Here is a 54,469-nt window from a genome sequence, read left to right on the forward strand (position 1 = left end):
GCCGCATGAGACGCCCGCCGGATTTACCCCTACAGATCCGCGAGTACCGATCCCGGGTTCTCGATCGCGTCAGCCACGTAGCGAAGGAATCCTCCGGCGGTTCCGCCGTCGCACACCCTGTGGTCGAAGGTCAGGGTCAACTCAGTCACCTTGCGGATTGCCAACTGCCCATCCACTACCCAAGGACGGTCAATGATCCGACCCACCCCGAGAATTGCAGCTTCGGGATAGTTGATGATGGCGGCCGACCCGTCGACCCCGAACACCCCATAGTTATTCAGCGTGAACGTTCCGCTGGTCAGGTCCGCGGGAGTCGCCTTGCCCTCACGCGCGACACCGGCCAGTCGCTTCAGTTCGGCGTCGAGCTCGCGAGCGCTCAGCCGATCCGCCTGACGGATGCTTGGCACCATCAGGCCGCGGTCGGTTTGCGCCGCGAAGCCCAGATTCACGCCATCGAACGAAACGATTTCCTGGCTACCGTCGGCAGCGGTTTCGACACGCGTATTCAACTCCGGGTACTTGGCGAGCCCCGCAAGGACAAACCGCGCAATGAACGCGAGAAGGCCTGGCGCCCCCGTTGGGTTCACCTTCTTCAGCGCCCCCCGCATCTCAACCAGCGCGGTGGCATCCACATCGACCCACACCGTGGCCTCGGGAATTTCCGCGCGGGAACGCGTCATGGCCTGTGCGATCGACTTCCGGACACCCTTGACAGGCATACGCGACATTCCAAGGCCCGAGCGGGCATCGAGATCCCCCGACTGCTTCGTGGGCGGAGCGGCATCGGTGGGTGGCGCCGTATCCGTGGCAGTACCGATGGCTGACTCCACATCGTGGCGGAGGACGAGCCCGCGCGGACCCGAGCCAGCGATGCGGGCCACATCAATCCCGTGCTCCCGGGCCAACTTGCGCACCAGCGGCGAAACAACCAACGGAGCCGTCGTCGTCTGCGCGGCCTCGGTTTTCGCGATCGCAGCCGGGGCGGCGACCCTCGGACGACGCGTACGCCTCGTCGCACCGCTCCCGCCGGGGGTCCCGTAACCGATAAGTACATTGCCGGACCCCGACTCCTCCTTGGGCGAAGCCTCCGCGGGAGCTGCCGGCTCGGCGGACGGCGCAGTGGCCCCGGCGCGTTCCTCCTCGCGGTACGCCTCCCCCGCCCCATCGGAAATGGAAACCAGCGGCTTGCCGACATCCATGGTGTCCCCAGCGGCTCCGAAGAGTTCGCTGACGACCCCCGCAAAAGGACTCGGAACCTCGACCATCGACTTCGCGGTTTCGACCTCAACGATCGGTTGGTCGACGGCAACGGTCTGCCCGACCTCCACCAGCCACGAGACAATCTCGGCCTCGGTCAGGCCCTCGCCGAGGTCGGGGAGCAGAAAGGTTTTGACGGGCATGGTCAGTTCTCCCACTGCAGGTCGTCGACGGCGTCGAGGATCCGGTCGACGCTCGGAAGGAAAAAGTGCTCGAGCTTGGGAGCCGGGAACGGGACATCGAAGCCCGTGACCCGCAGGACCGGCGCCGCGAGCGAATGGAAGCAGCGCTCCTGGACCCTGGCCACGATCTCGCTGGCCACCGAGGCGAATCCCGGCGTCTCGGCGATCACGACGGCGCGGCCCGTCTTGCGCACGGACGCGCAGACGGTTTCGTCGTCGAACGGCACGATGCTGCGCACGTCGATGACCTCGAGCGAGCGCCCCTCCTCGGCCGCGGCCGCAGCGGCGGCGAGCGCAGTGGGGACCGACGGCCCATAGGCGATCAGCGTCGCGTCCGTCCCGGTGCGGGCGACGGCGGCGCGGCCCTCGGTGCGTGCGGTGCCGGCGTCGTATTCCTCGCGTAGCGCTGGCAGGTCCAACAGCTCCTTGGACCAGTACAGCTTTTTCGGCTCCATGAACAGCACGGGGTCCTCGGAGTCGATGGCTTCACGGAGCATGCGGTAGGCGTCCACGACCGTGGCCGGCGCGAACACCTTGAGCCCGGGCGTGTGCGCGTAGTAGCTCTCGGACGAGTCGCAGTGGTGCTCGACGCCGCCGATGCCACCGGCGTACGGGACGCGGATGACCATGGGCATTTTGACAGCGCCGCGCGTTCGGTTGTGCATCTTGGCCACGTGCGAAAAGATCTGCTCGAGCGCAGGGTAGGCGAAGGCGTCGAACTGCATTTCGACGACGGGGCGCATGCCGTTCATGGCCATGCCGATCGCCATGCCGACAATGCCGGACTCGGCCAGCGGGGTGTCGAAGCAGCGCTGCTCGCCGAACCGCTCGGTCAGGCCGTCTGTAATGCGGAAGACGCCACCGAGCGTGCCGATGTCCTCCCCGAAGAGCACGACGCCGGAGTCGGCCTCCAGCGCGTCGGCGAGCGCCGTGTTGAGGGCCTTGCCGAACGTGACGGTTGCCGGAGCTTCGGCGGCCTCCGCGCCGCGGGCCGCGGCGCGCGCGGTGGCCGCGCTGACGTTGCCGTTGGCCAGGGAGGATGTGGTGACGTTCGTGCTCACTTGGCGTTCCCCTCTCGGGAGAGCTCATCGGCCAGCCGGGCGGACTGCTCGATCAGCTGCGGGGTGGGGTTGCTGAAGACATAGCGGAACAGATCCAGCGGGTCGACTTCGACTTCCTCGTTCAGCCCGTTGCGCAGGGCGGTCGCCACGTCCTCGGCGGCCGCCGCGATGCGCTCCGCTTCGGCGTCGTCCAGCAGGCCACGGTCGGCGAGGTAGGCCTGCATGCGGGAGACCGGGTCCTTGGCCATCCAGGCCTGGACCTCCGCGTCCTGCCGGTACCGCGTGGCGTCGTCGGCGTTGGTGTGTGCCTGCATCCGGTAGGTGTGTGCCTCCACCAGGAGGGGACCCGAACCCGCGCGGGCGAGCCGCACGGCCCGCCCGAGCACGGCCAGGAGCGCGACCAGGTCGTTGCCGTCCACGCGCTCCCCCGCCATGCCATAGCCGACGGCCTTATGCGCCAGCGAGGGTGCGACGGACTGGTGGGCCAGCGGAACGGAGATCGCGTATTGGTTGTTCTGGACGAAGAACACCACCGGCAGGTTGAACACGGCCGCGAAGTTCAGGGCCTCGTGGAAGTCGCCCTCGCTGGTCGCGCCGTCGCCGCACATGGCCAGCACCACGGTGTCCTCGCCACGGAGCTTCGCTGCGTGCGCGACACCTACGGCGTGGAGCAACTGGGTGGTCAGCGGGGTGCACTGAATGCCCACCTTGTACTTGGTGGGGTCGTATCCACCGTGCCAGTCGCCACGGAAGAGGGTCATGGCCTCAACGGGGTCCACGCCCTTGGTCATGACGGCCACGGAGTCGCGGTAGGTCGGGAACATCCAGTCCCCCTCGGCCAGGCAGAGGGCGGCCGCCACCTGGCAGGCCTCCTGGCCGTGGCTCGAGGGGTAGACGGCCATCCGGCCCTGGCGGACGAGGGCCGAATTCTGGTCGTTGACCCGGCGTCCGACGACGAGCCGTTCGTAGGCCCGGACAAGCTCCTCGTCCGACGGCACCGGGTATTCGTGCCCCGGCGCGGTTCCCTGATCCTCCGTCGCGCGGAGGTTACCGGCCTCGTCCACGATTTGGATCTGCCCGCGGGCGGGAAGGAGGTAGTCCTCGACCGAGATGCCAAAGTTCCGGCAGGCCTCGTCGAGGGCGGATCCGTGCGCGTGGCCGGCATGGTGCTCGGAACGCGCCTGGACCGCCTGCGCCGGCGCTTCGCCGACCTGGTCCGGATGGCTCATGGTGCTCCCCTGTTCTCGGTGGCGGCAGGCCTCGACGATCAGAGTGACCCGAACCACACCGTTCTGCAATTCTTGCCTCAAGTATGGAGATCGCGCACCATTCGTATCCACCTCCGCGGAGAATCATGGATAATTGGTGATCGAAACCCTTCTGAATTGGACGAATTGCCAATGTGAGCAGGGCCACGCCCGTTTTCGTAGACGCCACGATTGGATTCGCAGCCATGGAAGCAACACCCGTCCCGCTCGACGACGTCGACCGTCGCATCCTCGCGGAGCTCACGCGAGACGGCCGCCAGTCCGTGACTGCCATCGCCCATACGGTCCACGTCTCGCGCGCGCACGCCTATTCGCGGATCAACCGACTCCAGACCGAGGGGGTCATCACGCGTTACACGGCCGTGGTCGATCCCGTGCGCGCGGGACTGCGCTCTTCCGCCTACGTGACCCTGAAGCTGCGGCAGCATTCGTGGCGCGAAATGCGGGAGCGCCTCGCCGCGATTCCGGCGGTGCACCACATCGGCTTGGTGGGCGGGAACTTCGACGTCATCCTGCTGGTGCGCGCGCGGGACAACGTGGACCTGCGTCGCGTCGTCTTCGACGAGCTGCAGTCGATGCCGGGCGTGCTGGACACGCAGACGTTCCTGATCTTCGAGGACGTGGATACCCGTTAGGCGGTGCGCCGTTAGCTTCCCGGCGCGGCGGGAGCCGTCGTCTCCGCGAGACGGTCGAGGGTGTGGTTCCCGGCACCCCGAAAAGTGGGGGTGCGCTTTTCCCGGAACGCGGCGAATCCCTCTTCGTAGTCGGGGGTCGCGCACAGTTCCGCCTGCGCGGCGTTCTCCTGCGCCATGGACTCCCACAGCCCCAGCCGCCGGTCGCGAATGGAGGCCACGAGGCCCTTCGAGGCAACGAACGCCCCGGTCGCTCCCTGCGCCACGCGGGCGACGGTCGAACGGGTCGAATCGAGCAGTTCCTCGGCCGGCATGGCGCGGCTGAAGAGGCCGGAGCGCACGGCTTCGGCGCCGGAGACGAGCTCGGCCGTGTAGATCAGGTCCAGCGTCCGGTGCGCGCCGAGTCGCTCCGTGAACAGCCAGTGCCCGCCCGAGTCGAGTGTCGCGCCGAGGTTAGCGAAGGGCGACCCGATCTTCGCGTTCTCGGCCACGTAGACGACGTCGGTCGCGATCGCCAACCCGAGGCCGACGCCGAGGCACGCGCCCTGGACCGCGGCGAAGGTCGGCGCGGGGAAGGCCGACATCTTGCGCAGCAGCGGTTCCAGCAGGCCGCCGAGGTACCCCTGGACGTCGTCGTCCGCCGGCACGACGCCGGAGATGTCGCGTCCGGCGCAGAAGCCCCGGCCCTCGCCGCGCAGGAGCAGCGACCGCACCTCGCCGCGGCCGGCGGCGGCAGCGGCGTCGTCGTACGCCGCGGAGAGCTCCGCGAGCGCGTCGCCGTCCAGCGCATTCATCTTCTGCGGGGCGTTCAGCACCACCTCGGCAACGCCGTCGGCGATCACCAGATCGATCATGCGGGGGACTCCTGTTCTCTGGGGCTACGCGGCCGTTCCGTGGGTGCTACGCGTCGAAGTCGACGGAAACCTTGTCGCTGGTCGGGTGGGACTGGCAGGTCAACACGTAGCCGTCGGCAACCTCGTCCGGCTCCAGCGCATAGTTTTCGTCCATCTCCACGGTCCCGGTCACGACCTTGGCCCGGCACGTGCCGCAGACGCCACCGGCGCAGGCGAAAGGGACATCCGGCCGGACGCGCAGCGCCGCGTTAAGGATGCTTTCGCGCGCCGAAACCGGGCTCTTGACCTGACCCTGCAGCCCATCGAGTCGGAACTCGATCTCGTAGCCCCCACCGTCCTTGTCGTCGACGACGGGACGGCCGGTGTGCCCCTCCGGGCGCGCCGGCTGGCCGGTGGTGAACAGCTCGAAGCGGACCTTCTCCGGGTCCACGTTCTGCGCCGCAAGGTTGTCGCGGACCAGCTGCACCAACTCGAACGGGCCGCAGAGGAACCACTCGTCGACCTGGTCGGTTCGGATCACGGAGCCCAGCAGCGTGGTCAACTTCTCCGCATCGATCCGACCGGACAGCAACGGCGAGATCCGCTGTTCCCGCGACAGCACGTGGTGCAGCGCGAAGCGGGACGGGTAGCGGTCCTTAAGGTCCGCCAGTTCCTCCAGGAACATCACGTCCATGGCCGCCTTGTTCGCGTAGACCAGGTCGAAGCGCACGTTGTCGTTGGCGGCCAGCACGGTGCGGGCGATCGCCAGGACCGGAGTGATCCCGGAGCCGGCGGCGACGGCGACGAACACGTGGTCCTTGTCGGTGTCGATCGATTCCGGCTTGTTCAGGCCGGTCATCTTGTGCTTGGAGATGAAGGCCCCGGACGGACTCATCACGTCCATGGTGTCCCCGGCCGCCAGGCTCTCGTTCGCCCAGGTGGAGAACAGTCCGCCGAGGTCGCGCTTGATGGCCACCTTGATCTCGCCCGGCCGCGGCTCGGCGCAGATCGAGTAGCTGCGCCGGACCTCGCGGACCTCCCCGTCGTCGTGCCGGAGATCCTTGCGCAGCGCCACGTACTGGCCGGGGAGGTAGTCGTATTCGTCCTGAAGGCCGGACGGCACCGCGAAGGTGACTTCGATGGCGTCGGCGGTGAGGCGGCGAACCTCGGAGACCTCCAGCGTGTGGAAGGCGGCCCGGCGTCGCGCGCCCGCGGTTGTGGTCGTTTCCGTCATGAGAGCACCTTGAAGTAGTCGAAGGGTTCCAGGCAGTCCCTGCACTGGTAGAGGGCCTTGCAGGACGTGGAACCGAAACGGGAGAGTTCGCGCGTGTCCAGGGAGTGGCACCGGGGGCACTTGACCGTCAGTCCGAGCGTCACGGTACCGCGGTGGCCCTTGCCGGTCGGCGGGGCTATCCCGTACTCCTCCAGCTTGGCCTTGCCCGAATCGCTCATCCAGTCCGTGGACCAGGCCGGCGAGAGGACCAGGTCCACGCGGACCCGGCCGTAGCCGGCCGCGCCGAAGGCCGCCTCGAGATCCTGGCGGATGGCGTCCATCGCCGGGCATCCGGAATAGGTGGGCGTAATGGTGACGACGACGCCGTCCTCGCCATCCGCCTCGACCCCGCGCAGGATGCCGAGGTCCGCGATGGTGAGGACCGGAATCTCCGGGTCGGTGACCGACGCGGCGATGCGCAGGAGTTCGGGTGCCGTGGTGGACATGGTGGTTCCTACCAGCTCGCGCCGGGATGCTTGCGCGCGAGGACCTGCATCTCGGCGAGCATGAAGCCCAGGTGTTCCGAATGTTCGCCCTTGCGGCCGCCGCACATGGCGAACGGCAGTTTCGGGACCTCGAGGCCGGCGGCGTCCAAGGCGTCGGTGAATTCACGCTCCCAGTCTCCGCGGAGCGAGGACGGGCGGACGCCCGCGTCGCCGAGCTCGTCGTGCAGCGGCTCGTCGGCGAACATCTCGTCGACGTACGGCCACAGGGTGGCCAGCGCGGCACGCATGCGCCGGGCCGATTCCTCGGTCCCCTGGCCCAGGCGGAGGGTCCACTGGATCGCGTGGTCGCGGTGGTAGTCGACCTCCTTGACGGCCTTCGCGCTGACGGCGGCGATCGTGGCGTCGGATGAATCCAGCAGTCGCGTGTAGAGCAGGTGCTGGTAGATGGACACGATCAGCCCGCGCACGATCGTGGCGGCGAAATCGCCATTGGGCTGTTCAACGATGTGGAGGGAGCGGAACTCCTCCTCCTCGCGCCAATAGGCGAGGTCGTCCTCGGTCTGGTCCCATGCCAGGGCGGCATAGCTCAGGAACGAGCGCGCGTGGCCCAGCTGGTCCAGCGCGATGTTCCCAAGGGCGATGTCCTCCTCGATCTCCGGTCCGCGCGAGATCCAGTGGGAAAGTCGCTGCGCCAGGATGAGCGCGTCGTCGCCGAGCCGGACGGCGTAGCGCGCCACGGCGTCGGACGGCTTGTCGCGCTGGAGCTGGATATCCTCGGGGCGCAGGGCGTTGCCCGGGGTGACACGGGTGGCCGATGCGGACGAGTCGCCGTAGCTGTCGAAGCTGTGGTCGGTGGCTTCCGGTGCGCTCACAGGTGCTTCACGCCTTCGCTCTTCTTGTAGTACGTCGCGTGCCGGTAGTCCTTGCCCTGGGGGGATTCGAAGTACTGGCCCTTCGCGTCGGGGTCGGAGGCGACGATGTTTTCCGAGGCCACGACCCAGAGGGAGACTCCCTCGTTGCGGCGCGTGTAGAGGTCCCGCGCGTTGCGCACCGCCATCTCGGCATCCGGAGCGTGCAGCGAGCCCGCGTGCACGTGGGACAAGCCGCGCGAGGAGCGGACGAAGACCTCCCAGAGAGGCCAACCGTTTGATTCAGTCATGCTATGCGACCCTTTCCCGAGTCTTTTTGGCGTAGGCCGCGGCGGCCTCGCGAACCCATGCGCCCTCGCGGTGCGCCTCGCGGCGGTGCTCGAGGCGCTGGGCGTTGCACGGCCCGTTGCCGGCGATGACCGCGGAGAATTCCTCCCAGTCCAGATCCATGTGGAGCCACTTGCCGGATTCGGAGTCGAAGCGCAGCTCCGGGTCCGGCAGCGTGAGTCCCAGGACCTTGACCTGCTCGGCGATCATGCCCACGAAACGCTGGCGCAACTCGTCGTTCGAGAAGCGCTTGATGTTCCAGAGCATGGACTGCGAGGAGTTCGGCGAATCGCTGTCCGGGGGCCCGAACATCATCAGCGAGGGGGCATAGAAGCGGTTGACCGCGTCCTGCGCCATCTTCTTCTGCGCCTCGGTGCCGTGGGCGAGCTCCAGGAGGATCTCGAAGCCCTGCCGCTGGTGGAAGGACTCCTCCTTGCAGACACGCACCATCGCACGGCCGTACGGACCGTAGGAGGCGCGGCACAGCGGAACCTGGTTGGCGATGGCGGCACCGTCGACGAGCCACCCGATGGCCCCCATGTCCGCCCAGGAACGCGCCGGGTAGTTGAAGATCGAGGAGTACTTGGCCTTGCCGGAGAGCAACTGCTCGTTCAGCGTGTCCCGCGGGGTTCCGAGGGTCTCCGCGGCGGAGTACAGGTAGAGGCCGTGGCCGGCCTCGTCCTGCACCTTGGCCATGAGGATGGCCTTGCGCTTGAGCGACGGCGCCCTGGTGATCCAGTTGGCCTCGGGCTGCATTCCGATGATCTCGGAGTGCGCGTGCTGGGAGATCTGGCGCGTCAGCGTCTTGCGGTATCCCTCCGGCATCCAGTCCCGCGGCTCGATGCGCGAGTCCTGCGCGATGATGGCGTCGAAGTGCGCCTGGCCTTCCTGCTCCCCCGTATTCGGGACGGCGGAAAGGTGCCCGCCGGCGTCGTTCTGTGCACCCATCGTGCTCACCTCGCTGTGGCTTGTTTGAATTACCGACCGTTCGTTCAGAATATGCGGTCGGCGGTCACCCGTCAACACCGACGCGGGGCGGGACGGTGGCCCGCCACGCCAGCTTCGATACGCTCCACCGCATGGAACTGTTCGAAAACGAAGCCCTGGAAACCTGGCTCGCCGACAATGGCGACATCCTCTGGACGTACATCATGCTTCCGGTCATCATCGCCGTCGGCCTGTATTTTTCCGTCCGGACCGGCCTGGTCCAGTTGCGGATGATCCCGGCCATGCTCAAGTCCCTGACCGACAAGGCACTGGTCGACGAGCAGGGCCACAAGAAATCCATCTCCGCCTTCCAGGCCTTCACGGTCTCGGCGGCGTCCCGCGTCGGCGTCGGCAACGTGGCCGGAGTGGCCACCGCCATCGCCGTCGGTGGGCCCGGCGCCATCTTCTGGATGTGGGCCATGGCCTTCGTAGGCGGCGCATCCAGCTTCATCGAGTCCACGCTCGGCCAGCTCTACAAGGTCCGCGCCAAGGACGGCTATCGGGGCGGCCCGGCCTACTACATGCAACGCGGCCTCAAGGCCCGCTGGATGGGCATCATCTTCGCGGTGATCCTGGTGGTCTGCTTCCCGTTCGCGTTCAGTTCCCTGCAGGCCAACACCATCGCCCAGTCGGTCGCCGGTGCGCTCGGCCAGGACGGGGCGAACGCATCGACGGCGATCGTGGTCGGCGTCGCGCTCGCCGTGCTCACCGCGCTCGTCGTGTTCGGCGGCATCCGCCGCATCGCGCTCGTCACCGAGTCCCTCGTACCGTCCATGGCCGTGCTCTACGTCCTGCTCGGCCTCGTGATCGTCGCGCTCAACATCACCGAGTTCCCCCGCGTGTTCGCACTCATCTTCAGCGAGGCGTTCAACTTCCAGTCCGCCATCGGCGGCGGCATCGGCACCGTCATCCTCACCGGCATCAAGCGCGGCATGTTCTCCAACGAGGCCGGACTGGGCTCCTCCCCCAACGCAGGCGCCACGGCCTCGGTCACCCACCCGGTGAAGCAGGGGCTGGTGCAGACCCTCGGCGTCTACTTCGACACCTTCGTCATCTGCACCGTCACGGCCTTCATCATCCTGGTGTCCGTGCCCGACCCGGTCGGCGAATCCCGCGGCATCGCCCTGACGCAGACGGCGATCACGTCCTCACTCGGCAACTGGGCCTCGATCCTCCTGGCGGTCATCATCTTCCTCCTGGCTTTCAGCTCCATCATCGGCAACTACTACTACGGCGAATCCAACGTCGGTTTCATCACGGACAACCCCACGGCCATGGGCGTCTACCGCTCCCTGGCCACGGCCGCCGTCTTCGTCGGATCACTCGCCACCGTCAACGCCATCTGGAACTTCGCGGACTCGATCATGGGCCTGATGGCCCTCGTCAACCTCATCGCCATCGCGCTGCTGGCCAAGCCGGCCATCCTGCTGCTCAAGCACTACATGGAGCAGTACAAGCGGGGAGAAGACCCCGTGTTCGTGGCCTCGGACCTGCCCCAACTCGAGGGCATCGAATGCTGGGAACGCGAAGACGTCGCCACGCACGCCCAACCGATCGTCGCCAAACGCAAGCGGCCGTAAACGTTCGGTCCCCCGGTCGCGGGTCCGCCCGTGCCGCGCACGCCGACGGCGAACACTGCGTCTGCCGGCTGGGAACGCGCATGCGATGCGGGTTGAATGGTGCCCATGAGCGAAACGACCGCACAGCACCAGACGCGCCAAGACACGGCAACGGACGGCACCCGCCCGCCGGTCGCCAAGAAGGTTCCCGTACGGCGCAGCCACCACGGCGACACCTTCGTCGACGACTACGAGTGGCTGCGCGAGAAGGAAAGCCCCGAGGTCGTGGAGCACCTGAAGTCCGAACACGCCTACATGGAGGCGACCACGGCGCACCAGCAGCCGCTGCGGGACGCGATCTTCGCCGAGATCAAGGAGCGCACGGAGGAAACGGACCTCTCGGTTCCCGCGCGCAAGCGCGGCTGGTGGTACTTCACCCGCACCGAGGAGGGCAAGCAGTACGCCACCCACTGCCGCGTGGCGGCCACGGACACCGGCGACGCCACGGCCGACTGGATGCCTCCCGTTCTCGAGCCGGGCGTGCCGTTCGCCGGCGAGGAGGTCATCCTCGATTCCAACGCCGAGGCGGAGGGCAAGCCGTTCTTCTCGCTCGGCGGCATGGCCGTCACCGAGGACGGCGCACTGCTGGCCTACACGCAGGACAACGCCGGCGACGAGCGCTTCACCCTGCGGATCAAGGACCTTTCCACGGGCGACCTCCTGCCGGACACTATCCAGGACGTCTTCTACGGCCTGGCCTTCTCCCCCGACGGAAACCGAATCTTCTACACCGTCGTCGACGACTCCTGGCGCCCGCACCAGATCAAGGTGCACGTCCTCGGCACGGCCCCGGAGGCCGACGTCGTATTGTTCCAGGAGGACGACCCGGGCATGTGGCTCGGATTCGACCTGGCGCCGGACCGGCGCGAACTGCTGATCGGCATCGGCAACTCGGAGTGCAGCGAGACGCACACCTTGGACCTGGTCGACCCCGCCGCGGCACCGCGACTGCTGCTCTCGCGCGACGAGCGGATCCTCCACGGCATGGACCCGGTGGTCCTGGACGGCACCGCCGAACGCTCCTACCTCGTGACGCACAACCACGGGGCGGTGAACAACATGGTGTCGCTGGTCCACGGGGCGGAGTTCGCCAAACCCCTCGCCGACCAGCACTGGGCAACCGTGCTGGAGCACCGAGACGACGTGAAGGTGGAGGGAACCGCCGTCACGTCGACGCATGCGGTGGTTTCCGTCCGCAAGGACACCACGGAGCGGATCCAGGTCTTGCCGCTTGCCGGCCTCGGCACGCGGGACCAGGCGGCTCCCGCGGAGCCGGCCTTCGACGAGGAGCTCTACACGTGCTCGCTGGCCAACGCCGAGTTCGATTCGCCGCTGATCCGGCTGAGCTACACCAGCTACACGGTTCCGCCGCGGGTCTACGACTACACGCTGGCCGACGGCGGACTCGCGTTGCGCAAGGAAACGCCCGTCAAGGGGGGCTACGACCCCGCCGACTACGTGGCCGAGCGGGATTGGGCCACGGCCCCGGACGGTGCCCGCATCCCGGTGAGCATAGTGCGCCGCCGCGACATCCTGCCGGACGGGACCAACCCGGCCCTGGTCTACGGCTACGGCAGCTACGAGGTCAGCATGGACCCCGGATTCGCCATCGGGCGGCTGAGCCTGCTGGACCGCGGCGTGGTGTTCGTCGTCGCGCACGTGCGCGGCGGCGGCGAGCTGGGGCGCCAGTGGTACGACGACGGCAAGAAGCTCGCGAAGAAGCACACCTTCAGCGATTTCATCACCGTGACCGAACACGTGGCGGCCTCCGGGTGGGCGAATCCGCGGCGGATCGCCGCGATGGGCGGCTCCGCCGGCGGCCTGCTGATGGGCGCCGTCGCCAACCTGGCGCCGCAGCTGTACCGCGCCATCGTCGCGCAGGTCCCGTTCGTGGACGCGCTCACCACGATCCTGGATCCCGAGCTGCCGCTGTCGGCCCTCGAGTGGGAGGAGTGGGGAAACCCGATCACCGACCGCGAGGTCTACGAGTACATGCGGTCCTACAGCCCCTACGAAAACGTCATGGATGTCCCGTACCCGCGGATCGCCGCCGTCACCAGTTTCAACGACACGCGCGTGCTGTACGTGGAGCCCGCGAAGTGGGTGCAGAAGCTCCGGGAGCACACCACCGGGTCCGAGCCGATCGTCATGAAGATCGAGATGGACGGCGGCCACGGCGGCGCGTCCGGGCGATACGAGGGGTGGAAGGATCGCGCATGGGACTATGCGTTCGCGCTCGATGCCCTCGGCGCGACGGAGCGGCTGGAGCGCTGACCGTCCCCCATTCCGTGTGGAATTAAAAACTTTCTCGGTTTCTTCCCAATCCAATCCTGCCGTGCGTTCCGAATGAGATGCGTATCACAGTAATGATCGTGGAACTCTGTTGCCGTCTCTGGCGGCGCACCAAAGGAGGAAAGATTTCAATGAGGAAACTACAACTACTCGCAGTTCCGGCGTTGGCACTGGGCATGGTTGCTGCTGCGGCCACCGGCGCATCGGCGAACACCGAAACCGAAAACTACCAGGCCGAACTGAAGGAACTGAACGGAAGCGGCGGTTCCGGTTCCAGCATGATCAGCATCACCGGAGACCAGGCCACCGTGACCCAGGAGGTCACCGGCCTCGCCGAGACCTTCGACGGGAACCCCTACCCCCACGTCCAGCACATCCACATCACCACCGACACCCAAGGGACCTGTCCCACCCCGGACGCGGACGAGAACGGCGACGGGGTCGTCAGCACCACCGAGGGCGTTCCGTCCTACGGCATGATCGGGACCACGCTCTCAACCAGCGGGGACACCAGCGACAAGACCGCATTGGACCTGACGCTGGCCGGCATGGGTGGCAGCTTCACCTATGAGCGCACCTTCACGATGAACGCCAAGACCATCGAGGCGATCCAAGCCGGCAACGGCACGGTGATCGTGCACGGTTTGGATCCGGCAACGCTCAGCGACGAAGCGGCGGAAGCGGAATCGGACCTGGACCCGGCACTGCCGCTGGCGGCAACATCGCCGGCCCTGTGCGGGACGCTGGCCGTCTCGCAGATGGACATGCCCATCGGCAACCCGGAAACCGGTGGCGGCAACACCGCCGGCATGGACACCGAGAAGATCGCCCTCGGCGGGGGCCTGATGCTGGCCGCCGCCGGAGCCGGCCTCTACCTGGTCCGCCGCCGCCAAGCGGGCCAGAACTAAGCAAGCAGACATCGGACACCCGTAAGGACTGATACAGATGAAACATGCCAAGAAGCCAGCAGGTCTCGGCACGCGATCCGCCGTGGTCGCCAGCCTCTTGGCAGGACTCGTCGGAACGGTGCTCGTGGGGATGGGGGTGAGGGGGGAGGACGCTCCCCCCTCACCCCCGTCGTCCGAGGCAGTCGCCGACGCGAAGCCTTCGACGGCGCCGAACCCGGACGCCGCTTCCGCACCTCAGGCGTCGCCGGAATCGCCCACCCCGAGCCCGACTATCGAGGATCCGACCACCGCGGATGCCGAACCGGCCCAGCGGGCGTTGCTCATGGAGGCATCCCAGCCGACCAGGCTCCAGATCCCCGCCATAGGCGTGGACACGAATCTCATGAACGTGGGCCTTCAGGACGATGGCACCATCGGCGTGCCGCCGCTGCTCGCCGATTCGCCCGCCGGCTGGTACGACCGGGGGCCAACCCCCGGCGAGCAGGGACCGGCGGTGATCCTGGGGCACGTCACGGCGCTGAACCAGGCAGGGCCGGCCATCTTCTTCAAGCTCGGCGCCTTGCGTCAGGGCGATGAAATCTCCGTGACCCGGGCGGACAACACGGTGGCCGTATTCACCGTGAACCGACTGGTGCAAACGCCGAAACCCGATTTTTCGAGCATGGAAACCTACGGAAACACCGAAGACGCGCAGTTAAGACTAATAACGTGCGGGGGCGAATTCGACAACCGGACCGGACGCCACGCCGACAACATCGTCGTCTACGCCGAACTGACGTCGTCGCACAGCGCCTAGGGGAACTCCCCGGAATCCGCACGACACATTCGGCACCTAAGCCCCTCCCCCCAGCCCAGAGCCTTGACTTGTGACCCTTTTAAAGATTACCTAATGAACATTCGGTAACTAACGAAGAGGGCATCACATGACCGACGTAGACGTCGAATCCCGCGGCTCCGCCGCCCTCCCCGAGGGCGCACGGCCGAGCCACGCCATCCTCGAAAACGACCACGCCGCACGGTGGATGGGCATCGAGGTGCGCCGCGTCGCGGACGGACACGCGACCATCTCGATGACGTTGCGCCAGGAGATGCTCAACGGCTTCGGGATCGCGCACGGCGGAATGGTCTTCGCGCTCGCCGACACGGCGTTCGCCATGGCCTGCAACCCCGCCGAAGGCTCCGAGGACACGATCACCGTGGCCTCCGGCGTCGACATCAACTTCCTGAAGGCCGGCATCCCCGGCCGCACGCTCACCGCCGTCGCCGACCGCCGCGGCCAAGCCGGCCGCAGCGGACTCTACGACATCGTGGTGCGGCAGTCGGTGCCCGACGGCGAGGACGAGGTCATCGCCGAATTCCGCGGCCGCTCCCGGACCATCCCCAAGCGCTGACACGCGCCGCTCCCCCGCACACCACGCACGAGAAAAGGCCAATGATGACCGAGACGCTTGCCACCCCGGAACTCGCTAACCCGCTGGACCCGGAAGAGACCATGAGCCGGGACGAGATCGAGTCGATCCAACTCGTCCGGCTGAAGGAGACGCTCGCGTACGCCTACGACCGCGTGCCCCTCTACAAGGAGAAGTACGACGCCGCCGGCGTCCACCCGAGCGACCTCAAGGAACTCGCCGACCTCGCCAAGTTCCCCTTCACCGAGAAGGAGGACCTGCGCAAGACGTACCCGTTCGGCATGTTCGCGGTCCCGCAACGGGAAGTCGCCCGCATCCACGCCTCCTCCGGCACGACCGGCCGCGCCACCGTCGTCGGCTACACCCAGTCGGACCTCGACGACTGGGCAAAGCTCGGCGCCCGCTGCCTGCGCCTGTCCGGCGTCAAGCCCGGCTGGAAGGTCCACAACGCCTACGGCTACGGGCTCTTCACCGGCGGCCTCGGCGCGCACGCAGCGGCGGAGCGCCTCGGCACCACCGTCATCCCCATGTCCGGCGGCCAGACCGAAAAGCAGATCACGCTCATCCAGGACTTCCAGCCGGACGCGATCCTCTGCACCCCGACCTACCTGCTCACCATCGGCGACGCCATGCAGAAGGCCGGCATCGACCCGCGGTCCACGTCGCTGAAGGTCGCGGTCCTCGGTGCGGAGCCGTGGACCCAGGAGATGCGCCACGAGCTCGAGGTGATGTTCGACGTCGACGCATGCGACATCTACGGGCTGTCGGAGGTCATGGGCCCCGGAGTCGCGGGCGAGTCCAACCAGACCAAGGACGGCAGCCACATCTGGGAAGACCACTTCCGCCCCGAGATCATCGACGCGTTCGACCCCACCAAGGTGCTGGCCGACGGCGAGCACGGCGAGCTGGTCTTCACCTCGCTGACCAAGCAGGCGCTGCCGATCATCCGATACCGCACGCACGACCTCACCCGGCTCCTGCCCGGCACCGCCCGACCGGGGCACCGCCGCATGGGCCGCATCACCGGCCGCAGCGACGACATGATCATCCTGCGCGGGGTGAACCTCTTCCCGTCGCAGATCGAGGAGCTCGCGCTGAAGGTGTCGGGACTGTCGCCGCACTTCCAGCTGGAGATCACCCGACCGAACCGCATGGACGAACTCGCGGTGAAGATCGAACGCCGCGAGGACTGCGCGCCCGAACGGGTCCGGGACGCCGCCGCCGAACTGCAGAAGGCGATCAAGATCAACGTCGGATCCAGCTGCCGGATCGACATAGTCGATCCCGGAACCCTGGCCCGCTCCTCCGGCAAGCTGCGGCGCATCTACGACCTGCGCGACAAGTAGACACCGGAACGTGAAAGCATCGTGCCCATGTCCAACACCGTAAGCAAGACCGCCGGCGCCAAGCGCGGACGCCCCGGCTACGACCAGGACTCCGTGCTGGAGATCGCCGTGCAGGTCTTCAACAGGCATGGGTTCGACGCGACCTCGATGGGCACACTGGCCGACAACCTCGGCATCAGCAAGTCCGCGATCTACCACCACGTGCCGTCCAAGGGCGACCTCCTCCGGTTGGCGCTGGACCAGGCCCTCGTCCCGCTGGAGGCCATCGGCGAGGACAATCGGGCGCTGAACGGCACGTCCCGGGAGCGGCTGGAATTCATTCTGCGGTCGACGATCCGGGTGCTGATCGAGCGCCAGCAATTCGTGACCCTGCTCCTGCGACTGCGCGGGAACACCGAGGTCGAGCGCGACGCGCTGGAACGCCGGCGCGCCGTCGACCGCCGGGTGACCGACGTCGTCGTGCAGGCCCAGCTGGAGGGCACGCTGCGGGCGGACATCGACCCGCGGACCACCACCCGGCTGCTGTTCGGAACCATCAACTCGATGGTGGAGTGGTACCGGCCGGACGGCCCCGTGACCGCTGCGCAGGTGGAGGACAACGCCATCGCGATGATGCTCGACGGGCTGCTCAGCCGCCGCGACTGAGGCCCGCCGGGTCCGGGGCGTACCATCGAAGGCGTGCCCAGCGGGGCACGGACCCTCCGCCGCGGGCGGACCACACCACGTTTTCGATAGGCATATCCCCCTTGGACCACCTCTTTTTCGACCTCTTCGGGCAGGCGCCCGGCGGTTCCAGCGCAACCATCGTCGCCCTCAGCGCGCTCGGCTCGCTCCTGACCGGCGTCGCACTGCTGCTGCTGGCCCGGCGCAGCGACCTGGGCTGGTGGGTCCAGATCCTCGCCGTGTTCGCGGGCCCCCTCGCGACCGCCTTGCTGTTCGACGCCACGGGCCTGCTCGCCTCTTTGCCCGCGATGGGGATCGCGGCGTACGGCTTGTGGCGCTTCAGCAAGTACCCGATGGCAGGCCGGTTCGGGCGCGCGGTTCAGATGCGCGGCTTCGCTCCCGCCCAGGTGCTGTGGGGCGCGGCGATCGTGGCCGTCTTCACGGGCCTCGGGCTCGGCCCGATGCTGACCAGCGGCTTCGCGCTGTCCGGCGGGACGGCGTCGATCTGGTTGAGCATGGTCTTCGGCGCGGTGGTCACCGCGGGCCTCGTCGGTCTTGCCAGCGGCGTGCGTTGGGCGTGGCTCGCCATCGCCGCCGCCTCGGTGGCCTACGTCGTCCTCTTCTTCGGCAGCCAACCGGCCCTGGCGACTCTCGCCGGACTGGTTTTCCAATTCGGAGCGTCCGCGTACGGCTGGCTGGCCTGGCGCCAGATGCCGGCCGAGGCGACCGCCGTGCCCGTCGAGGCGTATCCGCCAAGCCCCTACTCCACCTAGACCAACCGTCCGAAACGCCTCTTTTCCTCCGCGTCAACCGAATGTGACTCCCGTCGCGTTCGTGACCGGCGCGCGTCATGGCGACTGCACGGTAACGGCGCGGGGGTTGTACTTTGGGTCAACCACGACCTTTTCGACGCCGGACCTGCCGGCGTGCGGAAGCGCGTGGACAGTGACATTTGATTTCAAAGGCGAAAGAGGGTCACCCAGTGACGCAAACGGCTACTACAACGGCAGCCCCCGCATCGGCAGCGACAATGAAGTCCGCCGGCCACGTCATCGTCGACACCCTGGCGGCGCACGGCGTCGAGCGCACCTACGTGGTGCCGGGCGAGAGCTACCTGGACGTGTTGGACGGACTCCACGCGGCGGAGATCGACACCGTCATCTGCCGCCACGAGGGCGGCGCGGCATACATGGCCGAGGCCGACGGCAAGATGTTCCAGCGCCCCGGCATCGCCATGGTGACCCGCGGGCCCGGCGCCGCGAACGCCCACGTGGGCCTGCACACCGCGTGGCAGGACTCCACCCCGATGGTCCTGTTCGTCGGCCTGATCCCGTTCGCGCACCGCGAGCGCGAGGCCTTCCAGGAGTTCGACATAAAGGCCTGGTTCGACACCGGCGCCAAGCGCGTGATGGTGCTCGACCACGCCGAGCGCGCGTCCGAGATCGTCGCCGAGGCCATGTTTGCGGCCATGAGCGGCCGCCCGGGCCCCGTCGTCGTGGGCCTGCCCGAGGACATCATCCGCGAGGAGATCGACGCGACCCTGCACCCGCGCATTCCCGTCGCCTCCGGCGGCATGACCGTCACGGACTGGAAGTCGCTGCAGTCCGCGCTCAAGGAGTCCGAGAAGCCGCTCTTCGTCCTCGGCGGAAACGACTGGACCCAGGAGGGCGCGACGGCCCTGACAGGCTGGCTCGAGGAACACGACATCGCCGCGGCCGTCGAATGGCGCTGCGAGGGAACGATCCCGTTCAGCTCCCCGTCCTACGTGGGGCCGATCGGTTACGGCCGCCCCAAGCCGACCTACGACCTGCTGGAGGAGACCGACTTGCTGGTCTTCGTGGGCACCGTCCCCGGCGACGTGATCACCGACGGCTTCCTGGTCCGCCAGGACTGGAGCAAGAAGAACTTCCTGGTCACCATCGACCCGTCGCTGCGCGGCCGCTCCGGCGCCGTCTCACACCAGATCGTCGCCAAGCCCGACGTGTTCGTCCGCGACCTGGTGAAGATGGATCTGCCGACCCGTCCGGAATGGAAGTCCTTCACCGAGCGCATGCGCAAGGAACAGGTCTCTTTCTCCGCGCCGCAGCCGGCCGGCGAGCCCGACCGCCCGGCGAAGATGGACACCATGATGGCCGCCCTGGTGGCAAGCCTGCCGGAGGACTCCATGGTCACCCTCGGCGCCGGCGAACACACCAACTGGGCGCACCGCTACTTCCCGACCGAACGCTACGCCTCCATGATCAGCGCGCGAAACGGATCCATGGGCTACTCGGTCCCCTCGGCCATCGCCGCGTCGCTGGCCTACCCCGGCCGCCGGGTGGTGACCATCGCCGGCGACGGCGAGTTCCTGATGAACGGCCAGGAGCTGGCGACCGCCGCCCAGTACGGCGCGACCCCGCTGGTCATCGTCATGGACAACCAGGAGTACGGCACCATCCGCACCCACCAGGAGCGGCACTACCCGGAGCGCATCTCCGGCACGCAGCTGAAGAACCCGGACTTCGCCCTCATGGCGCAGGCGTTCGGTGGATTCGGCGTGCGGGTCGAGCGCGACGGCGACATCGCGGGAGCCCTGGCGGATGCGCTGCGGGCCATTGACGAGAACGGCACGTTCGCGCTCATCCACCTGATCGTGGAGCAGCGGGTCAGGGCCTACTAGCCTCCCTGCGCCCGCTGCCACCGGTCAGCCGGCGCCACATCCGACACGCGGGCACCCCGCGCGACACGGAAAGGGCCCGGAACCCGCCTGATTGAGGCGGGTTCCGGGCCCTTTTCCGTGCCAACTGGGCTCAGAGGCCGCGCACCGGACGGGGGCGTCTGGGTCGGCGGCCAATGTGGCGCCGGCTCATCGGGCCGCGGCCAATGTGGCGCCGGCTAGCCCCTGGAAGCCCAGTCGCGGTAGATGGTGTCTTCCTTCTCCACCAGGGTCAGCACGTCGTAGGTGGCCACGATCTCGCCGTTCTGGTTATGGATCACGGCATCCCAGCAGACCTCTCCGTACTCGTCGGTGACGCGCGGGGTGATCTTCTTGGCGGTCAGCGTGATGCGCACGGAGTCTCCGGCGGGAACCGGGGTCAGGAAACGCAGGTTTTCCAGCCCGTAGTTGGCCAGCACCGGTCCCGGCGCGGGCTCCACGAACAGTCCGGCGCCCCAGGACACCAGCAGGTACCCGTGGGCCACCGTGCCGGGGAAGAACGGGTTGGCCTCGGCCGCGGCGGGGTCGACGTGCGCGTAGAACGTGTCGCCCGTGGTGTTGGCGAACGCGGTGATGTCCTCCTGCGCCACCTGCCGCAGACCGGAGGCGAAGGCGTCCCCGATGCGGAGTTCGGCGAGCGACTTCCGGAACGGGTGCGTTGCGCCCTCGACCCCGCCGAACTCGGTCGCTCCCGCGATGTTTCGGGCGGCGCCGGTGTGCCATGTCCCGGTCACCGCGGTGAGCATGTTCGGCGATCCCTGGATGGCGGTGCGCTGCATGTGGTGCTTGACGGAGCGGATGCCGCCGAGCTCCTCGCCGCCGCCGGCGCGCCCTGGTCCGCCATGGACGAGGTGCGGCACCGGGGACCCGTGCCCGGTGGAGCTGCGGGCCGTCTCGCGGTTGAGGATGTGGACGCGGCCGTGGTGCCCGGAGATGCCGGTGGTCAGGTTGCGGACGGTGTCCGGATCGTTGCTGCACACCGTCGCCACCAGCGATCCCGCACCCTTGGCGGCGAGCCGGACGGCGTCGGCCAGGTCCGTGTAGCCGATGACGGACGTCACCGGCCCGAAGGCCTCCCGGCTGTGGACGGACTCGTTCTCGACATCGTCCCAGGTCAGCAGCAGCGGAGACATGAAGGCGCCGGCATCGACGACGGCGTCTCCCCCGGCTTCCGTCCGGACCACGGGAGCGTCCAGCGTGCCGTAGGCCAGTTCGCCCCCGGCCGCGAGCATCTCCTCAACGGCGCCGCGCACGTCGCGCAGCTGCTCCAGCGACGCGAGTGCGCCCATGGTGACGCCCTCGGCCCGCGGGTCGCCGACCACCACGCGCTCGGTGATCCGCTTGCCGACGGCGGCAACGACGGCGGCCACGAGGTCCTGGGGGACGATGGTGCGGCGGATGGCCGTGCACTTCTGGCCGGCCTTGGAGGTGATCTCCGTGGTGACCGCCTTGACGAAGGCGTCGAACTCCGGTGTTCCGGCGACGGCGTCCGGCCCCAGGATCGCCGCGTTCAGCGAGTCGGTCTCCGAGGTGAAGCGGACGCCGCCCTCGACGACGTTGCGATGGGACTTGAGCATGTTGGCGGTGCCGGCGGATCCCGTGAAGGAGACCATGTCCCGGTAGTCCAGGACATCCAACAGCGTGCGCGCGGAGCCGGAGATCAGCTGGAGCGACCCGGCGGGCAGGAACCCGGATTCGACCATCATCCGGACCACGGCCTCGGTGAGGTATCCGGTGGGCGTGCCCGGCTTGACGATCGTCGGGACCCCTGCCACGAAGGCCGGCGCGAACTTCTCCAGCATGCCCCACACGGCGAAGTTGAAGGCGTTGATCTGGGCGGCGACGCCGGGGATCCGCGTGTAGATGTGCTCCCCCATGAACGAGCCGTCCTTGGAAAGCACCTCCACCGGGCCGTCGGGGATGACGTTGGCGTTCGGCAGTTCGCGGCGGCCCTTGGAGGAGAACGTGAACAGCACGCCGATGCCGCCGTCGATGTCCACCATCGAGTCGATCTTCGTCGCGCCGGTGCGGTAGGAGATCCGGTAGAGCTCCTCGCGCCGCTCGTTGAGGTACTTCGCGAGATCGCGCAGTCGCAACGCACGCTCGTGGAGCGTCAGTTTCCCGAGCTCCGCCTGGCCCACGGTCCGCCCATGCTCGACGACGGCGGCCAGGTCGAGTCCTTCGGTGCTCACGCGGGCGAGTTCCTCGCCCGTGTTCGCATCGAGGACCGCCGTGGCGCCGTCGGCCGAGGCAGGCGTCCACCAACCGTCCTGAACATAGCTGGGAACAAGCTCCGCCGTCTGCGTCGTCATCGTCGACAAGTCCTTCCTGAACGATCGGTCGGTAATCATCACCACAGTAACAGTTGGGAGGGTGCGGCGGACAGCCCACGCCCTGACCGCTCCGCGTCATCCCTAGACATATTTGGGTCGGGCGCACGACGCCGGGGACCTGGTGCACCGCGACTACTCGAGTCGATCCCATGACTCGGTTTGTATTACGTGCCGATTATGTGCCTTTAATTACTCCTTGTTAGGCCAGCCTCATCAACCTACTACGAGGAGCACGATGAAGACTTCCACCACCGCGGCCCACCGCACCTCGGGCGGCCACACCGGCGGCCCGACGGCCACGCGTCGCGACGCGGCCCGTTTCCTCTCCACGGAAACCCTCACCGCCAGCGAAGCCCTGCTCTCCGGCGAGACCACCGGCACGTACGTCGCCGAGGCGCAGGCGGCAACGCTGCTGGCGGCCCGGGCCATCGCCGATGCCGCCGCCCCGAGCACCGGCCGGACGGCGCCTGAGCTGCAGAGACTGGTGGCCGCCGTCGACCTCGCGGATCCGCTCGGCTCCACGGGCGACGCCCTCACCGAGACCGCGGAGCTTTACCTGCGCGACGCCGTCTATTTCCACCACCCGCGCTACGCGGCCCACCTGAACTGCCCGGTGGCCATCCCGGCGGTCGCGGCGGAGGCGCTGGTGACCAGCATCAACTCGTCCATGGACACGTGGGACCAGAGCGCCGGCGCCACGCTCATCGAGCGGCGCCTGGTGGATTGGGCCTCTGGCCTCATCGGCTTCGGCGGCGAATCGGACGGAATCTTCACCGGCGGCGGCACGCAGTCCAACCTGCAGGCGCTCCTGCTGGCACGGAACCACGCGGTGGCGGACGGCACCGGCCCGCTCCCCTCCCGGCTCGGCGTCCTGCGCATTTACGCGTCGGAGGAAAGCCACTTCAGCGTCGTCCGGGCGGCCTCCATGCTCGGCCTGGGCGAAGACGCGGTGGTCTCCGTGCCCGTCGACGACGCGCACCGCATGGACGCCGGCTCCTTGGCGGCGGCGCTGGACGCCGGACGATCGGCGGGCACCCGGGCCATGGCGATCGTCGCGACCGCCGGGACGACGGACTTCGGAGCCATCGATCCCCTGGGCGCCGCCGCCGCCCTCGCCGCCGAACACGGGGCCTGGTTCCATGTGGACGCGGCCTACGGCTGCGGGCTCCTCGTCTCCCGGCGACGCCGCCACCTGTTGGACGGAATCGAACTGGCTGACTCCGTCACGGTCGACTTCCACAAGTCCTTCTTCCAGCCGATCGGCTCCAGCGCCCTGCTGGTGCGCAACGGCGACGCCTTCGCACACATCACCCACCACGCGGACTACCTCAACCCCGCCGCCCAGGCCGGCGCCGTCCCCAATCAGGTGGACAAGTCGCTGCAAACCACGCGGCGTTTCGACGCGCTCAAGCTCTGGGTCACGCTGCGGACGATCGGCGCGGAGGGCATCGGCGCCCTGTTCGACGAGGTGGTCGACCTCGCCGCCGAGGCGGCAACGCTGGTCGCGGCCAGCCCCTCGCTGGAACTCGCGGCGCCTGTCCAGCTGAGCACGGTCGTCTTCCGCTTCGCGCCCCCGTGCGCCGCCGGTGGGGAGACCGCGGGCGGCGGCACCAACGATCCGGCGAACGACGCCGATGCCCGCGCCCTCGACGAGCTGAACGACGGCATTCGCCGCGATCTGCACGCCTCCGGCGAGGCGATGGTCGCCGCGACCACCCTTGCCGGGCGCCGGCACCTCAAACTGACTCTGTTGAACCCGCGCACCACCCTCGCCGACGTGGAGGCTATCCTCGCGGCCGTCGTCGCGTGCGGGAACAGCCGAACGACGGTAGCCGCGGCCGATGCGCCCGCAGTGAAGCAGCCCGCTCCCGGCGCCACGGCCGGAGACCGGGCATGAGCGCCGCCGACCGCGTCTACGACGCCGTCGGAATCGGCGCGGGCCCCTTCAACCTGGGATTCGCCGCGCTGGCCGAGAACGTCCCCGACCTCGACGTGCTGGTGCTCGATGCCAGCGAATCGTTCTCCTGGCACCCCGGCATGATGCTGGAGGGGACTCGCCTCCAGGTCCCGTTCATGGCGGACCTGGTGACCCTCGCGGACCCCACACACCGCCTGTCCTTCCTGAACTACCTCAAGCGCGTCGGCCGGCTCTATCCGTTCTACATCCGCGAAGACTTCTACGCGCTGCGCGCGGAATACGACGCCTACCTGCGCTGGGCGGCGGCGGAACTTCCGGGCGTGCGCTTCGGGCACAGCGTGGAGACCTGCGCGTACGACGCCGGCGTGTACCGCCTGGGTGTCCGCACCGTCGACGGATGGGACACCATCCGCTGCCGCAACCTGGTCCTCGGCACGGGCACCACGCCGCACCTTCCCGACGCGGTTCCGGCGGCCGCGCTCGACTCCGGTGCGGCCATCCACTCCTCCGACTTCCGCGGCCACCGGACGAGGCTTCGTGCCGCGTCCCGCCTCGCCGTCGTCGGCAGCGGTCAGAGCGCCGCCGAGGTTTTCGTGGACCTGCTGGAGAACCTCGGCGAGGGGCAGACACTGTCGTGGGCGACGCGCTCGGACCGTTTCTTCCCGCTCGAATACACGAAGCTGACGCTCGAGATGACGTCCCCGGACTACATCGACCACTTCCACGGGCTGCCGCAGCCCACCCGCGACCGGTTGGCGGCCAGCCAGAAGGGCCTCTACAAGGGCATCAACGCGGACCTGATCAACCGCATCCACGACCTCCTGTACGAGCGCAGCGTCTCCGGCGCGGCCCCGGTGCGCATCATGGCCTCCACCACTCTCGAGTCCCTGGAGCCCGTCGGTCCCGGGACGGCGTGCGCGCCCGCCCTGCGGCTGGGGCTGCGCAACACGGACGACGGCGGCGCGCACCACCTCGACGCCGACGCCGTGGTCCTCGCCACCGGCTACCGCCACCGCGACCCGGAGTTCCTCGACGGAATCGGCGAGCGCCTCCGCCGCCTGCCGGACGGCCGCCTGGACATCGACCGCGCCTACGGCGCCGGAGTGCACGGCGACATCATGGTCCAGAACGCGGAACTGCACACCCACGGCTTCACCGCCCCGGATCTGGGGATGGGCGCCTACCGCAACGCGGTCATCCTGAACCGGCTGGCCGGGCGCGAACACTTCCGGGTGGAACGCCGGATCGCCTTCCAGGAGTTCGGGTCGCCGTCGATCGCCACGGACGGGCCCGCCCGCCCACACCACACAACACCCGACCTCCAGGAGGCCACCCGATGACCGTCCAGACCGAAACCCGCCCCGCCCGGGACGCCGTTGCCGCCACGGAGTTCACGTTCCGACCCGTGGACGCCGACGCCGACGCATCTCTGCTGCACTCCTGGATCGCGACGGAACACGCGCGCTTCTGGGGGATGCCCGACGCCTCGCTGGACGACGTCCGCGACGAGCACCGCCGCATGGACGCCGACCCGCACCACCACGCGCTGATCGCCCTGCGCGGCGGCCGGCCGGCCTTCCTGCTGGAGACCCACGCGCCGCAGCACTCCTCGCTCGCCGGCCTGTATGCCTGGCGCGACGGCGACGCGGGCATCCACCTGCTGTTGCCGGACCCCGGCGCCGACGGCGGCAAACCCGGCTTCGGGGTGGCCGCCATGGAGGCCTCGCTGGCACACGTGTTCGCCGACCCGGGTGTGCTGCGCGTCGTCGTCGAGCCGGATGTCCGCAACTCCGCGGTGCAGGCCCTGAACGCCCGGCTCGGGTTCCGGCCGCAGGGGCGTCTCGAGCTTCCCGCCGGCCCCGGGACGCCCGCGAAGTCCGCGCAGCTGTCCTTCTGCGACCGCCGCTCCTTCTCCGAGGCCACCGGCCGCCCGTCCACCGTGGCGGCGCACCTCTCCCCCGAACGCTGGGCCGCGGCGAACCGGCACGTGCTGGCCAAGGCCATCGCCGAGTTCAGCCACGAACGCCTCCTGTCGCCGGACGAACAGCCCGACGGCGGCTGGCTGATCGAGGCTGGCCCCGCCGCCTACCGCTTCGCCGCCACGGTCCATCCTCTGCGGCACTGGGCCATCGATCCGGCCTCGATCCGTTGCGAACGCGGCGGCGCCGCCGCAACCCCCGATGTCCAGGAGTTCATCCTCGACTTCCGGGGGGTCCTTGGCCTGTCCGACGACCAGCTACCCGTCTACCTCGAGGAAGTGGGCAGCACCCTGGCCGGGCACTGCTACAAGCAGTTGCACTCCACGGCCACGGCGGCGGAACTCGCCGCCGGAACGGGAGATGCGTTGGCTGATTTTCAGCGGATCGAGGCCGCCATGACCGAGGGGCACCCGTGCTTCGTGGCCAACAACGGGCGGTTGGGGCTCGGCGCCGGAGACTACCTCGACTTCGCTCCGGAAACCGGTTCGGCCCTGCGTCTGGAGTGGGTCGCCGCGCACGCCTCGCTCGCCGCCTATTCCTCCGTCGTCGGGCTGGACAACGCCCGGCTCCTGGAGGAGGAACTCGGGGACGACGCTGTCCGGGACTTCCGGGACCGGCTCGCCGCGGCCTGCGCCGGAACGGGGCTGGACCCCGCGGACTACCTGTTCCTGCCGGTGCACCCGTGGCAATGGGAGAACCGGCTCGCGGTGACGTTCGCGGGGGACCTTGCCTACGGGCACCTCGTCCACCTGGGATCCGGGGCGGACCTGTACCAGCCCCAACAGTCCATCCGCACGTTCTTCAACCGCAGCGCCCCCGGGCGCCGCTACGTGAAGACCGCGCTGTCGGTCCTGAACATGGGGTTCCTGCGCGGACTCTCGGCCAAGTACATGGAGGCGACGCCGGCCATCAACGAGTGGCTCGACGCCCTGGTTGCCGGGGATCCCGAACTGCGGGAACGGCGGGTCGAGCTGCTTCGGGAGGTCGCCGCCGTCGGGTACTTCAACCCGTTGTTCCACGCCGCCACGGATCCCGCGTCCGCGTACCGGAAGATGCTGGCCGCGCTCTGGCGCGAATCCCCCGCGGACCGGATCGACGACGGCGAATCCCTCGCGACCATGGCGTCGCTGCTCCACGTCGACGCCGAGGGCCGCTCCTACGCGGCGGCGCTGGTGCGGCGTTCCGGGTTGACGGGTCCGCAATGGCTTCAGCGCTATTTCGACGCGTACCTCGTGCCGCTGGTCCACTGCCTCGTGGCGCACGACCTCGTGTTCATGCCGCACGGGGAGAACGTCATCATGGTGCTGCGGGACGGCGTCCCGGACCGGATGCTCCTCAAGGACCTGGCGGAGGAGGTCGCCGTGCTCGGGGACCGGACGCCGCTGCCGGAGAACGTCTCGCGGATCCGCGCCCACGTGGCCGACGAGGAACGGGCGCTCTCGATCTTCACGGACGTCTTCGACTGCTTCCTGCGTTTCCTGGCCCCGCTCCTGGAGCGCGAGGGGATCGTCGACGCCGACGGGTTCTGGGGAGCCGCCGCGGAGCGGCTGGAGGCCTACCGCGCGCGGCATCCGGAATTGGAGGCCGAGTTCGACGCGCTCGGGCTCTTCGACGAACGGTTCCGGCTCTCCTGCCTGAACCGCCTCCAGTTGCGCAACAACCAGGCCCTGCTGGACATCGCGGACGCCGCGGCGGGACTGATCTACGCGGGGACGCTGGAGAACCCGCTGGCCGGGCGCCGCCGCTCCTGACCCGAAAGGCCCGCCGCGGCCGTAGTTCGGCCGCCGCCGGTGCTCAGCCGAGGCGGGCGATGAGTTCGGCCTCTTGCTCCGCCGTCAGCCCGGAGCGGGGAACCACGTCGTCCAACCGTGGTTCCCCGCCCACGACGTCGGCGAACGTGGCGGCGAGGGGGCGCCGGACCAGGCCCCAACGCAGCGCGCGCTTGTCGGCGCGGCGGGCGAAGCCCGCGTAGTCGTTGCCGCCCGGCAGCACCAGCGGAAGCGAGCGCGGACCGGCCCAGGGGGCAACGCCGTCGTCCTCCATGGAAGCGAGGGGGTAGGCCCGGGTCTCGCCGTGGAAGCCCGCCGCGCTTTCCGCGCTGGCCAGGACATCGCCCAACGGCATTTCGGCGCCGACCGCGTTCACCGGTCCGCCCCGGCCCGCCAGACCCGCCTCGAGGATGAAGGCCGCCAGGTCGCGCACGTCGATGATCTGCACGTACCGCTGGTCCCCGGTGTCGTCCGGCACGAGGACGGGATTGCGTCCGGACGCGAAGCGCAGGGGCCAATACGTGGTTCGCCCGGACGGGTCGCCCGGCCCCCCGATGAGTCCGGCCCGCACCAGCAGGGCGGCGTTTCCGCGGCTGGCGACGGTCAGCCATTCGCAGCCCACCTTCGCCTCGCCGTACTTCTCGTCCGTGTAGGGTTCCCCGGACTCCAGCGCGGGCAGCAATCGTGCGGACTCGGTGACGCCCGGTTTGGCGTGGCTGGCGTAGACCGAGCAGGACGAGACGAACGCCCAGTGCTCGGCTTTCGGGGAAAGCGCCTCCACGGCGGCCCGGGCGTGGGACGGGAGCCTGGTGAGTTCGACGACCAGGTCCCAGCTCCGTCCGGCCAGCTGCGCGTAGGCGTCCGCCTCGTTGCGGTCGGCGACGACGGCCTCGACGCCGGAGGGGAAATCGCCCGAGATGCCGCGCGCCAGGCAGGTAACCTCGTGTCCGTCGTTCAGTGCCAACGTCGCAACGGTTCGGCCGAGCCATTGGGTTCCGCCGAGGATGAGGATTTTTGCCATAGGCTCCAGCCAACTCCCCCGGCACGTGTTCTGGCAAGTCGCTTCCGATCCGCGGAAGCCTCGCCGGACATCGGGATGCCGCATCGGCCGGGCACACCGCGCACTTCCCCCTGCGGCCCGGCGGCCGTAGCATGGGCGCACGGGACCCCGTGGGGAACGGGATCCGCGCTGGGAACGGCCGTGTTGGGGGCCGATTGGGACGGATGTCACGCCGCCCCCGGAGGCACGGCGAAGCGCGCCACTTCCACCGCCTGGCCGGGCATCCGGCCAGCACACGGCGCCGCCGCGGCTACCGCACGGGCGCCCGACGAAAGGCAAGCCATGCGCCCGTCACCATTTCGCCAAGCCCTCCCGTCCGTAGCCGCCGCGGCCGCGGCCCTAGCCCTGGTGGTCTGCGGGGCGGCACCCGCGGGCGCCTCCCGCGCGCCGTCGGTCGACTACGTGAACCTCGGGGACTCCTACTCAGCCGCTTGGGGAACCGGCGTCCAACCCGCCGCCACGCCGTGCCTGAAGGGACCTGGCCCGGACCACGTGTCCCGACTGGACGCCATGCCGCGCGTGAACCTGCTCGCCAACGCCGCGTGCGGCGGGCTGACGACCGCGGGGCTCGCGGCTGTCGCCCAGGACCCGGGGGTTGCCGCCGCGCTGTCGCAGGCCGAATTGGTGACGCTGACCATCGGGGGCAACGACCTCCGTCTCGGCGATTTGCTGGCGGCATGCACCCCCGCCGCGACCCCGACCTGCTTCGCCGCGGTCGGAGCGGCCGAGGCACAGCTTCCGGTGGTGAGCTCCAACGTGAGACAGTCCGTGGAGATCGTGGCCGGCGCTACCGGCGGCGGCGCCAAGGTCCTGGTTCTCGGCTATCCGCGGCTCTTCGCACCGTCCGGGGTCCCGGGACTCGTGGATGCCCAGACGGCGGCCATCGTGAACGGCGGCGTGGACAACCTCAACGCCGCGATCCGCGCCGGCGTCTCGGGCCTCGACGACGTCGAGTTCGTCCCGGTGGCGCACCGCTTCGCCGAACACGGGCTGGGCTCGGCGGACCCGTGGATCGCCTTCGAAGGCCCCGGAGACCCGGACAGCCTGCACCCGACGAGCGAGGGATACCTCGAGGGCTACCTTCCGGCGGTGCGCAGCAAGGTCAACATCGGCAAGCTGGGCCGTTAGGCGGGGCGGACACCGAGGCGGCGGCGCACGGCGGCGAGTTCCGCCGTCGTGCAGCCCTGCCCGAGGAGGAACTCCTCCACCGCGAGCCCGTCGGCGAAGTCGGCGAGCGCCCTGACGCGCTCGCGCTGCAACGGCTCGAACTCCGCCTCGGCGACATGACGCTCGTGGGGATGCCTGACCGGGCTGACGCGGTGCCAGTCGTTGATGCCGCGCGCACCGGCGTCGTACTGCGGCTCGACGAGGTCGCGGCGGCCCGCCAGCAGCAGCAGGAGTGTCACGACCAGTCCCGTGCGGTCCCGGCCGGCCGAGCAGTGGATGACCACATTGCCCTCCGCGGCGGCGAGCGCGCGGACGACGCCGGCGATCCTGTCCGGAAAGAAGCGCAGGTTGGCCGGGTAGTGCCGCGGATGGTTCAGATAGGGCGCGGCGAGCGCCGTGAACTCCGCGTGGCCCGGCTCCTCCGTGGGCGCGTGGACGACCGTGATCCCGGCGCGCGCCGTGTCCGGCACGGCCGGGTCGGTGGGGCGGCGCGTCCGCTCGCCGGCGTTGCGCAGGTCGATGACGGTGCGGATCCCGTCGTCGTACGCCTGTCGCCACCCGCGCTCGGTGAGCCATTCGCTCCGGCCCATCCGGTACAGGTCGCCCAGCACGTGCCGCGCGTTGACCGCGCCGTCCCAGTCCACCCGTTCCATGGGGCTACTGTGCCACGCAGGCTCAGCTCCAGTCGAAGAAGCCCTTGCCGGCCTTCCGGCCGATCTCCCCGCGCGCGACCTTGTCCCGGAGGATCCGTGGCGGCGCGAAACGGTCCCCGAGCGTGGAGTGCAGGTACTCGGCGATCCCCAGGCGCACGTCGAGGCCCACGATGTCCGTGGTCCGCAGCGGGCCGGTGGGGTGCTTGTAGCCCAGGACCATGGCGTTGTCGATGTCCTCGGCGGACGCGACGCCCTCCTCGACCATCCGCATGGCCTCCAGGGCGATCGCCACGCCCAGGCGCGAGGACGCGAAGCCTGGGGCGTCGTTGACGACGACGGCGGTCTTGCCCAGGGCGGCCACCCAGCCGCGGGCCGCGTCGGCGAGCACACCGGATGTCGCCTTGCCGAGGACCACCTCGATCAGCGTGGACGCGGGGACGGGGTTGAAGAAGTGCAGCCCCAGGAAATTGGCAGGACGCGCCAGCTCCGCCGCCAGGCCGTCCACGGAGAGGGACGAGGTGTTGGAGGCCAAAAACGCGTCGGCGTCGAGGCGTTCCTCGACACCGCGCAGCGCGGCGACCTTCAGGTCCCAGTCCTCCGGCACGGCTTCGACGACGAGCCGGCGGTCGGCGAAGCCCGCGTAGTCCACGCCGACCTCGAGGCGCGAGACCATCTCGTCCAGGTTCGCGTCGGTCGCACCGCGCTCGATCGACTTCGCGGCCGCGGACTCGACCCGCTCTCGCGCCGCCTCGGCCGCCGCCTCGTCGCGTTCGACGACGAGGACGTGCGATCCGTTGAGCAGGAAGGCGTGGGCGATGCCGGCGCCCATGCGCCCGCCTCCGAGGACCCCGACGCGGGCGGGGAGATCGGCGGAACGTCGGTGGTCGGTCATGGTTGGCTCTTCTTCCGGTCGGTGGTTTTGCGGTCCAGGAACGCCTGCATGCGGTCGAACTTCGCCTGGGACTCGAAGAGCATGCCCTGGGCCAGGGTGTCGATGACGGGATGCGCCCCGCGGGGGGCGTGGAACACCGCCTTGGAGACCCTGACGGCCAGCGGGTCCTGGGCGGCGATCCGGTCCGCGAGCGCGTGCGCGGCGTCCATCAGGGCGTCGCCCGGGACGAGCTCGGTGACGAGACCGACGCGCAGGCAGTCCTCGCCCTTGAGGACCTTGCCCGCCAGCAGTATCTCCTTGGCCAGCGGTTCCCCGACGAGCTCCTTGAGCCGCCAGGTCGCCCCGGCTGCGGCCATGATGCCGAGGTTGGTCTCCGGGTTTCCCATCCGCAGTTCCGGGGTCCCGATCCGGAAGTCGGCCGCGAAGGCCAGCTCGGCGCCGCCGCCGAGCGCGTACCCGTCCAGGGCCGCAACCACCGGCATCGGCAGCTTCGCGATCCGCTCGAAGATCCCGGAGTTGATGCCGGCGAGCGCGTCGTCGCGGCGGCGCTCGCGTAGTTGGGCGATGTCCGCGCCGGACGCGAAGATCCCCTTCGTCCCCGCGTCCGCGTCGGAGGGCGCGCCGGCGAGGATCAGGATCTTGGGAATCCGCTCGAGATGCGCGCACACCGCGTGGAGCTCGTCGACCATCGCCTGGTCGATCGCGTTGCGGACCTCGGGGCGGTGCAGCCGCACCAGCATCCGGTCTTCGCGTTCTTCCACCAGCAGCGTGGTGAACGGCCCAGGCTCCGGCCGGGCGCCGCCGTCGTCGTCCGCCATCTAGACCGACTCCACGAGCAGCGCCGAGCCCTGCCCGACGCCGACGCACATCGTCGCCAGACCCAGTTGCCCGGCGCCCGGGGCCTCGCGCCCGAGGCGGCCGAGCAGGGTGATGACGATCCGGGACCCCGAGGAGCCGAGCGGGTGCCCGAGGGCGATCGCCCCGCCGTCGTTGTTGACGATGTCCGGGTCCAGCCCGAGCTCGCGCATCGAGGCGAGCGACTGCGAGGCGAAAGCCTCGTTGAGTTCGACGGCGGCGAGCTCGCCCACGCCGCGGCCCGTCCGTTCCAGCACCTTCCGCGAGGAGGGCACGGGGCCGATGCCCATGATCTCGGGGGCGACGCCGGCTGAGGCGCCGTCGAGGATCCGGGCGCGGGCCCGCAGTCCGTACTTCTCCACGGCGGCCTCGGAGGCCACGATGATCGCGGACGCGCCGTCGTTCAGCGTGGAGGCGTTGCCGGCGGTGACCACGGAACCGCCCTTGACGACCGGGCGCAGACCGGACAGGACCTCCAGCGTGGTGCCCGCCCGCGGGCCCTCGTCGGTGTCGACGACGGTCTCGGCGCCCTTGCGCCCCTTGACCGTGACGGGCACGATCTCCTCCGCGAAACGGCCGGCTTCGATGGCGGCGATCGCGCGCTCGTGGGACCGGACGGCGAAGGCGTCGCAGTCTTCCCGGGAGGTGTTGAAGACCCGGGCAACCTCTTCGGCGGTCTCCGGCATGGAGAACGTGGCCTTGCCGTCGCGGGAGTACTCGCCGGACAGGAAGGCGGGATTGGGGAAACGCCAGCCGATGGACGTGTCGTACGTGGCGCCGGGCTTGGCGAAGGCCTTGTCCGGCTTCTCCATGACCCACGGGGCGCGGGACATGGATTCGACGCCGCCGGCGACGACGATGTCCGCCGCCCCCGCCTTGATCATGTGGCTGGCCATCGTGATCGCGCTCATCCCGGAGGCACACAGGCGGTTGACGGTGATGCCGGGGACGCTGTCCGGGAATCCGGCGAGCAGCCACCCCATGCGTGCGACGTTGCGGTTCTCCTCGCCGGCGCCGTTGGCGTTGCCGAAGACGACCTCGTCGACCAGCGCCGGGTCGATGCCGGCCCGCTCGACGGCGGCCCGGATGGCCAGCGCGGCGAGGTCGTCGGGGCGTACCGAACTCAGGGACCCGCCATAGCGTCCGACGGGTGTGCGGGCTCCGCCCACCAGGAATGCCTCGGTCATTGAAACTCCTCTTGTGTCGTCGACGCGACCATTTACCGACCAATCGGTCACTAATACATTCCCACCGTCCCGCCCGCCGGTCAACCCACGCGGCGGACCGCCGCACAAATTGGCCCTCCCGCGGCACCCCCCGTAACCTAGTCAGCTGACCGATTCGCGCTCGCCACCTTTGCGATCTCCTTCCTGGTGCGCCCCCTGGGCGGGCTCGTCTGGGGACCGCTCGGCGATCGGCTGGGCCGAAAGACGATCCTCGCCGCCACCATCGTGTTGATGTCCGTCGCGACGTTCGCCATCGGCATCCTGTCCACCTTCGACCAGATCGGGCTCTGGGCCCCCGTCCTGCTGGTCCTGCTGCGCATGGTGCAGGGCTTCTCCACCGGCGGCGAGTACGGCGGGGCGGCCACCTTCATGGCCGAATACTCCCCCGATCGACGCCATGATGGCCTGGGGCTGGCGCGTGCCACGTGCGCTTCGCGGGCTTCGCCATCACCTGCAACATCGCCACGGCCCTGTTCGGGGGCACGGCGGCGATGGTCAACGAGGCCGTCATCGCCGACACCGGTTTCCTGCTGTTCCCGGCCGTCTACATGATGGCTGCCTGCGTGATCGGCTTCGTCGCCATCCACGCCCGCGGTTCCTACGCGGGCGTGGTCGGCTCCTATGCGGGCGTGGTCGGCGGTGCGCCCGTGATGGGCTCCGGCCCGCCTTCCGGGATCGGCGCGGGCGATCCGCCCTCGCGCGCTTCCGCGGCGGCCCGCAGTGCCTTCGCCAGCTCCTCGGTTTCCCCCTGCGCATCCTCCGTCGCGCGGCCCAGGAGACCCTCGAGCGGGCCCAGCAGCTCCCGGGTCAGGACCACCGTGCAACCAAACTGCGTCTCGGCCAGTTCGAACGCGTGAAGGTCGGTGTACATCCCCAGCGGGGCCCCCGATTCCCACCGCAGCAGCCGCCTGTTGGTCGCGGCGGAGATCCGCACGGTCACGTCACGCGCGTCATCACCGGTGAGCAGCCGGATGGTCTGGCCGTCGGCGACGTCGCCCTCGACGTCGACCACTCCCGGAACCCACTCGTCGTAACGGGCGCCGTCGACCAGCACTCCCCACACCGTATCCGCAGTGGCGTCGACGTCCTGCCGTGTTTCGTACGATTCCATGCCGGGAGCCTACCCGCCGCTACGATCGTCCGTATGGAACCCGCTACCGCGATCGACGTGTCAACCGCCTCGAAGGAGCTCCGCAACAAGGTGGAGACCATGCACGGCCTGGACTTCCTGAAGGCGGTCGTCGCCGGTGAACTGCCGGAATCACCGCTGATCGAAGCCCTTGGCGTCCGGACGGCGGCCGCCTCCCCCGGCGAGGTCACCCTCCTGACCGAGCCGCTGCCGCAGCATTTCAACACCATCGGCACCGGCCACGGCGGCTTCCTCTCGACGCTGTTGGACACGGCACTCGGGCTCGCTGTCGATACGCTCACCCCGGCCGGCACCATCTGGACGACCACCGACCTGCACGTGCGCTTCCGGCGGCCGATGACGTCCCAATCCGGCACCATCACCGCCGTCGGACGCGTGGAGCACCACGGCCGGTCCACCGCCGTCTCCGCGGGCGAGGTGCGCGACGGCGAGGGCCGCATCCTCGCAACCGCCACGGCGTCGCTCTTCGCGCTGCGGAACCCCGGGGACCTCTAGGAGTAGAACTCGTTGGCCGGCGCGTTGCCGCGCACCCAGCGCCATCCGATCCACAGGGCCAGGGCGATCACCGGCACGCAGACGACCGTGTAGGGGCCCAGCGGGAAGACCTCGCCGGTCGCCGGGCGCCGCGGTGACCACGGAGTTGATGACATCGCCGATCCAGGCCCAGCCCAGCTGGTCGAAGACGGTCGCGAACGGGCTTTCGCCCGCCTTGTACTGGTCCCAGAGCAGCAGCGTGGCCAGCAGGGTGACGGAGCCGACGTAGAAGACGACGATGCGCGCGGCACCTCGCGGGCCGGGTGTTCAATTTCGCCGGCCGTGATGCCGACAAGTTCGATCGCGTTGTAGGCGAAGATCACGTCCGCGACCTACGAGGCCCAGAACTCGAACTCGGCGAAGGCCTTGGCGCCGAAGAGCTCGCCCGCGTAGCTGACGAAGGAGCCGGAGCTCTGCCGGTACATGATGAGCTCGCCCAACGCCGGCATCAGGAAGTAAGCGATCACACCGGCGCCGGCGTAGGAGTGGATCAGCGCGGGGAGCTGACCCGCGCCTCCGGCGTGGAGACATGGTGGTGCCGAGGGGCGGCCTCGGGCGCGAGTGCGCGTTGAGGGTTCTCCACGCGGCTCTCCTTTTTGGGTATCTTCATCCATTTCGGGCGTAGCGTTTTCCCATGGGACTCAACATCCAGATGACCGTCGATTGCCGCGATCCGCACGTCCAGGCCGACTGGTGGGCCGAGACGCTGGGGTGGAGCGTCGAACCGACCGAGGAGTCGTTCGTCCGCGACATGATCGCGCAGGGGCACGCAACCGATGCCGACACCCGCGAATACAACGGGAAACTCGTGTGGCGTCTCGGCACGGCGATCTGCCCCACGGAGCAGCTTGGCCGGAAGCCGCGCCAGCGCATCCTCTTCCAGGAGGTCCCCGAACCGAAGACCGTCAAGAACCGCGTCCACTGGGACATGAACCTGGAAGGCGGGGACAGGGACGAGCTGCGGGCGGCGCTGGAGTCCCGCGGGGCGACGTTCCTCTACGAGGAGAGCCAGGGACCGTTCCACTGGTACACCATGCGGGATCCGGAGGGCAACGAGTTCTGCTTCGGCTAGGCCGCCGCGGCTATCATCGGGAGGGTGATGAGCGCAGACACCCTCCCCGAGCAGGTATCCGACATCTTCGATCCGACCCGTTGGCGGGTCGTCGAGGGCTTCGACTTCGAAGACATGACCTACCACCGGCAGGTGGAGCGCGACGCCGACGGGCGCCACGTCCGCGACCTCCCCACCGTGCGCATCGCGTTCGACCGGCCGGAGATCCGCAACGCCTTCCGCCCGGGCACCGTGGACGAGCTCTACCGGGCCCTGGACCACGCCCGCATGACCCCCGACGTCGCGACCGTTCTGCTCACGGGCAACGGTCCCTCGCCCAAGGACGGCGGCCGCAGCTTCTGCTCCGGCGGCGACCAGCGCATCCGCGGACGCGACGGCTACCGCTACGCCGAGGGCGACACGGCCGAGACCATCGACCCGGCCCGCGCCGGACGCCTGCACATCCTCGAGGTTCAGCGGCTGATGCGCACCATGCCCAAGGTGGTTATCGCCGTCGTCAACGGGTGGGCCGCCGGGGGCGGGCACTCCCTGCATGTGGTCTCCGACCTGACCATCGCCTCGCGCGAACACGGAAGGTTCAAGCAGACCGACGCCACCGTGGGATCGTTCGACGCCGGCTACGGGTCGGCCCTGTTGGCCCGCCAGGTGGGCCAGAAGAACGCCCGCTCCATTTTCTTTCTCGCCCGCGAGCACTCCGCCGAGGACATGGTCCGCATGGGGGCGGTCAACGAGGCGGTGGAGCACGAACGCCTCGAGGAAGTGGCCCTCGAATACGCCGCGGACATCGCCCGGCAGTCCCCGCAGGCAATCCGCATGCTCAAGTTCGCCTTCAACCTGGCCGACGACGGCCTGGCCGGCCAGCAGGTCTTCGCCGGCGAGGCCACCCGGCTTGCCTACATGACCGACGAGGCCGTCGAGGGGCGCGACGCGTTCCTGCAGAAGCGCGATCCCGACTGGTCCAACCACCCCTACTACTTCTAGGCCGGCATGAACCTCGACCCCGCCCTGGCCGCGCTCTCGGCCTCGCTGAACGGCGACGGCCCCGGCGTCGAGCTGCTGGCCGACGCCGGCCCCGACGGCTACCGCGTGGAGACCGCGGCCGACGCGCCCCAGGAGACGGCCGCCGTCGTGCGGACGTCCGGTTCGACCGGGACACCCAAGCGCACCGTCCTGCCCGTGGACGCGTTGGCGGCGAGTTCCATGGCGACCGCGCTGGAGCTGGGCGTGGAGGGCCAGTGGCTGCTCGCCCTCCCGCTGAACTACGTGGCCGGCCTGTCCGTGCTCTCGCGGAGCCTCTACGCCGGAACGCGGCCGTGGGCCATGGCGGCCGGCGAATCGTTCACCGCGCGCGCGTTCGCCGACGCGGCGGGCGAGATGACCGACCGCGTCCGCCTCACCTCCCTGGTGCCCACGCAGCTGCGGCGGCTCCTCGCCGATCCCGAGCCGGGGACGCTCGCCGCGCTGCGCCGCTTCGACGCCATCCTGCTCGGCGGCGGACGCGCCCCCGACGCCCTGCGCGAGGAGGCGCGGCGGCAGGGACTGCGCGTGCGGCTGACCTACGGCATGAGCGAAACCTGCGGCGGGTGCGTGTACGACGGCGTGCCGCTGCCGGGCGTCCGGGCGCGCGAGGAGGACGGCCGGCTGTGGCTCGGCGGCGACGTCGTGGCCGGCGGCTATCTCGGCGACCCGGAGCTGACCGCGGCCCGTTTTCGCACGGACGACGACGGCGTGCGCTGGTTCCGCACGGAGGACCTCGGCGATGTCGACGCCGCGGGGGTGAGGGTGCACGGGCGCGCGGACGACGTCGTCATCACCGGGGGAATCAAGGTTTCCGCCGGCGCCGTGCAGCGGGTCGTCGAGGCCGTTCCGGGTGTCCGGGACGCCCTCGTCGTCGGTGTGCCGGATGCCGAGTGGGGCGCCGCCGTCGCGGCCCTGGTCGTGGGGGACGCGGAGGACGAGGCCATCGCGGATGCGGTCCGCTCGGAGCTCGGCGCGGCCGCCGTGCCGCGGCGGATCCACCGAGCCGATGCCGTCCCGCTGCTGCCCAACGGCAAGCCGGACCGCCGTCGGGCCGTTGGGCTCCTGGGAGGAACGGGCGAGTCGGGAGGCGCCTGATTTCCCCGTGCGCCCGTGCGGGGGAAGAATAGGGGGCGACCCCATCCCCATCGAGAGGACGCCCCCGTGGCCACTGCCGCCCAATGGCTCGAAGGCGCACGACTGCGCACGCTGCCCATGGCCGTTGCGCCCGTGGTCATCGGCACCGCGGCCGCCTTCGAGATCGACGGCCAGGTTCACTGGGGGCGCGCACTGCTGGCGGCCGCCGTCGCACTGTTGCTGCAGGTGGGCGTGAACTACGCGAACGACTACTCGGACGGGGTGCGCGGCACCGACGACGTGCGGGTGGGTCCGTTGCGGCTCACGGGCTCCGGAGCCGCGAAGCCGGCCCTGGTGAAGGCCGCCGCGTTCCTGTGCTTCGGCGCGGCCGTGGTCGCGGGCGGGATCCTGATCCTGGTATCCGGCGCCTGGCCGCTGATCCTGGTGGGCATCGCCGCCGTCGCCGCCGCCTGGGGCTACACCGGAGGCCGGCATCCGTACGGCTACCTGGGGCTCGGCGAGATCTTCGTTTTCCTGTTCTTCGGGCTGGTGGCCACGCTGGGAACCACGTTCACGCAAGTGCTCCAACTCTCCGCGCCCGCCTGGGTGGGCGCCTGCGCGACCGGCCTGATCGCCACAGCGCTCCTGATGGCCAACAACGTGCGCGACATCCCCACGGACCGCGAGGTCGGCAAGATGACGCTCGCCGTGCGGCTGGGGGACGACGGCGCCCGGATCGGCTTTGTGCTCATGCTAACGCTGGCGCTGCTGTTGCCGCTGCTGCTGGTGGCCGACTACCCGTGGCTGATGCTGGTGCTGTTGGTGGCCCCGCTGTGCCTCATGCCCTCCTGGACGATGCTGCGGGGGCGCGACCGGAAGTCGCTCATCCCCGTGCTCAAGCAGACGGGCATGATCAACCTGGCGTACGCCGCGCTCTTCGCCGTGGCGCTGGCCATCACGGTGGTGCTGCGCCCGTAGCTCGGTCGGGCCATAGCCCGGACGTGGTCCGGTCGTGAGGACGGACCACGCCTATTGCAGGCGGTCCTCCGCCGATTCGTCGTCCAACTCCACGGATCCCTTGCGGCGGCGCCGTCCGGACAGCAGGGAGCGAAGGTCCGCGGCGGCCTGCACACGGAGCTTGTTGAAGAAAAGATATGCCACGCAGAAGGCCACGACCATGGCGACGGCGGCCGCGAGCCACACGTTCTGGCCCAGGCCCCACGCGAGTGCGACGAAGACGATGAAAAACAGGGCGAACCGCAGGGCGGTGTACTTGAGAAACTGCACGAGCCAATTCTACGGTGGGCAACCGGTTCCCAGGTTCTTCACTAGACTGTGAAGATGGTCAGGAACATCATCGTGGCGGCTCTCGTAGCACTCGCCATCACGATCTACGCGCTCATCCAGTGCATCCGCACGCCCGCCCACGACGTGCGGAGCATCTCAAAACCCGCTTGGATCCTCTCCATCATCCTGCTGCCCCTGATTGGTGCCGGGCTGTGGTTTTGGCTGGGTCGACCGCGGTACGGCGATCCCGGGGTTCCGGGACGGAATCCGGGGCGGCCCGCGCCCCGTCCGTCGAATCCCGACGACGACGCCGACTTCCTCCGGGACCTGGAACGCCAGCGCCGCATGCGGGCCCGCGACGAGGAGTTGCGCCGCAAGGAGACGGAAGCCAAGGATCACGAGGAGAGGGACAAGGACGCCCCGCAGGATCCCCCGGCCGAGAAGTAGCCCAACCCGTTTACCCTGGAACGCGCCGGGCCCGGGCACGCACCCGGACCTTCGTGAGCGGGTTTGACCCTCCCTGAGCAACTTTTGGACGCATCCGGCATCCTGACTAGGCCTTCTGCGGCCGGTCCCCCGCAAAGCCGCTCACGACGGCCGCGGCGCCACAATGCACGACGGCGGCCGGTGCGGGCGGCCGTGCGGGCTAGACCCCGGCGTAGGAGTGCAGGCCGTTGAAGTAGATGTTCACGACGGTGAAGTTGAAGACCAGGCACAGGTAGCCGATGATGCTCAGCCAGGCCGAGCGTGAACCCGTCCAGCCCCGCGTGGCCCGGGCGTGCAGGTAGCCGGCGTAGACCACCCAGATCACGAAGCTCCAGACCTCCTTGGTGTCCCACCCCCAGTAGCGTCCCCAGGCCGCCTCCGCCCACACCGCGCCCGCCATCACGGTGAACGTCCACATCACGAACGCGACGGCGTTAATCCGGTACGCGAAGTTCTCCAGGGCCGCGGCGCTGGGCACCAGGCGGAGGAACGCTAGCTTGTCGGGCTTGCCCGCAGCCAGCCGGCTCTGGCGTTCGTGCTGCACCAGCTGCAGGACCCCCATCGCGAAAGTGATGGTGAACAGTGCCGAGGCGAAGACCGCGATGGAGACGTGGATGACCAGCCACGGGCTCTGCAGCGCCGGAACCAGGTGCGCAACCGGCGTCGGGAAACCCATCGTCGCGGCACACAGCATCAGGACGACGAGTCCGATGACGAACGTCCCCATGAAGCGCAGGTCCTTGCGGATCAAGGTCAGCAGGAACACGACGGCGACCACCAGGGCGCCGGTGGAGAGGAACTCGTACATGTTGCCCCACGGCACGCGTGCGGCGGCGATTCCCCGGCTGACGACGGCGAAGGCGTGGATGGCCACGGCGATCCACGCGACCGACACCGCGATGCGAGCGGCGGAACGCTTGCGGGATCCGGCGGTGTATTCCATGGACTCGTGAACCAGCGGTTCGCCGTGTCCGCCGTGCGCGCCGGTGCCCGCGTCGCCGGACCGACCGCCGGAGGCGCCCGCGCCGGCGTGGGCCAGCTGCCTCACTTCGGTGGCCAGGGCCTCCGACTCGAGTTGGCGGATGGTGGCGCTGGACTTGGCGAGGTCCCACGTGAAGGCAATGAACGCGACGGCGTAGGCCATTGCGGCCAGCAGCATGAAGAGGTCGCTGTAGGCGCCAAGGTCTGCGTTGATGGAGGGCATGGTTTCGGTCTCCTAGACTTTCGCCCGGTCGTAACCGGACCATTCACGCTCGAGAATCTTCTGGATTTCCTTGGCTTCCACCGATACCCGCGGATCCTCGCCGCGGGCCAGGAGCCCGTATTCGATGATACGCCCGCCCCGCGGAGCGTCTGTGCCGGCGGCGACGCCGGAGTCGGCCGGGGTACCCGGGACCGACGGTCCGGCCGGGACCACTTTGACCCATAGCCGTCGGCGCGGGGTGAACAGCGAGACGCCGAGCCCCAGCAGCGCCAGCGCCGCGAAGGTGGCCACGGGCACCTTGCCGGGATCGTGGTGGATGTCCAGCGCAACGTAGCGCTTGAGTCCGTCGAAGGAGATGGATCCCCTTCCGTCGGGCAGCTGGAGCGTCTGGCCGGCGTTGAGCACCAGCCCGCCGGCATCCAGGTTGCGGCTGTTCAGTTCGGTGAGTTCGTCGGTGTCCAGAACGTAGACGTTCTGCGGGTCCCCACCGTCCAGCCCGAGGTCGCCGTAGTACGAGTTGAGCTGCAGCTGCGGGAGGGCCGGTGCGGGATCCAAGGAGATTCCGATGCCGTTGGACTCGCCCGCCGTGGGCAGGAACAACCCGACGAACCCCAGCTGCTCCGGGCGCGCGTCGGGCGCCTTGAGCACCACGAGGGACGTATAGACGCCGTCCTGCGGGACGCCGATGACCGGACCCCGGTAGGCGATGTCGCCGTTGCCGTCCTTGACGGTCATCACCGGCGCGTAGCCGTTGCCGACCAGATAGACGTCGGAACCTCCGATGCGCAGCGGGTGGTTGACCTTCAGTTCCTCCTGCGTGGGTTCGCCGCCGGGCTCCCGGGTGGTGACGCTGGCGGTGAAGTCGATCGGCTGGCCGTAGTGGGTTTTCGATTCGCGGTCGAATTCGACCTCGAACTTGTCCAACACCACGGAGAACGGACGGAGCGCGTCCTCGTTGAACGCCGTCCCGGGCGAGAACGCGTCGTAGGCGACCAGCGTGTTGACGAACGACTCGCCCTCCACCACCAGGCGCTGGCCGCTGTAGCCGAAGGCGCCACCGATCGCGACGGACGCGAGCAGGCCGATCAGAGACGTATGGAACACCAGATTGCCGATTTCGCGGACGTAGCCGCGCTCCGCACCGACGGAGGGAACGTCCCCGTCGGGACGTTCCTGGACGCGGTACCCGCGCTTTTTCAGCAGCGCGGCGACGCTGGAGACGACGGCGGCGGACGACGGGCCGCCGTCGTCCTCCGGACCGAGCGCGACGGTGCCGTGCTCGGGTAGGCGGGACAGGCGCGCGGGCGTACGCGGCGGCGGCGTCTTGAGCGCCTGCCAGTGCTTCTTGGCGCGGGGGATGACGCAGCCGATCAGCGACGCGAAAAGCAGCAGGTAGATCGCGGAGAACCAGACGGACGAGTACACGTCGAACAGCTGGAACCGGTCCAGCCACTCCCCCAGGACTGGGTTGTTGGCCAGGTAGTCGGAGACCAGTGCCGGGTTCACCGGACGCTGCGGGAACAGCGAGCCGGGCACCGCGGCCACGGCGAGCAGCAGCAGCAGGAACAGGGCGGTCCGCATGCTGGTGAGCTGGGTCCACGCCCAACGGAGCATGCCGACGGGGCCGAGCGCCGGCATCGTGGCGTCTTTTTTGGGGGTCTTCGTCTCGGTCATCAAATCGGCAACCTCACCTCGTTGGCGAACCAGTCCTGCAGCTGCGTCACCCACGTACCCCAGAGCCCGGTGGCCATCAGGAGGCCAAGCAGGATGAGCATGGCTCCGCCGAAGCGCATCACGGTGCGCTGGTGGCGGCGGAAGAACGCGAGCGCGCCCATGCCCCGGCGCAGGCCGACGGCGATGAGCAGGAACGGCAGTCCCAGTCCCACGCAGTAGGCGAACGTGAGGGTCGCGGCCTTGGCGGGATCCGGGTTGGCGCCGCTGCTGAGCGCCAAGACCGCTGCGAGGGTCGGACCGATGCAGGGCGCCCACCCGAGGCCGAACGTCACCCCCAGCACGGGGGCGCCCCACAGCCCGGCGGGTGGCCGCGCGTGGATCTTGCGGTCGTTCTGCAGCCAGCCGAGTCCGCCCAGAAACACGATTCCCAGCACAATCACGACGACGCCGAGCAGCTGCGTGACCCAAGCGCCCTGGAACCGCAGCCAAATGGAGAGCTGCGCAAAGAGGACGCCGGCCAGCATGAACACGGCGGTGAAGCCGAGGATGAACAACCCGATCCCCGCCACCATTCGCCCGCGCTTCTGCTCCTCGAGGTCCGCCCCGGTCAGCCCCGTCACGTACCCGAGGTATCCGGGCACGAGCGGCAGCACGCACGGCGACAGGAAGGAGACCAGCCCGGCGAGGATGGCCACCGGGACGGCAAGCAGCAGCGAGCCGTCCTGGACCACCTCGGCGAACGGGTTGGCTTGGGCCGCGATGCCGCCCAAACCAGTGGAAACAAGTGGACTCACGAGGTCTCGGCGACCCGGTCGGCGATCAGCGTCTTCAGGGTGTTCTTCTCGGCGACGCCGAGGATCCTAGCGGCAACCCTGCCCCGCTTGTCAATCACCAACGTGGTGGGAACGGCCTGCGGGGGGACGAACTCCGTCATGGCCAAAAGGATGGCGCCGTCGCGGTCCGGCATGGAGGGGTACTCGATGCCGAAGGTCCGCTCGAACGCCGAGGCGGTCGGTTCCTCGTCGCGCACGTTCACGCCGATGAACTCGACGCCCTGGTCCGCGAACTCCTTGCTGAGTTCGGCCATGTGGGGGGCCTCGACGCGGCACGGCGCGCAGGCCGCGTACCAGAAGTTCAGGACGGTGACCTGGCCGGCCCAGGCGGCGGAGTCCACCGCGTCGCCGTCGTACGTCGTGCCCGTGACCTGAACGGCCTCGCCGCGGGACTCGGCCGCGTACTCCTCCACGGATCCGTCGCCGGCGATGTAGTTCTTGTTGTTGCCTGCGCGGGCCTGCGCCGCCAGCGGGTCCTCGACAGCGGAACACGCCGCCAGCGGGACAGCCGCCGCGAAGAGTGCCGCCGCGCGCAGGATGGATCGGCGGTTCGGGCGCGGGGACAGGGACGACTGCAGGGGCATGGTCAGGCTCCGGGGATGTTCGCGGCGTTGGCCAGCAGGTCGAAGCACGGCTCCGAGTAGCGCACGGCGGCGAGGTGGTCGCCGTCGAACTCCAGGCTGGTGATGGAGGCAAGCGTGCACTCGCGCTTGCGTGGGTCGTGCCAGAGGCGTCGGTTCTCCGCGGCGAGGCGCGTCACCCAGATCGGCAGCTGGTGCGCCACGAGAATCGCCTCCGCGCCGGGTCCACCGAGTTCGACAGCGGCGTCGCGGTGCTCCCGCACGGCCTCCATCACGCGGGCGACCTGCTCGCCGTAGGGCTCGCCCCACGAGGGCCGGATGGGGTTGACCAGCGCCGGCCAATGCCGCGGATTGCGCAGTTGGCCCTTGATGCCGGACAGACCCTCGAAGTAGTTGGCGGCCTCGATGATGCGCGGCTCGGTGACTATGTCCAGGCCCAGTGCGGACGACGTCGGCGCGGCCGTCTCCTGCGCGCGCGTCAGCGGGGACGCGACAAGACGCACGATGTTGGAACCGGCGTCGCGCCTGGCGGCGAAGTGCCCGGCGACGCGGTCGGCCATGGCGCGGCCCAGCGCGGACAGGTGGAACTCGGGAAGCCGCCCGTAAAGCACCTTGTCCGGGTTGTGGACTTCCCCGTGGCGGAGAAGGTGAACCGTCGCAGTAGGCATGCATCCAGTGTCTCAAACGATGTGGCCGTCGCCTAAAACGAGCGCATGACAAGCATCACGGGCGGTTCCGGGAACCTTTTGCGGCGCCTTGGGCACGCCGTCGGTTGGTCCGAATCGTCCGGCGTGATGATGCGGCGGACGGTGTGCCTGCGGATATCGTGGGAAGCAGCATCCATTCCGCGCAGGAGGAACCATGAGCACCCCCGACAACACCCCAGAAGTTCCGGAACCACCGCGCTACGGCCAGCGGCTTCCCGAGGGCCAGGCGCCCGGCGGACAGCCCGGCCAGTACGGCCAGCAGGGCTCGGCCGCGCCGTCGTCGTACGGCCACTACGGGCAGGTGCCTCCGGTGGGCCCCTCGCCCTACGGTGAGCCGGGCCAGGCCTACGGCTACCAACAGCCAATGCCCGGCAGCGCCGGCTTTGGAGGACCCTCGGAACCGCTGGTCCGGCCGAAGGAGCTGGACATCTCGTTCTGGCTCATTCTGGCCGCCGGCGTCCTGACGCTCCTCTCCGGCCTGGCGCTGCTCCTCATCCCGGGAATGGCGGAGTCGATCATCGAGCAGGCGATGGCGCAGGACCCGGCGACGCGCGCTCAGCTAGAGGAGGCCGGGTTCGACACCGCCGCGATGGTGCCGGTGGTCAAGGCCATCGGTATGGTCGCCATCATCCTCAGTGCCGCGATCTACGCGTTGATCGCGTTCTTCATCCGCAAGGGCAGCAACGGCGCGCGGATTACCGGCACCGTCTTCGCGGCGGTCTCCCTGTTTGGACTCGCCGGTGCGGCCACCGGCGACTGGACCGGTGTGATCACCGTGCTGCTGGGCGTGGCCGGCATCGTCTTCGCCTGGCTCAAGCCGTCCAGCGCGTATATCGCGGCGCGCAAGGCCCAGAAACACGGTGGCTACGGCGGTTACGGGAGGTAGCCTCCGGATCCGGCGCGGACCGTCGTGAGCGGCTTTGCAAGCCCTACCCCGGAAACTCCCTAGTCAGGGCCGGCCGGTTCCCGCAAAGCCGTTCAGCGAGGGCCAAAGCAGCTCAGGATGGCCCGCTCGCGGGGGCAGTCGCCCGGGCCGCTCAGACCGACGGCTGGCTGGTGGCGTTCACCGCGTGGTAGGCGAGGATCTGCAACTCTCGCGCCATGTCCACCTTGCGGATCCGCACGCCCTCCGGAACCTGGAGAACAACGGGCGCGAAGTTCAGGATGTTCACGACGCCGGCGCTCACCACGCGGTCGCAAAGTTCCTGGGCGGCGGGCCCTGGGACGGCGAGGACGGCCATGTTGACGCCGAGTTCGGGAAAAACGTTTTCCAACTCCGCGGAGTCGAGGACGGTCAGGTCGGCGATCGGCCGCCCGATCAGGTCCGGCGCGCCATCCATCACGGCCACCAGGCTGAAGCCGGCGCTCCGGAATCCCGCATAACCGGTGAGCGCGCGGCCCAGGTTACCGGCTCCGAGGATTGCGACGCGCCAGTCGCGGGTTAGCCCCAGGGTCTCAGAGATGAAACGGGCCAACACCCCCACTTCGTAGCCCACGCCGCGTGTCCCGAACGTGCCGAGCAGGGACAGGTCCTTGCGGAGGATCGCCGAGTTCACGCCGGCTGCGTCCCCGAGCCGTTCGGAGGACACGGTTTCGATTCCGTCCGTGCCGAGGGCATCCAGTGCCCGGAGGTACATGGTCATACGCCCCAAGGTGGCTTCGGGAAGCGGCTTGTCCGGTTTCCTCACGCGGTCAGCAGCCGTTCGAGTCGCGCGGGGTCGATGACCCAGAAGTCCCGAGGCACGCCATCGATGAGCAGCACCGGAATTTCCTCGCCATGCCGCGTCAGGAGCTCCGGATCGTCGTCGATGCGGCGCTCGGCCCACTCGACGCCAAGGCGCTCGGCGACGGCGGCAACGGTTTCGTGGGCCGCCTCGCAGAGGTGGCATCCCTCGCGGGTCAGCAATTCGACGCGAGGATTGGTGGCAGGATCCATGGTTCCAATCTACCGCCGCTCCCCTGCGGGCCCCACGTGCGTGACGGTCGCCGACGCGATCCGTGCGCTCCCGTTTGCCTTAGACTGGCGGCATGCCCCAGCCGAAGACCGGCCGCGCCGTGACGTCGCCGGTGCGCCACATGTCCGGCGCGGAGGCGGCGTTCTTCGACGTCGACAACACCATGATGCGCGGTGCCAGTCTCTTCGCCGTCGCCCGGAAACTCCATGCGCGCGGCGTCTTCAGCTTCCGGCAGGCCGCCCTCTTCGCATTCAGGCAGGCACGGTTCATCGTCGCCGGCGAAAACCTGACGGAAATCCATAAGATCCGCGACGAGGCCCTCGCACTGGCCGCCGGGTTCCTGGTCGACGACATGACCGCGCTCGGCGACGAGGTCTTCGACGAATTCATCGCCTCCAACATCTGGCCGGGTACGCGCGCTTTGGCAGACCAGCACCTCCGCGCGGGACGCAACGTCTGGCTGGTGACGGCGACTCCACTGGAGGTCGCGTCCGTGATCTCGCGCCGCCTCGGCCTGACCGGCGCATTGGGCACCATCGTGGAGCAGGACGCGGGCGTCTACACGGGCCGGCTGGTGGGCGAAATCCTGCACGGGGAGGCCAAGGCGGAGGCGGTGCGCGATCTGGCGCTACGCGAAGGCCTGGATCTGCGGCGCTGCTGGGCCTACAGCGATTCCCACAACGACGTCCCGCTACTTGAGGCCGTGGGTCATCCCGTTGCCATCAATCCGGACGGGCGCCTGCGCCGCCACGCCGCGCGGCACAGCTGGCCGGTCTACGACTTCCGCACCGGACGGGCCGCCGCGACCCTGGGCCTGAAGGCCGCCACGGTTTCCGGCGCCGCCTACGGTCTGTGGCGCGCGCTGGCAGTCCTGCGCCGGTCCTGAACGTCCGGGACATGGAACGACGGAACGCTACTTCTTGTTGCGGCGCTGGTGGCGGGTCTTGCGAAGCAACTTGCGGTGCTTCTTCTTGGCCATACGCTTGCGGCGCTTCTTGATAACAGAGCCCATTGGTTCCTCACAGACTGTTGGTTGGTGGTTGCTTTCCGACCGCGGGGCAACCGGGCGCAACCAACATGGACGTTAAACGTTCCTTAACAGATTACCCTGTTCCGGAGCGCGTCTCGGACCACGGGACTCAGGCGGTCTCCGAGGTCCCCTCGACGCAGGCGGTTCGCAGGTAATCCCCGACGGCCGTCTCCGGAACGCGGTACGAACGGCCGAACCGGACGGCGGGGAGCTCCCCCGAGTGCACCAGCCGGTACACCGTCATCTTCGAAACCCGCATCACGTCGGCGACCTCGCCCACCGTCATGAATTGCGCGTCCGAGAAGTTCCTAGCGTCAGCCATCCCCAATTGTCTCCTGATCCGGGCAGATTCCATCGTTTGATGGCGGCGCGTTCATTGCCTCCGTGGGCATGAGCCGTCCATGCTCACAGTAGTGGCTGGTGTGGCAAAAGTGAAACCCCTGGTCGTGGGATTCACGACCGCCTACGAATCGCCTCCGCCAGGTCGGCCAGCAGCCCCCGGGTGGTGTCCCACCCCATGCACGCGTCCGTGGACCGACTGCCCGTAAACGACTGGCCCGTCGGTCCCCCCGGGGCCAACTTTTGGGCCCCTTCGACCAGGAAGCTCTCCGCCATCACGCCGGCAATACCTCGTTCTCCCGTCCCGATTCGTCGCGCCAAGTCACCGAGTACCGTGGCATGGCGTACGTGGGACTTGCCGCAGTTGGCGTGGCTGGCGTCGATCACCAGACGCGGATTCACCCCTCGCGACGCCAATTGCGCGGACTCCGCGGCAACGTCGCTTTCGCCGTGGTTGGGGCCGTTCGCGCCGCCACGCAGCACCACATGGGCATCCCGGTTGCCGCGGGTCGCGCCGAGGCTGGCGCGGCCGCCGTCGTCCATCCACAGGAAGCTCTGCGGCGGCGGCCGAGCACGCGTCCAATGCGACCTGCAGTCCGCCGTCGGTGCCGTTTTTGAAGCCCACCGGCATGGACAGCTCCGACACCAGTTGGCGGTGGATCTGGCTTTCCGTGGTCCGCGCTCCGATGGCTCCCCAGGGCACGAGGTCCGCGAGGTACTGCGGACTCATCGGCTCGAGGAACTCGGTGGCGGCGGGCAGGCCGAGGGCGCCGACGTCGAGCAGGAACCGGCGGGCGGTGCGCAGACCCGCGGCGATGTCGTGGCTGCCGTCCAGGGCGGGGTCGTTGATCAGGCCCTTCCAGCCCACGGTGGTCCGCGGCTTCTCGAAGTAGGTGCGCATGACCACGACCAGTTCGCCGCGGTGGCGGGCAGTTCGTCCACGAGCTGCCCGGGGGTCTCGGTGAAGGAATCGATCCGTTCGTTGGCGTTGGGGAGGGCGCGGGACTCGGCCGTGGTGGTCATGGTGATCCCTTTCGGTGCGGAGCCTACTCCGGCAGACCCGCCCGATTCCCGTCACCGGGTGTTCGAACGCCTTCAGGGCCGCCTGGAAATGGCAAAGGACCTCGAGCATGGGCTCGGGTCCTGGTCGGCTGTGACGCGCCACCCCTAGATGCCCGGGGCGCGGCGCAGGCCACGGTAGTCGCTCGCGAAGTGCACCAGCGGATCGTCCGCCCGTCCGGATTCCATGCCCCTCCCCATGGACACCACCTCTCCCACGACGACCAGATGCGTGGCGGCCTGCATCGTGTCCACCGTGCGGAGCTCGAACCACGCCAGGGCACCCTCGACGACGACGGCCCCGGTGGCGGGGGCGCGCCGGAAGGGCACCTGGTTCAACAGTCCGAAGACCGGGTTCCCGGGGCTTGCCAGCCAGTTGGCGATGCCTTGCTGGTCGGCCGCCAACAAGGACAGCGTCCAGTAGCCGGCGGACTGGACCGCGTCGGCGATGCGCCCGTCACCGTACAGGGACACCAGCATGGTCGGCGGGTCGCAGGAGACATCGAGGTAGCCGGTCACCGTCGCGGCGACGTCGTGCCCGCGCTCGCGCGTGGCCACGACGGCGACGCCGGAGGCGATGTCCGCCGCGAGTTCCCGGTAGGCGTCCGCGTCGTCCTCCGGCGAATCGCCGGATCCCATGAGGCGCGCTTCCGGCGGATCGGTCAGTTCCATGCCCTCATCGTCGCAGACCGCGGCCCGGCCGCCGGTCGAGACAGCCCGGTCCGGGCGTGCGGCGACCGTCACGGGGAAGGGGTGGTGGAGGCGGGCTTCCCGGCCGGACTGGATGGGGTCGCCGGTACGGGCTTCTTGGACGGCGCGGGTGTCTTCGAGGGGACGGGGTTCTTGGCCGGAGCGGAAGCGGACTCCTGCGCGTCGAGGATGGCCTGCACCTCGACGTTGTTCAGGAGTTTCCACGGCGAGTCCTGCGAGCCCTGCATGGCCGCCTCGGGACTCTGCGCCGTGTTCCACCACTTGGATTCCATGACGCGCCCGTCGAACACGATCCGATCCCTCTTGACGTACACGTCCGTAGGCGACCATTCGGGATAGAGCCCGGCGGGAGCCGCGACAACGGGACGGGGCTTGTCGCCGGGCAGCACGGGGCCGACCAATGTCCACGGCGTGACTCCCGCGTTACCCACTGGCGCGTCGGGTGCCACGTCCTCGTTCCACCACTTGGCCTCGTAGACATTGCCCCGCCAGACGGCTCGGTCGCCCTCGACGAAGGTCGCCTCCTGGTTCCAGACCGGGTAGGGGCTGGTGGCCGGGTTGTCGACGATGGCCGATTCGACGGGCGCGGGCGCCGGCGCGGACGACGCCGGTGCGCGGTTCGCGGGGGCGGCGTTCCCGATGCCACGCGACAGAATCTGTGCGAATTCCCCGGGGGTCTGCGCGGTGCCGCTGCAGTTGTTGGAAACGCGGGTGGCGTCGGGGAAATTCGGGCCGCAGGCCTGGTCGCGGTTCGCGGACCAGAAGGACATCCTGCCCACGTTCACCTCGACGGCGAACCGGTTCAGTGACTCGGCGTCGTCCGTCGTGAGTATTTCGCCCAGGAGGTCGTTCTGGCCGATCATGGGCGTCAGGCCGATCTTGCGCCAGAGGCTCTGTTCGCCGATCCGCTCGTCGCGCTCGGCGTACGCCTGAGCCAGCTGGGCGTGGGCGCTGCGGGCGGTCTGGATCGCCGCGTCGGCCATCGAATCGCCGGGCGCCCGGGACTCGCCGTAGTTCATGGTCATGAGATTGACGCCAGCCAGGTCGAGGCCTGCGTCCAGCATGCGGTCGACCTCCGCAAGCCCCTCCGCCGTCAGACCGAAAGTGGCGGCCGGCAGCGTCAGCCAAACCTCAAGGGGCTCGCCACCTGCCGCGCGGTCCGACTGCTACCCGGCGACCGCCAATGCCCGGCGTTCTCCGCCGTCGGCGTCCGTCAGGTCGTCGCCTTCGATATCCAGGTCCAGCGTCTTCGACTCGTAGCGGTCAAGCAACGCCGCGTAGGCCGCCCGCAGGGCCACCGGGTCCGAACACGCGGTGGCCGGTTCGTCGTTGAGCAGCCCCCCGGTCGAGACGACGATCTCGCCCCCGGCCTCCCGCACGCGGGCCGCCCGCCGGTCCAGATCGAAAGTCTCGGCCGCCGAATCCATTGTGTAGAAGCTTCCCCACGATGGCTGGCACGGCTCCTCCAGATCCGCCACGGCGAACGCCAGCACGACCCGCTCCCCCGGAGCCACGTTGCCGCCGATGTCGTAGAACGGAGTCGAGGTCGCATCCACGTAGGAGCCGAACCACTGCCGGCCCTGCCCCGCGGCGGCTGAGTCCTGCGCCTTGCCCCAGACCAGAACGGAGGCGGCAGCCAATCCGCACACGACCGCGAGAACGATGATGAGACGGGTCGGCGACAGGCGTCGGCCCTCGAATATCGATGCCATATTTCCCCCCAAGGTATCGGTGGCGGAACCCCTCCGCCACGCGGGTACGGTGTCGGCCGCGGCTTCGGTCGGATCCCCATCCGGCCGTCGTCCGCGCTTCCCGGCACGTACCCATGGACACAGTAGCCCCCTGCGCTAAGGTTGTCCCAAGTCACGCGTCATTCGTTGCGTGACCGCGATGGGGATCGCGTATTTCGGGGGAAATTGGGGAAACCATGAACAAGACGATTGTCGATGCCGCCACGACCGGCGATGAGACCGACACCGGCGCCGGACCGCGCCGCCGCCAGTGGGGAGCGGAGAAACGGTCGGAACCGCTCTCGCTCGTTCACCCGCGGCCTTCCACTGCGAAGCTGGCCTGGGGGCGCGTAGCCATCGTTTCCACGATTCTCGCGTGGATCGCCTACGTCGTCTCCACGATCCTGCGCCAGCTGGCCAACAATCCCAACGTCGGCTTCCGCTTCCAGTTCGAAGCCGTGCTGTACCTGGTGGTGGTCACGTTCCTGACGTTCTCCGCCCTGATGTACCTCACGGCCCGGCAGGGCGCCCTGCACCGCTTCGCCGAACACCGGCGGGTTCCGCGCGGCGAGCTGGACCGGCACTTCCGCGACCACGACCACGGCATCACGGTCCTGGTTCCCAGCTACGCCGAGGAGCCATCGGTGGTCCGCGGAACGCTGTGGTCCGCCGCCCTGCAGGAGTTTCCGTCGCTGCGGATCGTCCTGTTGATCGACGACGCGCCATTTTCCGACGATCCGCAGGTCCGCCTCCGGCTCGAGGAGACGCGACGGTTGAGCGGCGAGATCCAGGCAGCGCTCGACGCTCCCCACCGCGCCGCCGCCCTGGCCCTCGAGTCGTTCCGCATTCGCCGTTCCGCCGGCGCGGAGGACACCACCCTCTTGGAGGGGTTGGCTGCCAGCTACCGACGCTCCGCCGAATGGATCGACTCCATGGCGGAAACCGAGCAGGTCCACGACCATGTGGACGAGTTCTTCGTCGACTCGGTGCTCATGGGCCTGTCCCGCGAACTCCGGTTGACGCTGCTTGCCCTGGAGGCCGCGGCCGCCCAGCGGGAGGCGCCGGAGGCGGACCGCATGGAGGAACTCCACCTCCGCCTGGTCCGGATCTTCAAGGCGGACCTCGGGCACTTCGAGCGCAAGCGTTTCGCCAGCCTGTCCCAGGAAGCCAACAAGGCCATGAACCTGAACTCCTACATCTCACTCATGGGCAAGTCATGGCGGTCGGAACAGCTCGGGGACAATCTGGTGCTGCGCGAGGCACCGGACGACGCCGCGGACCAGGGCCCGCTCGACGGGATCCTGCAGGTGCCGGATTCCGAATACCTGTTGACGCTCGACGCCGATTCGTTGCTGCTGCGCGACTACTGCCTGCGGCTGGTGTACTTCCTGGAGTCGGAGGAGAACGCCCGCATCGCGGTCACGCAGACGCCGTACTCCTCGTTCCGCGGCGCACCGACGAGGATCGAGCGCATCGCCGGCGCGACGACGGACATCCAGCACATTCTGCACCAGGGCAAGACCCGCTACAACGCGACTTTCTGGGTGGGGGCCAACGCCGTCATCCGCAAGCGCGCCCTCATGGACATCGTCGAGGTCAACACGGTGGGCGGGCACGAAATCCGGACCTACATCCAGGACCGGACCGTCGTCGAGGACACGGAGTCCAGCATCGACCTCGGCACGCACGGCTGGGGGCTTTCCAACTATCCCGAGCGCCTCAGCTACAGCGCCACGCCACCGGACTTCGGGTCCCTCGTGGTGCAGCGACGGCGGTGGGCGAACGGCGGCCTGCTGATCATGCCCAAGTTCTGGGCGCAGCTCCGGGAGCGCCGCCACCGCCACGAACGCCTCGGCTTCAGGGAAGTGCTCCTGCGGACGAACTACATGTCCTCGATCGCCTGGGCGAGCCTGGGACTGGTCTTCCTGCTGGCCTACCCCTACGACAGCAGGCTGCTGAGCCCGCTGATCTTCGCGGCCGCCGTTCCCTACTTCCTCTGCATGGGGAGCGACCTGCGGGACTGCGGCCACCGCTTCAGCGACATCTTCCGGATCTACGGCTTCAACCTCGTTCTCCTGCCCGTTAACATCGCCGGTGTCGCCAA

At 69.1% G+C, this 54,469-nt stretch carries 53 protein-coding genes and 3 pseudogenes (1 of these 56 cut by a window edge); 24 read left to right on the forward strand and 32 right to left on the reverse strand.

Annotated elements, in window-relative coordinates:
* Positions 1 to 29: 29 nt before the first annotated feature.
* Genes ACHAAJ_RS06430 through pdhA form a run of 3 tightly spaced genes read right to left on the reverse strand, consistent with a single transcriptional unit; the run spans position 30 to position 3,729 of the window.
* The gene (locus ACHAAJ_RS06430; RefSeq protein WP_435727170.1) at positions 30 to 1,400 is read right to left on the reverse strand and encodes a dihydrolipoamide acetyltransferase family protein; all 1,371 of its coding nucleotides are present in this window, start codon (positions 1,398 to 1,400) and stop codon (positions 30 to 32) included.
* 2 nt (positions 1,401 to 1,402) lie between these two features.
* Positions 1,403 to 2,500, reverse strand: a complete 1,098-nt coding sequence (locus tag ACHAAJ_RS06435; protein ID WP_435727171.1) for an alpha-ketoacid dehydrogenase subunit beta — start codon at positions 2,498 to 2,500, stop codon at positions 1,403 to 1,405.
* Positions 2,497 to 3,729, reverse strand: coding sequence for a pyruvate dehydrogenase (acetyl-transferring) E1 component subunit alpha (pdhA, locus tag ACHAAJ_RS06440; RefSeq protein ID WP_435727172.1), 1,233 nt, complete (start codon positions 3,727 to 3,729; stop codon positions 2,497 to 2,499). Before pdhA ends, ACHAAJ_RS06435 begins: the two co-directional genes overlap by 4 nt.
* Before the next feature lie 224 nt (positions 3,730 to 3,953).
* Between pdhA and ACHAAJ_RS06445 the strand changes: the two genes are divergently transcribed.
* Positions 3,954 to 4,403, forward strand: a complete 450-nt coding sequence (locus ACHAAJ_RS06445) for an Lrp/AsnC family transcriptional regulator (RefSeq protein ID WP_435727173.1) — start codon at positions 3,954 to 3,956, stop codon at positions 4,401 to 4,403.
* 11 nt (positions 4,404 to 4,414) lie between these two features.
* Here ACHAAJ_RS06445 and ACHAAJ_RS06450 read toward each other — a convergent pair whose 3' ends face one another.
* From ACHAAJ_RS06450 to paaA, 6 genes are read right to left on the reverse strand one after another with little or no spacing between them, the layout of a single operon-like run.
* Complete coding sequence (locus ACHAAJ_RS06450; protein ID WP_435727174.1) at positions 4,415 to 5,254, reverse strand: enoyl-CoA hydratase/isomerase family protein; 840 nt, start codon at positions 5,252 to 5,254, stop codon at positions 4,415 to 4,417.
* 46 nt (positions 5,255 to 5,300) lie between these two features.
* Positions 5,301 to 6,467 (reverse strand): 1,2-phenylacetyl-CoA epoxidase subunit PaaE, encoded by a 1,167-nt coding sequence (gene paaE, locus ACHAAJ_RS06455; protein WP_435727175.1) that lies wholly within the window; start codon positions 6,465 to 6,467, stop codon positions 5,301 to 5,303.
* Positions 6,464 to 6,952 carry a 1,2-phenylacetyl-CoA epoxidase subunit PaaD gene (paaD, locus tag ACHAAJ_RS06460; protein WP_435727176.1) on the reverse strand — a complete coding sequence of 163 codons (489 nt, stop codon included), beginning with the start codon at positions 6,950 to 6,952 and terminating at the stop codon, positions 6,464 to 6,466. Before paaD ends, paaE begins: the two co-directional genes overlap by 4 nt.
* Positions 6,953 to 6,960: 8 nt before the next feature.
* Positions 6,961 to 7,824, reverse strand: coding sequence for a 1,2-phenylacetyl-CoA epoxidase subunit PaaC (gene paaC / locus ACHAAJ_RS06465; protein ID WP_435727177.1), 864 nt, complete (start codon positions 7,822 to 7,824; stop codon positions 6,961 to 6,963).
* The gene (gene paaB, locus ACHAAJ_RS06470) at positions 7,821 to 8,111 is read right to left on the reverse strand and encodes a 1,2-phenylacetyl-CoA epoxidase subunit PaaB (protein ID WP_435727178.1); all 291 of its coding nucleotides are present in this window, start codon (positions 8,109 to 8,111) and stop codon (positions 7,821 to 7,823) included. Before paaB ends, paaC begins: the two co-directional genes overlap by 4 nt.
* A 1-nt stretch (position 8,112) precedes the next feature.
* On the reverse strand, positions 8,113 to 9,096 hold the full coding sequence (gene paaA, locus ACHAAJ_RS06475; RefSeq protein ID WP_435727179.1) for a 1,2-phenylacetyl-CoA epoxidase subunit PaaA: 984 nt from the start codon (positions 9,094 to 9,096) through the stop codon (positions 8,113 to 8,115).
* Between the two features lie 131 nt (positions 9,097 to 9,227).
* On the opposite strand from paaA, the gene ACHAAJ_RS06480 reads away from it, so the two are divergent.
* The 9 genes from ACHAAJ_RS06480 to ACHAAJ_RS06520 all read left to right on the forward strand — a co-directional run bounded on the left by ACHAAJ_RS06480 (position 9,228) and on the right by ACHAAJ_RS06520 (position 20,031).
* Positions 9,228 to 10,715 (forward strand): alanine/glycine:cation symporter family protein, encoded by a 1,488-nt coding sequence (locus tag ACHAAJ_RS06480; RefSeq protein ID WP_435727180.1) that lies wholly within the window; start codon positions 9,228 to 9,230, stop codon positions 10,713 to 10,715.
* Between the two features lie 105 nt (positions 10,716 to 10,820).
* Entirely contained in the window at positions 10,821 to 13,028 is a 2,208-nt protein-coding gene (locus ACHAAJ_RS06485) for a S9 family peptidase (RefSeq protein WP_435727181.1), read from the forward strand.
* A 149-nt stretch (positions 13,029 to 13,177) separates the two neighbouring features.
* A complete protein-coding gene (locus ACHAAJ_RS06490; protein WP_435727182.1) occupies positions 13,178 to 13,954 on the forward strand; it encodes a GVDTG sorting domain-containing protein in 777 nt (258 codons plus the stop codon).
* Between the two features lie 37 nt (positions 13,955 to 13,991).
* Positions 13,992 to 14,750 carry a class F sortase gene (locus ACHAAJ_RS06495; RefSeq protein WP_435727183.1) on the forward strand — a complete coding sequence of 253 codons (759 nt, stop codon included), beginning with the start codon at positions 13,992 to 13,994 and terminating at the stop codon, positions 14,748 to 14,750.
* Between the two features lie 127 nt (positions 14,751 to 14,877).
* Positions 14,878 to 15,345 (forward strand): hydroxyphenylacetyl-CoA thioesterase PaaI, encoded by a 468-nt coding sequence (gene paaI / locus ACHAAJ_RS06500; protein WP_435727184.1) that lies wholly within the window; start codon positions 14,878 to 14,880, stop codon positions 15,343 to 15,345.
* 44 nt (positions 15,346 to 15,389) lie between these two features.
* Positions 15,390 to 16,709, forward strand: a complete 1,320-nt coding sequence (locus ACHAAJ_RS06505; RefSeq protein ID WP_435727185.1) for an AMP-binding protein — start codon at positions 15,390 to 15,392, stop codon at positions 16,707 to 16,709.
* Positions 16,710 to 16,736: 27 nt separating this feature from the next.
* Entirely contained in the window at positions 16,737 to 17,354 is a 618-nt protein-coding gene (locus ACHAAJ_RS06510; protein ID WP_435727186.1) for a TetR/AcrR family transcriptional regulator, read from the forward strand.
* 101 nt (positions 17,355 to 17,455) lie between these two features.
* Positions 17,456 to 18,145, forward strand: coding sequence for a nicotinamide mononucleotide transporter (locus ACHAAJ_RS06515; protein WP_435727187.1), 690 nt, complete (start codon positions 17,456 to 17,458; stop codon positions 18,143 to 18,145).
* A 257-nt stretch (positions 18,146 to 18,402) separates the two neighbouring features.
* Positions 18,403 to 20,031 (forward strand): thiamine pyrophosphate-dependent enzyme, encoded by a 1,629-nt coding sequence (locus tag ACHAAJ_RS06520; RefSeq protein ID WP_435727188.1) that lies wholly within the window; start codon positions 18,403 to 18,405, stop codon positions 20,029 to 20,031.
* A gap of 215 nt (positions 20,032 to 20,246) precedes the next feature.
* Here ACHAAJ_RS06520 and paaZ read toward each other — a convergent pair whose 3' ends face one another.
* Positions 20,247 to 22,379 (reverse strand): phenylacetic acid degradation bifunctional protein PaaZ, encoded by a 2,133-nt coding sequence (gene paaZ / locus ACHAAJ_RS06525; protein ID WP_435727189.1) that lies wholly within the window; start codon positions 22,377 to 22,379, stop codon positions 20,247 to 20,249.
* A gap of 256 nt (positions 22,380 to 22,635) precedes the next feature.
* Here paaZ and ACHAAJ_RS06530 point away from each other — a divergent pair, with 256 nt between their 5' ends.
* Genes ACHAAJ_RS06530 through ACHAAJ_RS06540 form a run of 3 tightly spaced genes read left to right on the forward strand, consistent with a single transcriptional unit; the run spans position 22,636 to position 28,048 of the window.
* Positions 22,636 to 24,297, forward strand: coding sequence for a pyridoxal phosphate-dependent decarboxylase family protein (locus ACHAAJ_RS06530; protein ID WP_435727190.1), 1,662 nt, complete (start codon positions 22,636 to 22,638; stop codon positions 24,295 to 24,297).
* Positions 24,294 to 25,658 carry a lysine N(6)-hydroxylase/L-ornithine N(5)-oxygenase family protein gene (locus tag ACHAAJ_RS06535; protein WP_435727191.1) on the forward strand — a complete coding sequence of 455 codons (1,365 nt, stop codon included), beginning with the start codon at positions 24,294 to 24,296 and terminating at the stop codon, positions 25,656 to 25,658. The genes ACHAAJ_RS06530 and ACHAAJ_RS06535 overlap by 4 nt, the downstream gene beginning before the upstream one ends.
* Positions 25,655 to 28,048, forward strand: a complete 2,394-nt coding sequence (locus tag ACHAAJ_RS06540) for a GNAT family N-acetyltransferase (protein WP_435727192.1) — start codon at positions 25,655 to 25,657, stop codon at positions 28,046 to 28,048. The genes ACHAAJ_RS06535 and ACHAAJ_RS06540 overlap by 4 nt, the downstream gene beginning before the upstream one ends.
* A 43-nt stretch (positions 28,049 to 28,091) precedes the next feature.
* On the opposite strand, the gene ACHAAJ_RS06545 is transcribed toward ACHAAJ_RS06540, so the two are convergent.
* Complete coding sequence (locus tag ACHAAJ_RS06545) at positions 28,092 to 29,087, reverse strand: NAD-dependent epimerase/dehydratase family protein (protein ID WP_435727193.1); 996 nt, start codon at positions 29,085 to 29,087, stop codon at positions 28,092 to 28,094.
* 321 nt (positions 29,088 to 29,408) lie between these two features.
* Between ACHAAJ_RS06545 and ACHAAJ_RS06550 the strand changes: the two genes are divergently transcribed.
* Entirely contained in the window at positions 29,409 to 30,254 is an 846-nt protein-coding gene (locus ACHAAJ_RS06550; protein WP_435727194.1) for a GDSL-type esterase/lipase family protein, read from the forward strand.
* Here ACHAAJ_RS06550 and ACHAAJ_RS06555 read toward each other — a convergent pair.
* Genes ACHAAJ_RS06555 through ACHAAJ_RS06570 form a run of 4 tightly spaced genes read right to left on the reverse strand, consistent with a single transcriptional unit; the run spans position 30,251 to position 33,880 of the window.
* On the reverse strand, positions 30,251 to 30,946 hold the full coding sequence (locus ACHAAJ_RS06555) for a tyrosine-protein phosphatase (protein WP_435727195.1): 696 nt from the start codon (positions 30,944 to 30,946) through the stop codon (positions 30,251 to 30,253). The two genes, ACHAAJ_RS06550 and ACHAAJ_RS06555, sit on opposite strands and share 4 nt — an antisense overlap.
* A 22-nt stretch (positions 30,947 to 30,968) precedes the next feature.
* The gene (locus ACHAAJ_RS06560) at positions 30,969 to 31,838 is read right to left on the reverse strand and encodes a 3-hydroxyacyl-CoA dehydrogenase family protein (RefSeq protein WP_435727196.1); all 870 of its coding nucleotides are present in this window, start codon (positions 31,836 to 31,838) and stop codon (positions 30,969 to 30,971) included.
* Complete coding sequence (locus ACHAAJ_RS06565) at positions 31,835 to 32,656, reverse strand: enoyl-CoA hydratase/isomerase family protein (RefSeq protein ID WP_435727197.1); 822 nt, start codon at positions 32,654 to 32,656, stop codon at positions 31,835 to 31,837. The genes ACHAAJ_RS06560 and ACHAAJ_RS06565 overlap by 4 nt, the downstream gene beginning before the upstream one ends.
* Positions 32,657 to 33,880 (reverse strand): acetyl-CoA C-acyltransferase, encoded by a 1,224-nt coding sequence (locus ACHAAJ_RS06570; protein ID WP_435727198.1) that lies wholly within the window; start codon positions 33,878 to 33,880, stop codon positions 32,657 to 32,659.
* Between the two features lie 156 nt (positions 33,881 to 34,036).
* On the opposite strand from ACHAAJ_RS06570, the pseudogene ACHAAJ_RS06575 reads away from it, so the two are divergent.
* Positions 34,037 to 34,330, forward strand: a pseudogene (locus tag ACHAAJ_RS06575) (MFS transporter); the annotation flags it as partial.
* A gap of 208 nt (positions 34,331 to 34,538) precedes the next feature.
* On the opposite strand, the gene ACHAAJ_RS06580 reads toward ACHAAJ_RS06575, so the two are convergent.
* Complete coding sequence (locus ACHAAJ_RS06580) at positions 34,539 to 35,030, reverse strand: SRPBCC family protein (RefSeq protein ID WP_435727199.1); 492 nt, start codon at positions 35,028 to 35,030, stop codon at positions 34,539 to 34,541.
* Positions 35,031 to 35,063: 33 nt separating this feature from the next.
* Here ACHAAJ_RS06580 and ACHAAJ_RS06585 point away from each other — a divergent pair, with 33 nt between their 5' ends.
* A complete protein-coding gene (locus tag ACHAAJ_RS06585; protein ID WP_435727200.1) occupies positions 35,064 to 35,564 on the forward strand; it encodes a PaaI family thioesterase in 501 nt (166 codons plus the stop codon).
* Here the strand turns inward: ACHAAJ_RS06585 and ACHAAJ_RS06590 are convergent.
* Both ACHAAJ_RS06590 and ACHAAJ_RS06595 read right to left on the reverse strand, forming a co-directional pair.
* Positions 35,561 to 35,719, reverse strand: coding sequence for a hypothetical protein (locus tag ACHAAJ_RS06590; RefSeq protein ID WP_435727201.1), 159 nt, complete (start codon positions 35,717 to 35,719; stop codon positions 35,561 to 35,563). The two genes, ACHAAJ_RS06585 and ACHAAJ_RS06590, sit on opposite strands and share 4 nt — an antisense overlap.
* Positions 35,691 to 36,130: pseudogene (locus tag ACHAAJ_RS06595) on the reverse strand (amino acid permease); the annotation flags it as partial. The pseudogene ACHAAJ_RS06595 and the gene ACHAAJ_RS06590, both read right to left, overlap by 29 nt.
* Before the next feature lie 107 nt (positions 36,131 to 36,237).
* Between ACHAAJ_RS06595 and ACHAAJ_RS06600 the strand changes: the two are divergent.
* The 4 genes from ACHAAJ_RS06600 (at position 36,238) to ACHAAJ_RS06615 (ending at position 39,747) form a co-directional block, all read left to right on the forward strand.
* A complete protein-coding gene (locus ACHAAJ_RS06600; RefSeq protein ID WP_435727202.1) occupies positions 36,238 to 36,675 on the forward strand; it encodes a VOC family protein in 438 nt (145 codons plus the stop codon).
* A gap of 27 nt (positions 36,676 to 36,702) precedes the next feature.
* Positions 36,703 to 37,656: a 1,4-dihydroxy-2-naphthoyl-CoA synthase gene (locus ACHAAJ_RS06605; protein ID WP_435727203.1), complete on the forward strand. Its 954-nt coding sequence runs from the start codon at positions 36,703 to 36,705 to the stop codon at positions 37,654 to 37,656.
* Between the two features lie 6 nt (positions 37,657 to 37,662).
* Positions 37,663 to 38,790: an AMP-binding protein gene (locus ACHAAJ_RS06610; RefSeq protein ID WP_435727204.1), complete on the forward strand. Its 1,128-nt coding sequence runs from the start codon at positions 37,663 to 37,665 to the stop codon at positions 38,788 to 38,790.
* Positions 38,791 to 38,856: 66 nt separating this feature from the next.
* Positions 38,857 to 39,747 (forward strand): 1,4-dihydroxy-2-naphthoate polyprenyltransferase, encoded by an 891-nt coding sequence (locus tag ACHAAJ_RS06615; RefSeq protein WP_435727205.1) that lies wholly within the window; start codon positions 38,857 to 38,859, stop codon positions 39,745 to 39,747.
* Positions 39,748 to 39,798: 51 nt separating this feature from the next.
* Here ACHAAJ_RS06615 and ACHAAJ_RS06620 read toward each other — a convergent pair whose 3' ends face one another.
* Positions 39,799 to 40,056, reverse strand: coding sequence for a DUF4229 domain-containing protein (locus tag ACHAAJ_RS06620; RefSeq protein WP_435727206.1), 258 nt, complete (start codon positions 40,054 to 40,056; stop codon positions 39,799 to 39,801).
* Between the two features lie 54 nt (positions 40,057 to 40,110).
* On the opposite strand from ACHAAJ_RS06620, the gene ACHAAJ_RS06625 reads away from it, so the two are divergent.
* The gene (locus ACHAAJ_RS06625) at positions 40,111 to 40,503 is read left to right on the forward strand and encodes a PLDc N-terminal domain-containing protein (RefSeq protein ID WP_435727207.1); all 393 of its coding nucleotides are present in this window, start codon (positions 40,111 to 40,113) and stop codon (positions 40,501 to 40,503) included.
* 199 nt (positions 40,504 to 40,702) lie between these two features.
* Here ACHAAJ_RS06625 and ccsB read toward each other — a convergent pair whose 3' ends face one another.
* The 5 genes from ccsB to ACHAAJ_RS06650 are packed head-to-tail and all read right to left on the reverse strand — an operon-like array spanning position 40,703 to position 45,502.
* Complete coding sequence (gene ccsB, locus ACHAAJ_RS06630; RefSeq protein WP_435727208.1) at positions 40,703 to 41,746, reverse strand: c-type cytochrome biogenesis protein CcsB; 1,044 nt, start codon at positions 41,744 to 41,746, stop codon at positions 40,703 to 40,705.
* Positions 41,747 to 41,758: 12 nt separating this feature from the next.
* Complete coding sequence (gene resB / locus ACHAAJ_RS06635; protein ID WP_435727209.1) at positions 41,759 to 43,420, reverse strand: cytochrome c biogenesis protein ResB; 1,662 nt, start codon at positions 43,418 to 43,420, stop codon at positions 41,759 to 41,761.
* Positions 43,420 to 44,214, reverse strand: a complete 795-nt coding sequence (locus ACHAAJ_RS06640) for a cytochrome c biogenesis CcdA family protein (protein ID WP_435727210.1) — start codon at positions 44,212 to 44,214, stop codon at positions 43,420 to 43,422. Before ACHAAJ_RS06640 ends, resB begins: the two co-directional genes overlap by 1 nt.
* Positions 44,211 to 44,837 carry a TlpA family protein disulfide reductase gene (locus tag ACHAAJ_RS06645; RefSeq protein WP_435727211.1) on the reverse strand — a complete coding sequence of 209 codons (627 nt, stop codon included), beginning with the start codon at positions 44,835 to 44,837 and terminating at the stop codon, positions 44,211 to 44,213. The genes ACHAAJ_RS06640 and ACHAAJ_RS06645 overlap by 4 nt, the downstream gene beginning before the upstream one ends.
* Positions 44,838 to 44,839: 2 nt before the next feature.
* The gene (locus ACHAAJ_RS06650; protein ID WP_435727212.1) at positions 44,840 to 45,502 is read right to left on the reverse strand and encodes a histidine phosphatase family protein; all 663 of its coding nucleotides are present in this window, start codon (positions 45,500 to 45,502) and stop codon (positions 44,840 to 44,842) included.
* A 193-nt stretch (positions 45,503 to 45,695) separates the two neighbouring features.
* On the opposite strand from ACHAAJ_RS06650, the gene ACHAAJ_RS06655 reads away from it, so the two are divergent.
* Entirely contained in the window at positions 45,696 to 46,427 is a 732-nt protein-coding gene (locus ACHAAJ_RS06655; RefSeq protein ID WP_435727213.1) for a hypothetical protein, read from the forward strand.
* Positions 46,428 to 46,578: 151 nt separating this feature from the next.
* On the opposite strand, the gene ACHAAJ_RS06660 is transcribed toward ACHAAJ_RS06655, so the two are convergent.
* The gene (locus ACHAAJ_RS06660; RefSeq protein ID WP_435727214.1) at positions 46,579 to 47,229 is read right to left on the reverse strand and encodes a redox-sensing transcriptional repressor Rex; all 651 of its coding nucleotides are present in this window, start codon (positions 47,227 to 47,229) and stop codon (positions 46,579 to 46,581) included.
* The gene (locus ACHAAJ_RS06665) at positions 47,226 to 47,477 is read right to left on the reverse strand and encodes a glutaredoxin family protein (protein WP_435727215.1); all 252 of its coding nucleotides are present in this window, start codon (positions 47,475 to 47,477) and stop codon (positions 47,226 to 47,228) included. Before ACHAAJ_RS06665 ends, ACHAAJ_RS06660 begins: the two co-directional genes overlap by 4 nt.
* Before the next feature lie 92 nt (positions 47,478 to 47,569).
* Between ACHAAJ_RS06665 and ACHAAJ_RS06670 the strand changes: the two genes are divergently transcribed.
* Complete coding sequence (locus ACHAAJ_RS06670) at positions 47,570 to 48,382, forward strand: HAD family hydrolase (RefSeq protein WP_435727216.1); 813 nt, start codon at positions 47,570 to 47,572, stop codon at positions 48,380 to 48,382.
* Between the two features lie 27 nt (positions 48,383 to 48,409).
* On the opposite strand, the gene ACHAAJ_RS06675 is transcribed toward ACHAAJ_RS06670, so the two are convergent.
* The 6 genes and pseudogenes from ACHAAJ_RS06675 to ACHAAJ_RS06700 form a co-directional block, all read right to left on the reverse strand.
* Positions 48,410 to 48,508 carry a 30S ribosomal protein bS22 gene (locus tag ACHAAJ_RS06675; RefSeq protein ID WP_003792170.1) on the reverse strand — a complete coding sequence of 33 codons (99 nt, stop codon included), beginning with the start codon at positions 48,506 to 48,508 and terminating at the stop codon, positions 48,410 to 48,412.
* A gap of 127 nt (positions 48,509 to 48,635) precedes the next feature.
* A complete protein-coding gene (locus ACHAAJ_RS06680) occupies positions 48,636 to 48,848 on the reverse strand; it encodes a helix-turn-helix domain-containing protein (protein WP_435727217.1) in 213 nt (70 codons plus the stop codon).
* Positions 48,849 to 48,979: 131 nt separating this feature from the next.
* Positions 48,980 to 49,793, reverse strand: a pseudogene (locus ACHAAJ_RS06685) (3-deoxy-7-phosphoheptulonate synthase); the annotation flags it as partial.
* Positions 49,794 to 50,032: 239 nt separating this feature from the next.
* Positions 50,033 to 50,596, reverse strand: coding sequence for a flavin reductase family protein (locus ACHAAJ_RS06690; RefSeq protein ID WP_435727218.1), 564 nt, complete (start codon positions 50,594 to 50,596; stop codon positions 50,033 to 50,035).
* A 68-nt stretch (positions 50,597 to 50,664) separates the two neighbouring features.
* Positions 50,665 to 51,699, reverse strand: a complete 1,035-nt coding sequence (locus ACHAAJ_RS06695; RefSeq protein ID WP_435727219.1) for a hypothetical protein — start codon at positions 51,697 to 51,699, stop codon at positions 50,665 to 50,667.
* A gap of 102 nt (positions 51,700 to 51,801) precedes the next feature.
* A complete protein-coding gene (locus ACHAAJ_RS06700; protein ID WP_435727220.1) occupies positions 51,802 to 52,347 on the reverse strand; it encodes a glycoside hydrolase family 18 protein in 546 nt (181 codons plus the stop codon).
* 215 nt (positions 52,348 to 52,562) lie between these two features.
* On the opposite strand from ACHAAJ_RS06700, the gene ACHAAJ_RS06705 reads away from it, so the two are divergent.
* On the forward strand, positions 52,563 to 54,469 hold the 5' portion of the coding sequence (locus ACHAAJ_RS06705) for a glycosyltransferase family 2 protein (RefSeq protein WP_435727221.1). Its footprint extends 430 nt past the window's final position; the window shows 1,907 of its 2,337 coding nt (coding positions 1-1,907); its start codon is at positions 52,563 to 52,565; its stop codon lies beyond the right edge, outside the window.

The organism is Arthrobacter arnarulunnguaqae, from assembly GCF_051262515.1.
Lineage (GTDB): Bacteria > Actinomycetota > Actinomycetes > Actinomycetales > Micrococcaceae > Arthrobacter_N.

What these genes read in the sequence shown, in the direction of transcription:
- ACHAAJ_RS06650 (WP_435727212.1), bottom strand. Translation starts at nt 45,502, where the DNA reads ATGCCTACTGCGACGGTTCACCTTCTCCGCCACGGGGAAGTCCACAAC.
- paaB (WP_435727178.1), bottom strand. Translation starts at nt 8,111, where the DNA reads ATGACTGAATCAAACGGTTGGCCTCTCTGGGAGGTCTTCGTCCGCTCC.
- paaE (WP_435727175.1), bottom strand. Translation starts at nt 6,467, where the DNA reads ATGACGGAAACGACCACAACCGCGGGCGCGCGACGCCGGGCCGCCTTC.
- ACHAAJ_RS06695 (WP_435727219.1), bottom strand. Translation starts at nt 51,699, where the DNA reads ATGCTGGACGCAGGCCTCGACCTGGCTGGCGTCAATCTCATGACCATG.
- ACHAAJ_RS06545 (WP_435727193.1), bottom strand. Translation starts at nt 29,087, where the DNA reads ATGGCAAAAATCCTCATCCTCGGCGGAACCCAATGGCTCGGCCGAACC.
- ACHAAJ_RS06570 (WP_435727198.1), bottom strand. Translation starts at nt 33,880, where the DNA reads ATGACCGAGGCATTCCTGGTGGGCGGAGCCCGCACACCCGTCGGACGC.
- ACHAAJ_RS06585 (WP_435727200.1), top strand. Translation starts at nt 35,064, where the DNA reads ATGGAACCCGCTACCGCGATCGACGTGTCAACCGCCTCGAAGGAGCTC.
- ACHAAJ_RS06510 (WP_435727186.1), top strand. Translation starts at nt 16,737, where the DNA reads ATGTCCAACACCGTAAGCAAGACCGCCGGCGCCAAGCGCGGACGCCCC.
- ACHAAJ_RS06600 (WP_435727202.1), top strand. Translation starts at nt 36,238, where the DNA reads ATGGGACTCAACATCCAGATGACCGTCGATTGCCGCGATCCGCACGTC.
- ACHAAJ_RS06645 (WP_435727211.1), bottom strand. Translation starts at nt 44,837, where the DNA reads ATGCCCCTGCAGTCGTCCCTGTCCCCGCGCCCGAACCGCCGATCCATC.
- ACHAAJ_RS06495 (WP_435727183.1), top strand. Translation starts at nt 13,992, where the DNA reads ATGAAACATGCCAAGAAGCCAGCAGGTCTCGGCACGCGATCCGCCGTG.
- ACHAAJ_RS06700 (WP_435727220.1), bottom strand. Translation starts at nt 52,347, where the DNA reads ATGGCATCGATATTCGAGGGCCGACGCCTGTCGCCGACCCGTCTCATC.
- paaA (WP_435727179.1), bottom strand. Translation starts at nt 9,096, where the DNA reads ATGGGTGCACAGAACGACGCCGGCGGGCACCTTTCCGCCGTCCCGAAT.
- ACHAAJ_RS06565 (WP_435727197.1), bottom strand. Translation starts at nt 32,656, where the DNA reads ATGGCGGACGACGACGGCGGCGCCCGGCCGGAGCCTGGGCCGTTCACC.
- ACHAAJ_RS06675 (WP_003792170.1), bottom strand. Translation starts at nt 48,508, where the DNA reads ATGGGCTCTGTTATCAAGAAGCGCCGCAAGCGTATGGCCAAGAAGAAG.
- ACHAAJ_RS06625 (WP_435727207.1), top strand. Translation starts at nt 40,111, where the DNA reads ATGGTCAGGAACATCATCGTGGCGGCTCTCGTAGCACTCGCCATCACG.
- paaZ (WP_435727189.1), bottom strand. Translation starts at nt 22,379, where the DNA reads ATGACGACGCAGACGGCGGAGCTTGTTCCCAGCTATGTTCAGGACGGT.
- ACHAAJ_RS06665 (WP_435727215.1), bottom strand. Translation starts at nt 47,477, where the DNA reads ATGGATCCTGCCACCAATCCTCGCGTCGAATTGCTGACCCGCGAGGGA.
- ACHAAJ_RS06670 (WP_435727216.1), top strand. Translation starts at nt 47,570, where the DNA reads ATGCCCCAGCCGAAGACCGGCCGCGCCGTGACGTCGCCGGTGCGCCAC.
- ACHAAJ_RS06490 (WP_435727182.1), top strand. Translation starts at nt 13,178, where the DNA reads ATGAGGAAACTACAACTACTCGCAGTTCCGGCGTTGGCACTGGGCATG.
- ACHAAJ_RS06610 (WP_435727204.1), top strand. Translation starts at nt 37,663, where the DNA reads ATGAACCTCGACCCCGCCCTGGCCGCGCTCTCGGCCTCGCTGAACGGC.
- paaD (WP_435727176.1), bottom strand. Translation starts at nt 6,952, where the DNA reads ATGTCCACCACGGCACCCGAACTCCTGCGCATCGCCGCGTCGGTCACC.
- ACHAAJ_RS06445 (WP_435727173.1), top strand. Translation starts at nt 3,954, where the DNA reads ATGGAAGCAACACCCGTCCCGCTCGACGACGTCGACCGTCGCATCCTC.
- ACHAAJ_RS06560 (WP_435727196.1), bottom strand. Translation starts at nt 31,838, where the DNA reads ATGACCGACCACCGACGTTCCGCCGATCTCCCCGCCCGCGTCGGGGTC.
- ACHAAJ_RS06530 (WP_435727190.1), top strand. Translation starts at nt 22,636, where the DNA reads ATGAAGACTTCCACCACCGCGGCCCACCGCACCTCGGGCGGCCACACC.
- ACHAAJ_RS06550 (WP_435727194.1), top strand. Translation starts at nt 29,409, where the DNA reads ATGCGCCCGTCACCATTTCGCCAAGCCCTCCCGTCCGTAGCCGCCGCG.
- ACHAAJ_RS06450 (WP_435727174.1), bottom strand. Translation starts at nt 5,254, where the DNA reads ATGATCGATCTGGTGATCGCCGACGGCGTTGCCGAGGTGGTGCTGAAC.
- ccsB (WP_435727208.1), bottom strand. Translation starts at nt 41,746, where the DNA reads ATGCCCTCCATCAACGCAGACCTTGGCGCCTACAGCGACCTCTTCATG.
- ACHAAJ_RS06535 (WP_435727191.1), top strand. Translation starts at nt 24,294, where the DNA reads ATGAGCGCCGCCGACCGCGTCTACGACGCCGTCGGAATCGGCGCGGGC.
- ACHAAJ_RS06655 (WP_435727213.1), top strand. Translation starts at nt 45,696, where the DNA reads ATGAGCACCCCCGACAACACCCCAGAAGTTCCGGAACCACCGCGCTAC.
- ACHAAJ_RS06605 (WP_435727203.1), top strand. Translation starts at nt 36,703, where the DNA reads ATGAGCGCAGACACCCTCCCCGAGCAGGTATCCGACATCTTCGATCCG.
- ACHAAJ_RS06555 (WP_435727195.1), bottom strand. Translation starts at nt 30,946, where the DNA reads ATGGAACGGGTGGACTGGGACGGCGCGGTCAACGCGCGGCACGTGCTG.
- ACHAAJ_RS06680 (WP_435727217.1), bottom strand. Translation starts at nt 48,848, where the DNA reads ATGGCTGACGCTAGGAACTTCTCGGACGCGCAATTCATGACGGTGGGC.
- ACHAAJ_RS06430 (WP_435727170.1), bottom strand. Translation starts at nt 1,400, where the DNA reads ATGCCCGTCAAAACCTTTCTGCTCCCCGACCTCGGCGAGGGCCTGACC.
- ACHAAJ_RS06505 (WP_435727185.1), top strand. Translation starts at nt 15,390, where the DNA reads ATGACCGAGACGCTTGCCACCCCGGAACTCGCTAACCCGCTGGACCCG.
- resB (WP_435727209.1), bottom strand. Translation starts at nt 43,420, where the DNA reads ATGACCGAGACGAAGACCCCCAAAAAAGACGCCACGATGCCGGCGCTC.
- paaI (WP_435727184.1), top strand. Translation starts at nt 14,878, where the DNA reads ATGACCGACGTAGACGTCGAATCCCGCGGCTCCGCCGCCCTCCCCGAG.
- ACHAAJ_RS06485 (WP_435727181.1), top strand. Translation starts at nt 10,821, where the DNA reads ATGAGCGAAACGACCGCACAGCACCAGACGCGCCAAGACACGGCAACG.
- ACHAAJ_RS06690 (WP_435727218.1), bottom strand. Translation starts at nt 50,596, where the DNA reads ATGGAACTGACCGATCCGCCGGAAGCGCGCCTCATGGGATCCGGCGAT.
- ACHAAJ_RS06540 (WP_435727192.1), top strand. Translation starts at nt 25,655, where the DNA reads ATGACCGTCCAGACCGAAACCCGCCCCGCCCGGGACGCCGTTGCCGCC.
- ACHAAJ_RS06590 (WP_435727201.1), bottom strand. Translation starts at nt 35,719, where the DNA reads ATGTCATCAACTCCGTGGTCACCGCGGCGCCCGGCGACCGGCGAGGTC.
- pdhA (WP_435727172.1), bottom strand. Translation starts at nt 3,729, where the DNA reads ATGAGCCATCCGGACCAGGTCGGCGAAGCGCCGGCGCAGGCGGTCCAG.
- ACHAAJ_RS06580 (WP_435727199.1), bottom strand. Translation starts at nt 35,030, where the DNA reads ATGGAATCGTACGAAACACGGCAGGACGTCGACGCCACTGCGGATACG.
- ACHAAJ_RS06520 (WP_435727188.1), top strand. Translation starts at nt 18,403, where the DNA reads ATGAAGTCCGCCGGCCACGTCATCGTCGACACCCTGGCGGCGCACGGC.
- ACHAAJ_RS06480 (WP_435727180.1), top strand. Translation starts at nt 9,228, where the DNA reads ATGGAACTGTTCGAAAACGAAGCCCTGGAAACCTGGCTCGCCGACAAT.